General features: G+C 39.4%; 55 protein-coding genes and 1 tRNA gene (1 of these 56 cut by a window edge). 38 read left to right on the forward strand and 18 right to left on the reverse strand.

The genetic code is table 11. The annotated features are described in order from the left end of the window. Positions 1 to 458: 458 nt before the first annotated feature. Positions 459 to 3,107 (reverse strand): TonB-dependent receptor, encoded by a 2,649-nt coding sequence (locus AC27JP_RS12195; RefSeq protein WP_487115442.1) that lies wholly within the window; start codon positions 3,105 to 3,107, stop codon positions 459 to 461. 274 nt (positions 3,108 to 3,381) lie between these two features. Here AC27JP_RS12195 and AC27JP_RS12200 point away from each other — a divergent pair, with 274 nt between their 5' ends. From AC27JP_RS12200 to AC27JP_RS12245, 10 genes are all read left to right on the forward strand, one after another. After that, entirely contained in the window at positions 3,382 to 3,738 is a 357-nt protein-coding gene (locus tag AC27JP_RS12200; protein ID WP_487115444.1) for a DUF2750 domain-containing protein, read from the forward strand. 543 nt (positions 3,739 to 4,281) lie between these two features. Beyond that, entirely contained in the window at positions 4,282 to 4,884 is a 603-nt protein-coding gene (locus AC27JP_RS12205) for an HvfX family Cu-binding RiPP maturation protein (protein ID WP_487115446.1), read from the forward strand. A gap of 46 nt (positions 4,885 to 4,930) precedes the next feature. Continuing rightward, the gene (gene bufA2, locus AC27JP_RS12210) at positions 4,931 to 5,401 is read left to right on the forward strand and encodes a BufA2 family periplasmic bufferin-type metallophore (RefSeq protein WP_487115448.1); all 471 of its coding nucleotides are present in this window, start codon (positions 4,931 to 4,933) and stop codon (positions 5,399 to 5,401) included. A gap of 16 nt (positions 5,402 to 5,417) precedes the next feature. Next, complete coding sequence (bufB, locus tag AC27JP_RS12215; protein ID WP_487115970.1) at positions 5,418 to 6,299, forward strand: MNIO family bufferin maturase; 882 nt, start codon at positions 5,418 to 5,420, stop codon at positions 6,297 to 6,299. Positions 6,300 to 6,389: 90 nt separating this feature from the next. After that, the gene (locus AC27JP_RS12220) at positions 6,390 to 7,181 is read left to right on the forward strand and encodes an HvfC/BufC family peptide modification chaperone (protein WP_487115450.1); all 792 of its coding nucleotides are present in this window, start codon (positions 6,390 to 6,392) and stop codon (positions 7,179 to 7,181) included. 254 nt (positions 7,182 to 7,435) lie between these two features. After that, on the forward strand, positions 7,436 to 8,878 hold the full coding sequence (locus tag AC27JP_RS12225; protein ID WP_487115451.1) for a COG3014 family protein: 1,443 nt from the start codon (positions 7,436 to 7,438) through the stop codon (positions 8,876 to 8,878). Positions 8,879 to 8,936: 58 nt separating this feature from the next. Next, positions 8,937 to 9,413 (forward strand): YcfL family putative periplasmic lipoprotein, encoded by a 477-nt coding sequence (locus tag AC27JP_RS12230; RefSeq protein WP_487115453.1) that lies wholly within the window; start codon positions 8,937 to 8,939, stop codon positions 9,411 to 9,413. A gap of 18 nt (positions 9,414 to 9,431) precedes the next feature. After that, positions 9,432 to 10,034, forward strand: coding sequence for a penicillin-binding protein activator LpoB (lpoB, locus tag AC27JP_RS12235; RefSeq protein ID WP_487115454.1), 603 nt, complete (start codon positions 9,432 to 9,434; stop codon positions 10,032 to 10,034). A 52-nt stretch (positions 10,035 to 10,086) separates the two neighbouring features. After that, positions 10,087 to 10,554, forward strand: coding sequence for an outer membrane lipoprotein (locus tag AC27JP_RS12240; RefSeq protein WP_487115456.1), 468 nt, complete (start codon positions 10,087 to 10,089; stop codon positions 10,552 to 10,554). 77 nt (positions 10,555 to 10,631) lie between these two features. After that, entirely contained in the window at positions 10,632 to 11,255 is a 624-nt protein-coding gene (locus AC27JP_RS12245; RefSeq protein ID WP_487115458.1) for a 3'-5' exonuclease, read from the forward strand. 69 nt (positions 11,256 to 11,324) lie between these two features. Here the strand turns inward: AC27JP_RS12245 and AC27JP_RS12250 are convergent, their stop codons facing one another. Beyond that, positions 11,325 to 12,989, reverse strand: coding sequence for a formate--tetrahydrofolate ligase (locus AC27JP_RS12250; protein ID WP_487115460.1), 1,665 nt, complete (start codon positions 12,987 to 12,989; stop codon positions 11,325 to 11,327). 204 nt (positions 12,990 to 13,193) lie between these two features. On the opposite strand from AC27JP_RS12250, the gene AC27JP_RS12255 reads away from it, so the two are divergent. Genes AC27JP_RS12255 through fdhF form a run of 3 tightly spaced genes read left to right on the forward strand, consistent with a single transcriptional unit; the run spans position 13,194 to position 18,509 of the window. Next, a complete protein-coding gene (locus tag AC27JP_RS12255) occupies positions 13,194 to 14,120 on the forward strand; it encodes a formate dehydrogenase accessory sulfurtransferase FdhD (RefSeq protein ID WP_487115462.1) in 927 nt (308 codons plus the stop codon). Further along, complete coding sequence (locus AC27JP_RS12260) at positions 14,105 to 15,772, forward strand: NADH-ubiquinone oxidoreductase-F iron-sulfur binding region domain-containing protein (protein WP_487115464.1); 1,668 nt, start codon at positions 14,105 to 14,107, stop codon at positions 15,770 to 15,772. The genes AC27JP_RS12255 and AC27JP_RS12260 overlap by 16 nt, the downstream gene beginning before the upstream one ends. Further along, positions 15,765 to 18,509, forward strand: a complete 2,745-nt coding sequence (gene fdhF / locus AC27JP_RS12265) for a formate dehydrogenase subunit alpha (RefSeq protein WP_487115466.1) — start codon at positions 15,765 to 15,767, stop codon at positions 18,507 to 18,509. Before AC27JP_RS12260 ends, fdhF begins: the two co-directional genes overlap by 8 nt. Positions 18,510 to 18,538: 29 nt before the next feature. Here fdhF and AC27JP_RS12270 read toward each other — a convergent pair whose 3' ends face one another. Together AC27JP_RS12270 and AC27JP_RS12275 are read right to left on the reverse strand one after the other, a co-directional pair. After that, positions 18,539 to 18,958 (reverse strand): hypothetical protein, encoded by a 420-nt coding sequence (locus tag AC27JP_RS12270; RefSeq protein ID WP_487115468.1) that lies wholly within the window; start codon positions 18,956 to 18,958, stop codon positions 18,539 to 18,541. Positions 18,959 to 19,161: 203 nt separating this feature from the next. Next, positions 19,162 to 19,620: a methylglyoxal synthase gene (locus AC27JP_RS12275; protein ID WP_487115470.1), complete on the reverse strand. Its 459-nt coding sequence runs from the start codon at positions 19,618 to 19,620 to the stop codon at positions 19,162 to 19,164. A 160-nt stretch (positions 19,621 to 19,780) separates the two neighbouring features. On the opposite strand from AC27JP_RS12275, the gene AC27JP_RS12280 reads away from it, so the two are divergent. Next, on the forward strand, positions 19,781 to 20,824 hold the full coding sequence (locus AC27JP_RS12280) for a zinc-binding dehydrogenase (protein WP_487115472.1): 1,044 nt from the start codon (positions 19,781 to 19,783) through the stop codon (positions 20,822 to 20,824). 72 nt (positions 20,825 to 20,896) lie between these two features. Here AC27JP_RS12280 and ybaK read toward each other — a convergent pair whose 3' ends face one another. The 4 genes from ybaK to AC27JP_RS12300 are packed head-to-tail and all read right to left on the reverse strand — an operon-like array spanning position 20,897 to position 24,818. Continuing rightward, complete coding sequence (ybaK, locus tag AC27JP_RS12285) at positions 20,897 to 21,364, reverse strand: Cys-tRNA(Pro) deacylase (RefSeq protein WP_487115474.1); 468 nt, start codon at positions 21,362 to 21,364, stop codon at positions 20,897 to 20,899. 40 nt (positions 21,365 to 21,404) lie between these two features. After that, complete coding sequence (locus AC27JP_RS12290; protein WP_487115476.1) at positions 21,405 to 21,992, reverse strand: PqiC family protein; 588 nt, start codon at positions 21,990 to 21,992, stop codon at positions 21,405 to 21,407. Then, a complete protein-coding gene (pqiB, locus tag AC27JP_RS12295) occupies positions 21,989 to 23,647 on the reverse strand; it encodes an intermembrane transport protein PqiB (RefSeq protein ID WP_487115478.1) in 1,659 nt (552 codons plus the stop codon). Before pqiB ends, AC27JP_RS12290 begins: the two co-directional genes overlap by 4 nt. Beyond that, a complete protein-coding gene (locus AC27JP_RS12300; RefSeq protein ID WP_487115480.1) occupies positions 23,640 to 24,818 on the reverse strand; it encodes a PqiA/YebS family transporter subunit in 1,179 nt (392 codons plus the stop codon). The genes pqiB and AC27JP_RS12300 overlap by 8 nt, the downstream gene beginning before the upstream one ends. A gap of 552 nt (positions 24,819 to 25,370) precedes the next feature. On the opposite strand from AC27JP_RS12300, the gene AC27JP_RS12305 reads away from it, so the two are divergent. The 3 genes from AC27JP_RS12305 to AC27JP_RS12315 all read left to right on the forward strand — a co-directional run bounded on the left by AC27JP_RS12305 (position 25,371) and on the right by AC27JP_RS12315 (position 26,980). Then, complete coding sequence (locus AC27JP_RS12305; RefSeq protein ID WP_487115482.1) at positions 25,371 to 25,562, forward strand: hypothetical protein; 192 nt, start codon at positions 25,371 to 25,373, stop codon at positions 25,560 to 25,562. Positions 25,563 to 25,698: 136 nt separating this feature from the next. Then, positions 25,699 to 25,920, forward strand: a complete 222-nt coding sequence (locus tag AC27JP_RS12310) for a hypothetical protein (RefSeq protein ID WP_487115484.1) — start codon at positions 25,699 to 25,701, stop codon at positions 25,918 to 25,920. A 553-nt stretch (positions 25,921 to 26,473) separates the two neighbouring features. Further along, complete coding sequence (locus AC27JP_RS12315) at positions 26,474 to 26,980, forward strand: hypothetical protein (RefSeq protein ID WP_487115486.1); 507 nt, start codon at positions 26,474 to 26,476, stop codon at positions 26,978 to 26,980. A gap of 80 nt (positions 26,981 to 27,060) precedes the next feature. On the opposite strand, the gene AC27JP_RS12320 is transcribed toward AC27JP_RS12315, so the two are convergent. After that, positions 27,061 to 27,137 (reverse strand) — tRNA-Val (locus tag AC27JP_RS12320). A 127-nt stretch (positions 27,138 to 27,264) separates the two neighbouring features. Continuing rightward, on the reverse strand, positions 27,265 to 28,596 hold the full coding sequence (locus AC27JP_RS12325) for an MATE family efflux transporter (protein WP_487115488.1): 1,332 nt from the start codon (positions 28,594 to 28,596) through the stop codon (positions 27,265 to 27,267). 105 nt (positions 28,597 to 28,701) lie between these two features. On the opposite strand from AC27JP_RS12325, the gene AC27JP_RS12330 reads away from it, so the two are divergent. Continuing rightward, positions 28,702 to 29,337 (forward strand): riboflavin synthase subunit alpha, encoded by a 636-nt coding sequence (locus AC27JP_RS12330; RefSeq protein WP_487115490.1) that lies wholly within the window; start codon positions 28,702 to 28,704, stop codon positions 29,335 to 29,337. A 280-nt stretch (positions 29,338 to 29,617) separates the two neighbouring features. Then, on the forward strand, positions 29,618 to 30,121 hold the full coding sequence (locus AC27JP_RS12335; protein ID WP_487115492.1) for a type II secretion system protein: 504 nt from the start codon (positions 29,618 to 29,620) through the stop codon (positions 30,119 to 30,121). A 60-nt stretch (positions 30,122 to 30,181) separates the two neighbouring features. On the opposite strand, the gene AC27JP_RS12340 is transcribed toward AC27JP_RS12335, so the two are convergent. The 3 genes from AC27JP_RS12340 to fdxA form a co-directional block, all read right to left on the reverse strand. Beyond that, on the reverse strand, positions 30,182 to 30,388 hold the full coding sequence (locus AC27JP_RS12340; protein WP_487115494.1) for a CPXCG motif-containing cysteine-rich protein: 207 nt from the start codon (positions 30,386 to 30,388) through the stop codon (positions 30,182 to 30,184). Positions 30,389 to 30,514: 126 nt separating this feature from the next. Then, positions 30,515 to 31,381: a fructosamine kinase family protein gene (locus AC27JP_RS12345; protein WP_487115496.1), complete on the reverse strand. Its 867-nt coding sequence runs from the start codon at positions 31,379 to 31,381 to the stop codon at positions 30,515 to 30,517. A gap of 127 nt (positions 31,382 to 31,508) precedes the next feature. Next, positions 31,509 to 31,841, reverse strand: a complete 333-nt coding sequence (fdxA, locus tag AC27JP_RS12350) for a ferredoxin FdxA (RefSeq protein WP_487115498.1) — start codon at positions 31,839 to 31,841, stop codon at positions 31,509 to 31,511. A gap of 156 nt (positions 31,842 to 31,997) precedes the next feature. Here fdxA and AC27JP_RS12355 point away from each other — a divergent pair, with 156 nt between their 5' ends. Then, on the forward strand, positions 31,998 to 33,644 hold the full coding sequence (locus AC27JP_RS12355) for an NAD(P)/FAD-dependent oxidoreductase (RefSeq protein ID WP_487115972.1): 1,647 nt from the start codon (positions 31,998 to 32,000) through the stop codon (positions 33,642 to 33,644). Between the two features lie 90 nt (positions 33,645 to 33,734). On the opposite strand, the gene AC27JP_RS12360 is transcribed toward AC27JP_RS12355, so the two are convergent. After that, entirely contained in the window at positions 33,735 to 34,448 is a 714-nt protein-coding gene (locus AC27JP_RS12360; protein ID WP_487115500.1) for an START domain-containing protein, read from the reverse strand. Positions 34,449 to 34,677: 229 nt separating this feature from the next. Between AC27JP_RS12360 and thrS the strand changes: the two genes are divergently transcribed. From thrS to AC27JP_RS12425, 13 genes are all read left to right on the forward strand, one after another. Next, positions 34,678 to 36,588, forward strand: coding sequence for a threonine--tRNA ligase (gene thrS, locus AC27JP_RS12365; protein WP_487115502.1), 1,911 nt, complete (start codon positions 34,678 to 34,680; stop codon positions 36,586 to 36,588). Between the two features lie 90 nt (positions 36,589 to 36,678). Then, on the forward strand, positions 36,679 to 37,233 hold the full coding sequence (gene infC / locus AC27JP_RS12370) for a translation initiation factor IF-3 (RefSeq protein ID WP_487115504.1): 555 nt from the start codon (positions 36,679 to 36,681) through the stop codon (positions 37,231 to 37,233). 194 nt (positions 37,234 to 37,427) lie between these two features. Beyond that, positions 37,428 to 37,622 (forward strand): 50S ribosomal protein L35, encoded by a 195-nt coding sequence (gene rpmI, locus AC27JP_RS12375; protein ID WP_487115506.1) that lies wholly within the window; start codon positions 37,428 to 37,430, stop codon positions 37,620 to 37,622. A 15-nt stretch (positions 37,623 to 37,637) separates the two neighbouring features. After that, positions 37,638 to 37,994, forward strand: coding sequence for a 50S ribosomal protein L20 (gene rplT / locus AC27JP_RS12380; RefSeq protein ID WP_077284679.1), 357 nt, complete (start codon positions 37,638 to 37,640; stop codon positions 37,992 to 37,994). A 194-nt stretch (positions 37,995 to 38,188) separates the two neighbouring features. Beyond that, positions 38,189 to 39,292, forward strand: a complete 1,104-nt coding sequence (locus tag AC27JP_RS12385; protein ID WP_487115508.1) for a phosphoribosylaminoimidazolesuccinocarboxamide synthase — start codon at positions 38,189 to 38,191, stop codon at positions 39,290 to 39,292. A gap of 220 nt (positions 39,293 to 39,512) precedes the next feature. After that, positions 39,513 to 39,839 carry a PilZ domain-containing protein gene (locus tag AC27JP_RS12390; protein ID WP_487115510.1) on the forward strand — a complete coding sequence of 109 codons (327 nt, stop codon included), beginning with the start codon at positions 39,513 to 39,515 and terminating at the stop codon, positions 39,837 to 39,839. 62 nt (positions 39,840 to 39,901) lie between these two features. Continuing rightward, positions 39,902 to 40,336, forward strand: coding sequence for a DUF4339 domain-containing protein (locus tag AC27JP_RS12395; protein ID WP_487115512.1), 435 nt, complete (start codon positions 39,902 to 39,904; stop codon positions 40,334 to 40,336). Positions 40,337 to 40,392: 56 nt separating this feature from the next. Further along, complete coding sequence (locus AC27JP_RS12400; protein ID WP_487115514.1) at positions 40,393 to 41,688, forward strand: hypothetical protein; 1,296 nt, start codon at positions 40,393 to 40,395, stop codon at positions 41,686 to 41,688. 552 nt (positions 41,689 to 42,240) lie between these two features. Then, a complete protein-coding gene (glnK, locus tag AC27JP_RS12405) occupies positions 42,241 to 42,579 on the forward strand; it encodes a P-II family nitrogen regulator (RefSeq protein WP_487115516.1) in 339 nt (112 codons plus the stop codon). A gap of 60 nt (positions 42,580 to 42,639) precedes the next feature. After that, positions 42,640 to 43,932 (forward strand): ammonium transporter, encoded by a 1,293-nt coding sequence (locus AC27JP_RS12410; protein WP_487115517.1) that lies wholly within the window; start codon positions 42,640 to 42,642, stop codon positions 43,930 to 43,932. A 385-nt stretch (positions 43,933 to 44,317) separates the two neighbouring features. Beyond that, the gene (pheS, locus tag AC27JP_RS12415) at positions 44,318 to 45,298 is read left to right on the forward strand and encodes a phenylalanine--tRNA ligase subunit alpha (protein WP_487115519.1); all 981 of its coding nucleotides are present in this window, start codon (positions 44,318 to 44,320) and stop codon (positions 45,296 to 45,298) included. 12 nt (positions 45,299 to 45,310) lie between these two features. Next, positions 45,311 to 47,722 (forward strand): phenylalanine--tRNA ligase subunit beta, encoded by a 2,412-nt coding sequence (pheT, locus tag AC27JP_RS12420; RefSeq protein WP_487115521.1) that lies wholly within the window; start codon positions 45,311 to 45,313, stop codon positions 47,720 to 47,722. A 3-nt stretch (positions 47,723 to 47,725) separates the two neighbouring features. Continuing rightward, positions 47,726 to 48,019, forward strand: coding sequence for an integration host factor subunit alpha (locus AC27JP_RS12425; RefSeq protein ID WP_487115522.1), 294 nt, complete (start codon positions 47,726 to 47,728; stop codon positions 48,017 to 48,019). Positions 48,020 to 48,125: 106 nt separating this feature from the next. Here the strand turns inward: AC27JP_RS12425 and AC27JP_RS12430 are convergent, their stop codons facing one another. After that, a complete protein-coding gene (locus AC27JP_RS12430) occupies positions 48,126 to 48,644 on the reverse strand; it encodes a DUF2937 family protein (RefSeq protein WP_487115524.1) in 519 nt (172 codons plus the stop codon). A 247-nt stretch (positions 48,645 to 48,891) separates the two neighbouring features. On the opposite strand from AC27JP_RS12430, the gene AC27JP_RS12435 reads away from it, so the two are divergent. The 4 genes from AC27JP_RS12435 (at position 48,892) to AC27JP_RS12450 (ending at position 53,526) form a co-directional block, all read left to right on the forward strand. Further along, positions 48,892 to 50,676: an ABCB family ABC transporter ATP-binding protein/permease gene (locus tag AC27JP_RS12435; RefSeq protein WP_487115526.1), complete on the forward strand. Its 1,785-nt coding sequence runs from the start codon at positions 48,892 to 48,894 to the stop codon at positions 50,674 to 50,676. A gap of 51 nt (positions 50,677 to 50,727) precedes the next feature. Then, positions 50,728 to 51,273, forward strand: a complete 546-nt coding sequence (locus AC27JP_RS12440) for a DUF1415 domain-containing protein (RefSeq protein WP_487115527.1) — start codon at positions 50,728 to 50,730, stop codon at positions 51,271 to 51,273. Between the two features lie 555 nt (positions 51,274 to 51,828). After that, positions 51,829 to 52,617 carry a hypothetical protein gene (locus AC27JP_RS12445; protein ID WP_487115529.1) on the forward strand — a complete coding sequence of 263 codons (789 nt, stop codon included), beginning with the start codon at positions 51,829 to 51,831 and terminating at the stop codon, positions 52,615 to 52,617. 63 nt (positions 52,618 to 52,680) lie between these two features. Beyond that, on the forward strand, positions 52,681 to 53,526 hold the full coding sequence (locus tag AC27JP_RS12450; RefSeq protein ID WP_487115530.1) for a glucosaminidase domain-containing protein: 846 nt from the start codon (positions 52,681 to 52,683) through the stop codon (positions 53,524 to 53,526). Positions 53,527 to 53,621: 95 nt separating this feature from the next. Here AC27JP_RS12450 and AC27JP_RS12455 read toward each other — a convergent pair whose 3' ends face one another. The 3 genes from AC27JP_RS12455 to ttcA all read right to left on the reverse strand — a co-directional run bounded on the left by AC27JP_RS12455 (position 53,622) and on the right by ttcA (position 57,065). Then, positions 53,622 to 54,392 carry an outer membrane protein OmpK gene (locus AC27JP_RS12455; RefSeq protein WP_487115532.1) on the reverse strand — a complete coding sequence of 257 codons (771 nt, stop codon included), beginning with the start codon at positions 54,390 to 54,392 and terminating at the stop codon, positions 53,622 to 53,624. Positions 54,393 to 54,710: 318 nt separating this feature from the next. Beyond that, on the reverse strand, positions 54,711 to 56,003 hold the full coding sequence (locus AC27JP_RS12460; protein ID WP_487115534.1) for an NCS2 family permease: 1,293 nt from the start codon (positions 56,001 to 56,003) through the stop codon (positions 54,711 to 54,713). A 126-nt stretch (positions 56,004 to 56,129) separates the two neighbouring features. Next, entirely contained in the window at positions 56,130 to 57,065 is a 936-nt protein-coding gene (gene ttcA, locus AC27JP_RS12465; protein ID WP_487115536.1) for a tRNA 2-thiocytidine(32) synthetase TtcA, read from the reverse strand. Between the two features lie 519 nt (positions 57,066 to 57,584). Here ttcA and xdhA point away from each other — a divergent pair. After that, positions 57,585 to 57,671, forward strand: partial view of a xanthine dehydrogenase small subunit gene (xdhA, locus tag AC27JP_RS12470; protein ID WP_487115538.1) — the 5' end (the start) only. 1,386 nt of this gene lie beyond the right edge of the window; the window shows 87 of its 1,473 coding nt (coding positions 1–87); the start codon lies at positions 57,585 to 57,587; the stop codon falls past the right edge of the window.

Here is a 57,671-nt window from a genome sequence, read left to right on the forward strand (position 1 = left end):
TTAATATCCTCACCTTTACTGATACTTAGAAATAGCAGCATGTATACCAAGATTATTTCTTAGTGAAATTTGACTCGAAGGTTGGCTCGGATTTTTATCTAGTCTTTTGTTTTATTTGGTTTTTGTTTTTGTGTATTTTAAGTTTTTGAACAGAAATATTCTTTTAAAGTAGGGGATAGTTCACTGCAAAATGCAATAAAATTTGCTGGTATTCGCATTTTGCAACAATGCTATTGCGATATGCAATGTGAAAATAGTTTAATTGTTAGTAATTGAAAATAAAGTTCAAGCCGTATTAAATAACCTGAACTAGACATAAATACCACTACTTTAGATTGAATGTTGGTAATGATTTGAAATAGTTATATTTTTCATTCTCATTATCCCGAGTTCAGGTTGGATATGTCAAAGCCACAGGTCAAGGCTCTGTGGCTTTTCTTATTAGGTAAGCTAAGTTATTAAAAATAATAATTAGCTTTCACATAACCTCTGCGACCAACAGTATCATAGGTAAATACGTCGGTATTAGCATCATTCCATGAAGTTAAATACGGAGGTTGTTTATCGAATAGATTGTCAATGCCGGCCGAAAAAATTAAATCATCAGACATAGCATAGCTGGCTTGAATATCGTGATAGAAAATACTCGGTACTGAACTGCCGATAGGACCGCCAACATTTTCATCATCAGCTTTGCCAATATAACGAATGCTATAATTAAACTTCCAATCTTGCGTTGCTAGCGATGCTTGAATATTACTTTTCCATTTCGCAAAGCTACCGCGATCAGCGGTGATTTTACCTAACAGCACTTCAGTTTCTGCGCCATCAAAAGCTGTGTTTTCGTGGGTTAACAAACGTGTTACATCCCAGTTTAGTGACAGCTGATAGCCGTTGTATTCTGTTTTGTATTTTAAGTTAACATCAATCCCGGCAACTTTTTCCTTAGCTGCGTTCATTGGACGTTTCTCAATTTCAATTACCTGATGGGTATTTTCATCACGAACAATATTATCGCAGTATTCAGCATAAGCAATTGGGTCTGAATAACATAAACGTAGCATGTTTGAACCTGCCACTGAATTAATCGCATTGTCAATTTCAATATCGAAATAATCTAGCGTAACGGCTAGGTCATCAGCATATGGGCTTTGCCACACAGCACCTAATGTTAGGGTGCTTGCTCGTTCTGGACCAACATCTGGGTTGCCACCAACACTGGTTTTAACGGTTGAACCATCTTGCACAAAATCAACCGGAACGCCAGCAGCAAGACAATTATCTTTAATCGTGCCTGTGGCACCAGCGCAAGGATCTACCGTAATAAGGTTTTCCGTGTTTGTACCGCCGAATAATTCTGTAATAGTTGGTGTTCTAAATGCCGAAGAGCGCACACCTCTGAGCATAAAAGCGTCGTTTATACGCCAAGTAAGCCCAAGCTTATATGTTGTATCAGAATCAAAGGTAGAATAATCTGAATAACGTAGTGCGACGTCAGCAGCTAAATTTTCTGCCCAAGCAGTATTGCGCGCCAATGGCACAGCAAATTCAATATAAGCTTCTTTTACTTGATATGAGCCAGAAATGGCATCTTCATCACCATTTTGTTGCGCAATGGTGTCGGGTTTACGCCAGCCTTTTTCGTCACGTTGTTCAATGCCGGCTGCAAAAGCTAAGGTTCCAGCATCAAGCTCGATTAAATCACCGGTTAGTTGACCGGCCCAGGCGCGTAATTCGTTGCCGCCAGTGCCTTCACGTTGGTAAGTGACATAATCAATAACTTCTTGCGAAAGCTCACCAACACCAAAGTAGTCACCACATGGAATTGCAGCACTAGGCTCTGTACTACAAACTGAGCTGTCTATGGTTTGTGCCACGCGAGCATCATTAAAGTCATAACTCCAGCCGTCAGTACCCGTGTTTCTGCCGTAACTATAGCTTAGTTGCCATTGCCAATCGTTAGCCAACTCGCCGTTAAGCATAAAGCTTGTTTGCAAGGTATTGGTTTCTTGAAAGAATTCAGGGTTATCAACTTCGACATTACGGCGGTTTTTTAAGACTAAATCTTGGCCTGTTGGATTATAGATAAAATCACTGGCAACATTGACTCTTGCAAAGCCTCTTGGCGTAACAATTTGGCTTGAACGACGATTTGCATAAATAAGTTCAGTACTTAACTGCACATCATCATTAATATCATAGTTAACTAAGCCTGCAATATTAAAGCGTTGCATTGGACTATATGAATTTAAAGATTCAAACCAGTTATAACCATGTTCACTATTGCTGTAAGTTGAATAACTATTACCGTCGCCCATTGGGTTTTGATTAAATTGTACTTCACTACCGTCAGCTAGCGTTGCACGGCCACCAACTGTTGAGCCGGAATAGAAACATTCAAGTTTGCCATCAACTTCGGTTAGTGGGCAGGGGTTACGCTCTGATTGTAAGGCACTGCCAACATTTACATAATTAACATTAACCACCATATTACCGCGGTCAAAGTCGCTACCTAAAGTTAAGTTTATTTCTTGGTTCTCTGCATCGCCTTTATCGCTTGCGCCTGCTTTCATGGTTAGTTGCGCACCGGAAAAGTCATCTTTAGTAATAATGTTAACCACACCGGCGATAGCATCAGCGCCATAAATTGCTGAGGCACCATCTTTTAGTACTTCAATACGTTTGATCAAGTTAACTGGGATCATATTCAGATCAGGGCTATCGTTTGCCCCAGTACCACCAGCAACAATGCGGCGACCATTTAGTAATACTAAGGTACGTTTAATACCAAGTCCGCGTAAGTTTATTTGTGCTGTCGCATAACCATTACTGGTCCAATAAGCGTTGGTTGCGTTACCTGCAGGGCCTGCAGCAGCCGTCATCTCTTGCAATAACTCTTCAACACTAGAAATACCAGAAAAGGCAATTTGTGCAGCATCAATAACGGTAACTGGGCTAGCTGATTCAAGATCAACTTGCTTAATACGTGAGCCGGTGATTTCAATGCGTTCGGTAGTTTGGGTATCTACTATGTCGGCATTGACGTTGAAAGCTGGGATAAAAGCGATTGAGCAGCAAACACTTAGGTAAGATTTTTTCAGTAACATGGAGAAGCTCTTTGACAACAAATAATAATTGCCGCAACTATATCTGAAAAGTTCAATTGTTTACTGCGACATAATGTCGCACTTGCTATTGATTTATAAGGTTAATTGTCTTTTATTGATTTGAAACAAACTATTAAATAGACTGGTTAAATTAACCACAGCCAGAATCAATATAAGCATACGCGAGTATTTGTTAATGTTGGTTTTCGCTGCGTTGAGTAATAGCAATTGCCACCGTATAATAGCGATAAAACATTTAAGGTAAATTGAAATCATGTCGACAGCAAATACACTGAGCACCTTTATTGGTCAGGTTAAAGACACGCAAATTCTTTGGGCATTGCAAGATAAAGCGAGTGAAGACTGGGTTGTTCTTGACTCGGTTAATTTTGAAAATACGGAAGTTATGCCGCTTTGGTCAACGGAAGCTTTAGCGAAAAAACATTGTGTTGAAGAATGGGCTGATTATATTCCTGCGGCTATTAGTGTTGCGGAATGGATGGAGTTTTGGGTAGAAGACTTACTCGAAGATGGTGTTATTATCGGTCTTAACTGGCAAGAAAATGAAGACTGTCTTGAATTGGAATTGCCTGATTTTACCCAAGCATTGGCCGAGATAGAAACGTTATAATTGGGATAGCTGCCTGTCCTAGTGAAAATCTACTATTAAAAAATGAGTCTAAGCCTTTTTCTTAAGGCCTAGATTCATTTTACTTTAGCAAAGTAGATAATTTTCCAGTGTATAAAACGGCTAAACAACTATTAGTCAAAAAAAATTAAATTAATTTTTATATTTCTAACAACTTATTTTATTTATTTTTAAGTTACTTCAGCAATACTCTGCTTTTATCTTTTCTCACGGCCATTATATTCTACGTTCCTTTATTCTTATTTAAAACCAATGCCTTATATTGGTACTTTGTTTCTATTCCCTCAAATGTTTATGCTCGGATTTTAAGCTCTGTTTTCTGTGAACCGTTAAAACCGGTTTATATTTCAAATTATATTTATTCTTGTTTGCGCTGGTGATTTTTGTCAATGAAGGTGAAATGACTCGCCAACTTCTCAGGTCAAATTAGGCAGTTAGCAAAACTATTCAGTGAAATTAATTATTTAGACATTGGATAATTTCAACTACAGTTAAATTTAACGCTTAAGAATGACAGGAATAAACATGGTGAAAGCAATATTGGAAAAGGGTTATGGCTTATTAAACTCAACGAAAAAATTGGATTTTTTGGCGCCGTTATTACTGCGTTTGTATTTAGTGCCGATTTTTTGGATGGCAGGCACTAATAAAATTGAAGGCTTTGACAATATTGTACAGTGGTTTGGTAATGATGACTGGGGCTTAGGTTTACCGTTTCCCTTTCTTCTCGCCATTTTAGCCATAGGTGCTGAAGTCATTGGCGCTATTGCATTATTGTTGGGTTTTGGTGTGCGTTTAATGGCGATTCCTATGATGTTTACTATGTTCATCGCCATGACATCGGTTCACGGACAATATGGTTGGCAAGCGATTGCAGACGCGAATGCGCCATTTGCCAATGAACGTGTGCAAGCCACTGTTGAGAAAAAAGAGATCATTATTTCTATCTTACAAGAGCATGGTAATTACGAATGGCTGACCAGTAGTGGCAACATTACTATTTTAAATAATGGCATTGAGTTCGCAGCAACATATTTCATTATGCTATTGGTATTATTTTTTATCGGTGGTGGTCGCTATGTCAGCCTTGACTACTGGTTTAAGCGTAAAGTCATGCCAGATGCATAATACGAGCTAATAACAAAACAACACAATAGAACTATCGGAGAATATAATGAATCAAAACACTAAAACTAAATTTCAAGGTGCAGCAGTTGCATTGGCTGTCGCAGGATTAATGGGCTGCTCAGCCGTTTCTGCTGAATCATCAAGTAAAACCGCTGCAGCTAATAATAATATTGCTGAAATGGCACATTGTTACGGCGTGAACAAATGTAATGGTCACAATGACTGTAAAACCGCTGAAAATGCCTGTAAAGGCCAAGCGTCTTGTAAAGGTCATGGCTTTGTTGCTATGTCGACAAAAACCTGTGCTGACATTGGCGGCACAGTAAAAGATGACTGGCGCGGTGAAGTAAACACGGCTGAATTAACGCATTGTTACGGTGTTAACGTATGTAAAGGTCACAATGACTGTAAAACCGCTGAGAATGCCTGTAAAGGTCAAGCTTCGTGTAAAGGTCATGGCTTTGTTGCTCTTGCCGCACAAACTTGTGACGATGTTGGAGGCACAGTTGGCGAATAAGCAAACTGTAGAGAATATGAAAGGAGAGCATTCGCTCTCCTTTTCTAATAGCGAGGTTCCGGATCATTTTTTAGGTTTTGGTTTAGGGCTGAGAACTGAACACTTTCAAGATGTTCTTGATAACAAGCCAGCGATTGACTGGTTTGAAGTGGTTTCTGAGAACTTTATGGTTGACGGCGGCAAACCCAAGCATTATTTACATAACATTCGCGAACACTATCCGATGGTGATGCATGGCGTATCTTTGTCGATAGGCTCAACAGACCCGCTTAATTTTGATTATTTACGTAAGTTGAAAGTGCTGACCAATGAGTTGCAACCTGAATGGATTTCAGATCATTTATGTTGGACCGGTGCTCATGAAAAAAATAGTCATGACTTACTGCCATTGCCTTATAACGAAGAAGCCTTAACGCATGTTTGCCAGCGTATTGAACAAGTGCAAGAGTTTTTAGGTCGACCAATATTGCTGGAAAATGTATCGAGTTATTTAACCTATAAAAACTCTGAAATGACCGAATGGCAGTTCTTCAATGAAGTGGCTGGTCGCTCTGGTTGTGAAATATTACTCGATATCAATAATATTTATGTCAGCGCTCGTAATCATGATTTTAAGCCGCAAGATTATCTTAATGGTATTGCTAAGGAAAAAGTGAAACAATTTCACTTAGCAGGACATAGTGACTATGGTGATTATGTTATTGATACTCATGACCACCCAGTAGCAGATCCTGTTTGGCAGCTTTATCAACAAGCATTACAGCGTTTCGGTTGGATAAGTACCATGATTGAACGTGATGACAATATTCCACCTTTGGCTGAATTATTAGCAGAAGTTGATACAGCAAGAGCGATTGCAACAGAAACCTTGGGAACAATTCCGTCGCGAGCAAGATAATTTCCAGCAAGGTGAATGACCTAAATTATTGTTGGCTGTTAAATCGGCAATCAAGTTACTCTTAAAATGATAAGTAGAGAATAAAATAACGTGAGTGAAATTTCACTGCAGGCATTGCAGCAACAAATGATGAATTATTTGATCAATGATGAATTAAGCGATCGTGAGCCAAATATAGCGCAGCAAGTTGAAGAACACGGTGGCATTAGCCGTGATGCTCGCTTGCATATCTATAAAAATGCTTATCAAATGCGCTTGAAAGAAACCATAGATAACGACCATCAATTGTTAGGCTTGTATTTAGGAGATGACTTGTTTGATCAAATGGTTGACGGTTATATCAAAGCTTACCCGTCTAATAATACCTCATTACGCAATTTTGCTGACTTATTACCGAAATTTCTTGCCAACCATACCCCGTTTAGTGATTACCCCTTAATTGCCGAACTGGCGCATTTTGAACGTTTATTAATGGTGGCATTTGACGCTGCAGACAGCGATCGTTTTACTCGCGAGTTACTATTGGAAATTCCTCATGAACAGTGGCCTGATTTGGTTTTTCGATTTCATCCCAGTGTACAACTTACTCACTTCAACTTTAATACCGTTGAAACTTGGCAGGCACTAAAGCAAGAGCAAGCGCCTGCGCCCGCTACACAATTGATGAGTACTTGGTTATTGTGGCGTAATAAAGAGCGCCTAACTCAGTTCAGATCAATATCTCAGCAAGAGCAGGGTTTGATCAATATGATACTACAAGGGCAAAACTTTGCTGATTTATGCGATGCCTTGTTATCTCAAACACCTGAGGAAGATGTGAGTCAATTGGCGTTGAATTATTTGTTGACCTGGATAGATGACGGCATATTGGCGAGTCGTTGATAACTTGTCGGTACTTTCCGTTAGAAGTTGTTGAAACCGCACAAGCCTTGCGGGTTAAAAAAACGCTACACCTAAGCTTTCTTACGCTTTTCTTACATTTTCCCAACAAAGTATTTATTGCTAGTCGTCTATAATATCTATACTTTATAGATAGTCGAAGCGGATAAAAATTTACCTTAATTTAACTTTCATGACAGTGAATTACTTTAAGTATTTTATCATAGCGTTCATTAACAATAGCGCTAGCAAACTTTATGGAAATCAATTTATTGTATATGAGCAAGTATTTTTCTAAGCACATTATTGTTGCTCTTTCATTTTTTGCGTTGTCAGGCTGTGCATCACTACAATTTGCTGATCTCTTTCAAGGTTATAGTAGCCAAATGAAGCCGGTAAAAGCAGCGCAGCGCCAAGGCGACTTTGTTAAAGCACAAAATATATTAGGCGAGCGAGCGACTAGCAATAATAGTTATGTACTGAATTTACTGGAAAAGGGGCGATTACAATTTTTAGCTGCTGATTGGCAAGCGAGCCAAAAAACCTTTGCTCAAGCCTATGCTGAGATTGAACAACAACGTAATAAAGCGAAAATTCAAATCAGTAAAGGTATCGAAAAACTTGGTGCCGTAGTAAGTAATGATAATGTTATTTCTTATCAAGTACCTTATTACGAGCAGGGCATGTTACATAGTTATCAAGCGTTAAATTATCTATTTCAGCATGACTTAGAAGGTGCGTTAGTCGAAATTCGTCGTGCGAATTTGGTGCAAGAAAATGCCTTGAAAGCGTATCAAGATGAAATTTATAAAGCACAAAATGAGCTTTATAATTCAGGTATGAGTACCGACAGTTTGGATAGCACGTACTCGAGTATGGCCGAGAGTATTGGCGAAGTTAAAAATGGTTTTCAAAACGCTTTTACTTTTTATCTTTCCGGTATTTTGTATGAAGCCAGTGGTGAGTTAAATGATGCATATATTGACTACAAGCGAGCGATAGAAATATATCCAGAGAACCATTACTTGCAACAGGATGTTTTACGCTTAGCAACTGAGCTGGACATGCAAGACGATTTAGATAATTTTCAGCAACGCTTTGGCGAGTATCAGTCATCGGGTGCTAATAGTCATGGCCAAGTGGTTATGCTAGTTGAACAAGATATTGTTAATAGCAAACAAGATGTTGGCTTAAATTTACCGGTAGGTCGTAGCAATCGAGGTTTAAAGTTTTTTAGTTTCTCTTTACCTGTTTACCGTGGTGCGTTGCCGCAGCATAGCAATTTAATGGTGAGCCATAACGGGAAAGTATATCAGTCAAATGAAATTGTTCGCATTCAATCGTTAGCGGCAAAAGATTTACAAGACCAATTACCGGCGTTATTAACGCGGCAAGTTGTTCGAGTTGTTGCCAAAGAGCAAATGCGACAAAAATTGAACCGTGAAGCGGGTGATGTTGGCAATATATTAGCCAGTATATATAACATTGCTTCTGAACGAGCAGACACTCGAAGTTGGTCAACACTGGCGGATGAAGTTGATATTGTGCGAATGAATGTACCTGCTGGCCAACAAGTATTGCAAGTACAAGTGCATGGGAAAATGCAAAATATTGAAGTAAACGTGCAAGCAAACAGAATAACCTTAATAAATTTTTCTGCTATCGGTAACTATACCGGTTATCAAAGTATTAATTTATAAGTAAATGAAAATTTCTTGATCAAATAATGATCGAACAACGAAGCAGTCAGGAGGAATTATGTTAACTAGCTACAACCCGAAAAGAACAAAGAATAAGCTTATATCGAGCTTAGGCGTGATATTACTTAGCGCTTTTGTCATTGTCGGCTGCGCCAATAATAAACCTCCTGTGACCTCAGGCACAGGCACAAGCCCGATGACTCAAGGTGATGATTTCAATAAGCACCTTGAAATACATAACGATGAACTTGCAGAGCGTTTATATATAAGTGACGTGAAATCACGTAAAAACAATGGTTTGCTAGAAGTGAACTTAGAACTGATCAGCCGCTACGAAAAATCACAAAAACTGCAATATCATTTTAACTGGTTTGATAGTGATGGCTTTGTTATCGAATCAAGAAAAACGTCATGGAAGCCTCTAGACTTACATGGGCTACAGTCAACCACATTACGAGGTTTAGCACCAAATATAAATGTTAGTACGTTTAATATTTATGTTCGTGAAATACCTGAAAAAGCATACGAATATTAATAGTTAAGGAAAAGAATTATGAATAAATTAGCACTGATAACTACCCTAGGCTTAACACTAACGCTTGCCGTTGGTTGTGCTAACAAATCTGTAGTGCGTTATGGTGACGCTACGGCCGTTGAAACCACAGACATTAACTTTGGTTCAACTGATTTGCAAAAAGTTGCCGCTGAAATGACCGATTCATTACTACTTTCGCCAGTGGTGGGCACTTTAACGCAAAATAAACGCCCAGTAATGTTTGTTGAACGTTTGAAAAACAAAACCAGTGAGCACATTGATACCGAGTCAATTACCGACTCTATTTCAACTAAATTGTTACGTTCAGGAAAATTTCGTTTTGTTGATATGGGCCGAGTAGAAGCTGCGCGTGCGCAACTTAAATTCCAACAGGAAGGTGGTATGGTTGATCCAAACAAAGCCTTACAGTTTGGTCGTCAAATCGGCGCACAATATATGTTGTACGGTAACTTATCGAGTATCGTAAAAAGTAATCAAGATAAGTCAGATGTTTACTATAAATTTACCTTACGTTTAATGGACCTTGAAAGTGGCTTGGTTGAATGGGCAGACGAAACAGAAATTCGTAAAACAAAAGCGAAAGAATCAGTTGGTTGGTAAGTTTTAGCTAGCGTCAAAAGAGGCTGGCTAAATGATGAATAAGGAGAGCGGTATGAAAGCTTTTTACCTATCGTTAATGTGTTGGCTGGCATTAATACCTTTTGCTCACGCCGATTACGACAGAAATAAAGCGGTGCCTGTTGAGCAGGTGCTGTTTGGACAAGTTCTTTCAGTGCGCAATATTACTGAGCAAGAATTACTTCGAGATAAAAACCAAGGCTGGAAAACCTTTGGCGGCGCACTTATTGGTGGTGCCATCGGTAATCAATTTGGTAGCGGCAGTGGTCGAGATGTTGCAACAATTTTAGGCGCTATTATTGGTGGTTCAGTTGCTCACAATCGCAATCCAGAATATCGAGAAAAGACACTGCATTTAGTCGAACTGATGATCAAAGTTGAAAATGGTGATGAATATATGGTGGTACAAGACCTCGATCGTCGCATGTTATTTCAGCCAAAAGACCAAATTCGCATGATTTATTTGGCTAATGGCTCGGTACGTATTGATAAACAAATGTAGCTTGGTAATTTTAAGTTAAGCACTCCTATGCGATAATTTGCGCTTTATTTGATGAAAAAATACAAAAGGATAGCCGAGTGTTAGCAAGTTCTATCGTGGTACTCGATTTTGAAACCACGGGGTTATCACCCGACCAAGGTGACCGTGCAATTGAAATTGGAGCGGTAAAATTGGAAAACGGTATTGAGGTGGATAAATTTCAAGCCTTGATGAATCCAGGGCGACGCATTAACGGTTTTATTGAAAACTATACCGGTATTACCAACCGCATGTTGGCGACTGCGCCACCTTGTAAACAAGTGATGGCGAACTTTGCTGATTTTATTGGCGATAGTAATTTATTGGCGCACAACGCTTCATTCGATAGTCGCTTTTTAGCGGCAGAATTTGCCCGTATTGGCCAAGATGTTATCGGTGAATTTAGCTGTTCGTTGTTAGTTTCTCGTCGTATTTATCAAGATGCCCCGAACCATAAACTTGGCACCTTGATTGACTATAAAAATATTGCCGCTGATGGTAATTTTCATAGAGCATTATTCGATGCCCAAATGACCGCTAAGCTTTGGCTTAACATTCTTGATGATATTAGTGAAAGCTACGGGGTTGAAAATATACCTTTTAGTTTAATTCAGCGCGTTGCGAAAACACCAAAAGCACAAGTCGCTAAGGTGTTGAGTCGATACGCTAATACCTTGAGTTAGCTGTCAGAAAAAGTAAGGATAGCGAAAGCTACCCTTTGTATTTGCAAATTATTTAACTATTTTCTTTGATTATTCGACACCTGTGATCAGGCCATTGTCGAGTAATTCAACATCATTTGCTGCTGGGTGTTTAGGTAAGCCTGGCATCCGCATAATGTTACCAGTTAATACCACTAAAAAACCTGCGCCAGCATTGATTTGAATTGAACTTACCGTGACTTCAAAATCACGAGGCCGGCCGTGTAGCAGTGGATCGTCCGACAAGGAACTGGGTGCCTTGGCGATACAAATAGGCAAATGGGTTAAGCCTAATTGCTCGACATGCTTGAGATCTTTTTCCGCTTGTTTAGAAAACGCTACGTCATCTGCGCCATACATGGCTTGACTAACAATTCTTACCTTCTCTAATACCGGTTCGTCTAGTTGATATAATGGGATGAAAGGTTTGCTTTTATCAACTGCTGACATGACCATTTTTGCTAAATCAATTGCACCTTTACCACCTTCTGCATGATGACGAGTTTCAGAAAATGAAACGCCTAATTCAATACAACGGTTGCGAATAATGCCAATTTCGTCATCTGTGTCGGTGGCAAAACGATTTAGTGCAACCACCGCATGTTTATTAAAAAGCGCGACACTTTCAATATGTTTATCTAAATTTTCTAAACCTTGTTGAACCGCAGGAGTATCTTCTTCAACTAAATTATTCTTGTTTTTCCCACCGTGCATTTTTAAGGCGCGAACAGTTGTCACCAGTACCACAACGTCGGGGTCTAAATCGGCAATACGGCATTTGATATCAAAGAATTTTTCTGCGCCTAAATCAAAACCAAAACCGGCTTCGGTAATTGCCCAGTCGGCATGATGCATCGCCATTTTAGTTGCGATAACACTATTGCAACCATGGGCAATATTGGCAAATGGACCACCGTGAACAAAGGCAGGTGTGCCTTCAAAACTTTGCACTAAGTTAGGTTGTAATGCATCGCGTAGTAACGCCATCATGGCGCCAGTAATTTTTAACTGCTTAGCAACGACTGGTTCACCTTCGTAGGTATAACCAATCAGCGTGCGGTCTAAGCGTTTTTTAAGGTCTCTTGCGTCATTGGCTAAGCAAAGCATTGCCATCACTTCTGATGCAGCGGTAATATCAAAGCCACCTTCGCGAGGTATACCTTGCATTTTCCCGCCTAAACCTAAAACAATTTTTCGTAAACTGCGATCGTTCATGTCCATCACGCGACGCCAAACGATTTGTCTTGGGTCGATATGTAAGTCGTTGCCTTGATAAATATGGTTATCGATTGCCGCTGACAATAAGTTGTTGGCACTGGTGATGGCGTGAAAGTCACCAGTAAAATGTAAGTTAATTCGATCGCCTGGCATAATTTGGCTATAACCACCGCCCGTCGCACCACCTTTCATACCTAAACATGGCCCTAGAGAGGGCTCTCTTAACGCCAAGCATACTGATTCATTTAACTGAGTAAATGCTTGTCCTAACCCTATTGTTGTTGTGGTTTTACCTTCACCTGATGGTGTTGGTGTAGTGGCAGAGACCAAGATCAATCGGCCTTTTTTGTTTTGTGGTTTTTTTAATGCGTTAACATCAACTTTTGCGATATCTCGACCATATGGGTTTAAATCTTCCGGTGAGATATTTAATGCGTTACTAATTTCTGTTATCGGTCGGGGAGTAAATTGTTGTGCAATTTCAACATCGGTGGCCATATGCTTTCCTAATTTTTGTAATAGTTATTAACGTTAGTGAAGCTAATCTATACTTAATTTACCGAGCAATAGTTGATTTGCAACAAAAGCTATACGATTTGTTGATTTATAAAGCGGCACATTAGTAGCGTCAGCTTTCCACTAAGAAAGTTACAAGGTATTATCAATTAAGATTTTTATTGAGTTATTTATTGTTAATTAAGTATGAATATTAAGGCATCAGTACAAGTAGTTTCTCCGGTAGACCCCGCAACAACTGAACTGAGTAAGTTTCGTTATCAATCGGGCAGTCGAGAGCTGCAACGTGATCACGTTATTATTGAACAGCCTTTGCAAATACGACTGTTGTGGAAATTAGCGGATCATGCTGAACATTTAAGTCAAGTATTCTCGATTACCATGCGCACGCCGGGTGATGATAAGGCGCTGATTATTGGTTTATTGCTTTCAGAAGGGGCAATACAAAACTATCAGCAGATAACTAGCATTTTACCAGAAGTTGACGACGAAGAAGCCAATTCATCTAATGGTGTCATTACTGAGAACCAGTGGGAAGTGAAACTAAATACCGGTGTTGTGCCTGATATAAAGTCACTTGAGCGTTTTCAAGTTACCTATAGTAGTTGTGGTTTATGCGGCACGACATCATTAAAATCGTTAGAGTTGAAAAATCCACCGAGCTTAAGCCAAACAAAGCATTGGTTATCATTTGAGACAATATGTTCAATGCCAGAGCGTATGCGAGTAGAGCAATCTCAGTTTGTCCAAACCGGTGGCTCACACGCGGCGGCTTTATTTAATGGTTTAGGAGAGGTGGTTGATATAAAAGAAGATATCGGCCGCCATAATGCTTTGGATAAATTACTGGGTGCTCGCTTGATGCAAAAAGACATCAACTCATTGCAACATTGTGTGCTGGTGAGTGGCCGAATAAGTTTTGAAATTGTTCAAAAAACCGTGATGGCTGGTGTTGCTGTGCTTATAGCCGTTGGTGCGCCATCTGAATTGGCAATATTAGCAGCGAAACGTTTTAATTTAACCTTAATTGGCTTTACCACAAAAAGCGGATTTAATTTATACCATGGTGATTGGCGATTATTGCCATTGGAGGAAAAATGTCAAAAAATTTAACGGCACTGGCAAAACGCCAAGGCATTGACCACACGTTATTTCAAGAGCTTGCCATTGGTGAAGATTCCAAGTCAAAAGCGGCGCGTAAAGCGTTAGCGAAAAAATTATTGATTGGTGAAGCCGTTGTCCATGGTACCGCCAGTTTCTATGATTTTATTGATGGTGACAATGCCAATAAAAAAGCCTACGTTTGTAATGGCTCGTCATGTTTATGTGCTGAAACTCAAACGGATGTAATGACCAAACTGCAAACGCATTTCCAAGTGGATGAAATTGGTCATGTGACTTGCTTAGGTCGCTGTGCAGAAAATAGTGCCTTCCAAATAAACCAAGAAAATTATTCTGGTAAAGATATTGAAAATCTTGCGGAAATTATTGACGCGGGAAGTATAAAGTCATTAGAGCATTACTATGTTGCATCTGATTTAGCACAACCGATATTGACCGCAGAAATTGACGACATAGCACAATATTATCAAGTCTTCTCAACTGAAGTTGCCCAGTTTTCTGCTGATGAATTATTGCAAAAAATTACTGATTCTGGCCTTCGTGGTCGTGGTGGTGCTGGCTTTCCTACCGGCTTTAAATGGCGTTCATGCCGCGACGTAGTTGGCGATGAAAAATACATAGTTTGTAATGCCGATGAAGGTGATGCAGGCGCTTTTAGTGACCGTTACCTTTTAGAGCAAAGACCACATTCTGTATTATTTGGCATGTTAATGGCGGGATATTTGTCAGGCGCGGAAACTGGTGTGCTTTATATTCGTGATGAATACCCGCAAGCTATTCGAGCAACTGAACAGGCTATTGGCGAGTTTGAAGCTCTAGAGCTGTTAAAAGATTTACCGTTTAACTTTAGCTTTAAAATTATTCGTGGTGCTGGCGCTTATATTTGTGGTGAAGAAACCGCGTTATTACGCTCTATTGAAGGACAGCGACCGTTAGTGTCGGTGCGACCTCCTTTTCCAACGCAAAGTGGATTATTTGGTTGCCCAACCATACTCAATAATGTTGAAACTTTTGCTTCCATTAATTTTATTTTGAGTAAAGGTGCAGAGCAATATTTAGCTCTGGGCAATGGCAAATCGACGGGTAGTAAACTGGTTTCGTTAGATGGCAGTTTCAATAAACCGGGTATTTACGAAGTGGCAATGGGCATGCCATTAGCTGAACTTTTTGCACTGGCGGGTGGCTTTGCTAGACCTTTAAAGGCGCTTCATATTGGTGGGCCACTCGGTGGTGTGGTACCTATTTCTGCCATTGAAAAATTGACCATAGATTTTGAATCATTTACTGAAAATGGTTTTTTACTCGGTCATGCTAGTGTGATTGGCTTGCCTGAGTCGCTGTCGATGATTGACTATATCGAGCATTTGTTTGAGTTTACCGCCGCTGAGTCGTGTGGTAAATGCTATCCATGTAAGCTGGGCTCAGTTCGAGGTCAAGAAATGGTGCAAGATGCCATTGCTGGGAAACAGTTGCTTGACCGAGCGTTGCTTGATGACTTACTTGAAACTATGCAGTTGGGCTCGTTATGTGCTTTAGGTGGTGGGGTACCTTTACCTATTCAAAATATCTTACAGTATTTTTCAGACGAAATTCGCCCTTACATTAAGCAAAGTGTGACTACATCGGAGCAAGCTCATGTCTAATTCTATTGATAAAAAGATTGCCTTCTTAAATGGTGTTGCCCATGAAATAACCGCCGGTGAAACTGTACTCGAATTTAGCCGTCGGCTGGAGCAAAGTGAACAGCATAAAATTCCAACTTTGTGTGATGATACTCGACTTGATGCTTACGGAAGTTGTCGAGTTTGTTCAGTTGATATTGCTTTATCGGCCGATGGTCCGAAGAAAGTTATGGCATCTTGTCATACGCCAATTTCAGATGGTATGCATGTTTTTACTAATTCAGCACGGGTGGATAAATTACGTAAGAATATCGTTGAACTGGTATTGAGTGACCACCCAGATAACTGTGAAGAATGCCCATCAAATCATTATTGTGAGCTACAAGATGTTGCCGTTGCCACAGGTGTTAGAGAAATTCGTTTCGGTAACATAGAAAGTCGTGGCAAGCAGAGTAGTGATACTTTGCCGGCGGTAAGTAAAGATGATGACCATCCCTATATGCGAATGGACTTGTCGTTATGCATTGATTGTAATCGTTGTGTACGTGCTTGTGATGAAATTCAAGGTGAACAAGTACTCTCTGCCGTTGGTCGTGGTTTTGATACCCGCATAATAAAAGGCCAAGATGTTAGTTTTGATGATTCTGATTGCGTCTCCTGTGGCGCCTGTGCACAAACTTGTCCAACCGGTGCGATTAGCGATGTCTTTCGAGCCAACAGAACACCAGATGCGGAAAAAATTCGCACCATTTGCTCGTACTGTGGTGTGGGTTGTAATTTAGAGGTATCGGTGAAAGATAATGAAATTTTATCGATAGAGGCACCAAAAGATGCGGCGGTCAATGCCGGACATACTTGCTTAAAAGGGCGTTATGCGTGGCGTTTTTATAATCATCCCGACCGATTAACCACACCGTTAATTCGTCTTGATGGCGAGTTAACGCCAGTGTCTTGGGCACGGGCATTTGAATATTTAGCCGAACGTTTACTGTCGATTAAAGACAAGCATGGCAGCGATGCTATTGCAGGTATTTCATCAGCACGTTGTACCAACGAAGAAAATTACTTATTACAAAAAATGATCCGTGTGGTGTTGGGCACTAACAATATTGATTGTTGTGCGCGTGTTTGTCATTCACCAACTGCTTATGGCATGCAAAAAAGCTTTGGTACTGGCGCGGCAACAAATTCAATTGATGATATTAAAGACACTGAATTTATTATGCTTATTGGTGCTAATCCAACAGCGGCGCATCCGGTGACTGGCGCGAAAATAAAGCAAAAAGTTATGAAAGGTACGCCGCTAATTGTTATTGACCCAGTAGAAACTGAACTGGCGCGTTATGCGCAATGGCATATTCAATTACGCCCAGGCACAAATGTTGCGGTATTGAATATGATGGCGTATTACATTATTGAGGCAGGGCTCGTTGATACCAGTTTTGTCGATAGTCGCACGGAAGAATATCAAAGCTATCACGATGCCATTATGGCGCTTAATATTGAGCAACTTGCCGAAGTGGCGGGTGTTGATAAAGCGTTAGTGCGTGATGCTGCTATCGCATATGCCACCGCGAAGAATGCCATGAGCTTTCATGGTTTAGGTGTTACTGAGCACTCACAAGGCAGTCGCGCAATTATGTGTATTGCTGACTTAACTATGCTAACCGGTAATATCGGCCGTCGTGGTGTTGGTATGAACCCTTTGCGTGGCCAAAACAATGTTCAGGGCGCAGCAGATATGGGGTGTCAGCCGCATCAAGGGGCAGGATATTTTCCTGTTGATACTGATGAGAACCATCAATATTATCAAGAGCATTATAACGCTGATATGCCAAAAGAAATTGGCTATAAAATACCTGAAATGTTCAATGCCGCACTGGCGGGGGATTTAAAAGCGTTATGGATTTTAGGTGAAGATGTCGTACAAACCGATCCGAACCAACAACATGTTGTCGCTAGCCTTTCAAACTTAGGCTTACTGATTGTTCAGGAAATCTTTATGTCTGAAACCGCGAAAATGGCTGATGTTGTGCTGCCAGGGACATCGTTTTTAGAGAAAAGTGGTACTTTTACTAATGGTGAGCGCCGAGTACAAAAAGTTAATGCAGTGGTTACGCCTAAAGCTGGCTGTAAAACCGATGGCCAAATCATTGTTGAAATGATGAATGCTTTGGGTTATCAACAGGCAGATTATCAAGCAGATACTATGCTTGAGGAAATTTCACAAGTGGTACCATTTTTTGCTGGTATTACTTGGCATAATTTAGGTGAAGATGGTTTGCAATGGCCGGTGGAAGAAGGAGGCAAGGATACGCAAATATTGCACCTTGAATCATTTAAACGCGGTTTAGGACGTTTTCATTTTTATCCATTTGAAGAAAGTGTTGAAATTGAGAAAAATGGTCAGACATTTCCTTATATACTCACTACCAGTCGTAATTTAGAGCATTACAACTGTGGTACCATGACGCGACGCACAGGTAACGGTGATATTGTCAGTGAAGATGTGTTGCTAATTAATAGTCGAGATGCTGCGCAGAAAAATATTATCGATGACAGCCAAGTGAGATTATTTTCAGCTCGTGGCGAAATTGTCTTAAAAGCACAAGTTAGTGACAAGGTTAATGAAGGTATACTGTTTACAACTTTCCACTTTCCGGAACTGATGATCAACCGAGTGACCGGCGATGTTACCGATAAGCACACTAAGTGCCCGGAATACAAAGTGGTTTCTGTCGGCATAGAGGCAGTTTAATAAAAAGCGCTGAACTTCCCATAGCAAAATTAGCGAGGTGGTTGCTCTGCCGTCTCGTTATTTTCCACTGTCGATAATTGCTGTTTAAGCCAAGATATTGCACTCTCGCGTCCTAGCTCTAGGCCAGAAAACTCTTTAATGTTTAAGTTGTCCATGTGGCGCACAAATTGTAAATCTTTGGTTTGTTGTTCATTGGCCATACTGTAGTTAATGATGGCTGCTGCGGTTAAGTTTTTAGCTGAGCCAATACAAAGTAGCGCTTCATATGCATAGCTATAACTATTAATTCTATTGACTAAAACGGCATAGTTTTCAGTGAAGTGCTGGTTCATTATCGCGTCGTATTCTTCCACTAATTCCAGTGAAATTTCTACACCTTGATTAATGACAACCTCTGCGATATTTGGGGAAATTATTTTGATCTGACCAAAGCTAGTAGTAATGCGCATAATCTATTTAGCTCCTAGGTTACGTATACAATTATTTCAAACAGCTGTTTTATTCCTGAATGTAAATATAGAGCATATTGTACATTTACACCAATTATCATGTTAATAAATGTTACCGACAAGGCCAAAGTGTTTAATTTTTGTTGTCTGTTTGTTTCTATTTTTCTTGCTCTTTGAATGCGGGCTTTACAATTGATGCTAATTTAGCGTGTCCGATTGTCGATATAACGTTGATAATCAGGAATAGATTTTTGATACTCACTATCAAATAAGGATGAATTAATCATTAAGTCTGCCGTTGCTTGGTTACAAGCGACGGGAATATTCCAGACTGCCGCTAAACGTAATAGGGCTTTTACATCAGGATCATGAGGTTGTGCTTCAAGCGGGTCCCAAAAGAAAACCAGCATATCGATTTCTTGCTCGGTGATCATAGCGCCAATTTGTTGATCACCGCCTAACGGACCGCTGATCAATTTATTGATAGCTAATGTCGTTTCAGATGCTAATAAACTACCTGTGGTGCCCGTGGCATATAAGGTATGTGGCCTTAGCTTATCACTGTAATGTTGGCACCAGTTTAGTAAATTTGCTTTCATGTTGTCATGTGCGACTAACGCGATAGATTTTAGTTTTGCCGCTGTAACTTGTTGGTAATGCATACTTCCCTCGAGTCAAAATAATTATTGCTTTTTTCAGTTTGGCACGACAAGGCTAATTTGAGCAATAAAGTTAATTTATAGCTTAGCTGTTTCTCATCTTAGCTTTCTTCTGTATGCTGATTATAAAATATATTTAATTAAGCAAAAACAGGAGTTTAGTTTGTCTGAAATTGCTAGGGACAGGGTCAAAGGCTTGGCCTTAAAGCTCAGTGATGATAGCGAGTTAAGGTCATCACAGCGGATATTATTAACCGAAAAAACGTTACCTAAATTAGGAAAAGGCCAAGTGTTGGTGAAAATGCTGGCAGCACCCGTTAATCCTTCTGATCTAGTTTACCTGTTAGGTAAATATGGTTTAGCGCCCAACAATGGTGCTTTTGTTGGCTTTGAGGGTTGTGGCATTATTGTTGATGCTAACGCCGGTGTTTACGGGCGCTGGCTAAAAGGTAAACGTGTCGCGTTATCTGCTCAACCTGGCAGCGATGGCGTTTGGGCTGAATATGCAATAACGAAGGCAAACTTCTGCTTACCTGTGCGTAAAGAGTTAAGTGACGAACAGGCGGCGACCATTATTGTTAATCCATGTACTTCGGTGTGTATGGTTGAACGTGCAATTGAGTTGGGCGCAAAAGCTATTGTTATTAATGCGGCAGCTAGCCAAGTGGGTAAAGGAGTTATTCGCTATGCAAAGCTTAAAGGTATAAAAACTATCGCGTCAGTGCGAAGTAAAGCTAATGTTTCGGTATTAAAGAAACTAGGGGCGGATACCGTCTTATTAACAACGCAAACGGACTTTGATGAGTGCCTAAAGCAAAGTGCCAAAACCGTTAATGCCACGGTTCTACTTGATGCGGTAGCGGCAGAAGATACTCCTAAGTTGCTAAAAGCAATGCCAAATAGTTCAACGGCTATAATCTATGGGCGTTTGACGGAAACATATGATCCCCTCGGTGGCCTATTTAGTGTCGCTGATGTGATATTTCGAGACATTCGTATTGAAGGTTTTTGGTTGGCAAAATATATTGCTGATGCCTCGCCATTAAAAGTGTTGGCGTTAAGCTCAAAAGTACAGAAGCTATTTGCGCAAGGTATTTTTAAAACGGATATTTATGCCAGCGTTGGTTTTGACGATTTTGCACAAGCACTTGATCATTACGCGCTGCATAAAAGTGACGGTAAGGTGCTATTGAAGCCACAGCAATAGGGGCTTTAAAGATGTCATTAACAACTTAGACTAAGGCTTGGCAGTTTGTAATGCAGTCTTAAATCTTATGCACTAAGCAGTTATATCAGCAAAGCTAGCCTTGAGTGTTTTACGCAGAGACTCAGGTGCTAGCTCTATTTCTAAACCTCGTTTTCCGCCACTAATAAAAACTGTTTGTAAAGCGTTAGCACTGATATCAATTACCGTTTTCAATGATTTTTTCTGTCCTAATGGGCTGACGCCGCCAAGCACGTAGCCGGTCGAATTTTGTACTTTATTGGCTTCAGCCATTTTCACTTTTTTAGCATTGAGTGCTTTTGCTATTTTTTTTAGACTCAGTGAGTGGGCTACCGGAATAATTGCCACGGCAAGATAGTTATTGTCAACATCAACGACTAAGGTTTTAAAGACAACTTCTGTCGGTACGTTTAAGTTTTCAACGGCCTCAAGTCCAAATGATTTGCAAGCCGTATCATGTTGATATTGATGCAGTTGGTAACAAACCGCTAAGTTATTTAGTTGCACAATTGCCGGTGTCATTTTAAGGACTAATATCCGTTTAGTTTTTATGGTTCAAAATTTAGTGTTTAGTAATGTTTGCTGATATTTCTTGTGCTAAGAGTGATGTTGCTTGGCGCATTTTCTCCACCGCGTGAGGATAACCATTATCATCTAAGTCGACAAACAAATTAAAGTTGTTGGTTTTGTTCATTTGCTGTGACATAAGCTTATTATTTATTGTATAGCTACCAGTTAGTAATACTTGTGATTGATGGGTGGCTTGAAATGCTGATACTTTAATAATGATATCCGCATCTTTATTGGCATTTATGTCTGCGCTGACAATAAAACTAAGGCCATTTTTGTTATTATTTAAATCATGGCTTAGTGCTTGTGCTAATCCTAAATTTAACGGCTCTGCCCACATATGAAAATGAGAGTAGTGCAGTTGGTGATCGGAAAGCTGCAATACCAAGCTAGGTTGTGCCAAATACTCAGGTAGTTCAAGTAAGGTTACCGATATTGCCGGCTGTTGCTCATTTGTTGTAGCGTTTAACGCTAAAGTGGGGCTGTTAAGTAGATAATATTGTGTTTTTGGCGTGTTATTTGAAGTACACGCCGTTATCGAAATAACAGACAATAAAGCGAGCATTAATATTGTTTTCATTGTTGGGCTCCATTGCGTGTTGTCGGTACTGGCTCTATTGTTTCACCGTCATTAAATATTAAACTATTGGGTTTATGCTTTAGTTGATTTAATAGCGGCTTTAACTCGTTCATTGTGGCGGTTAAGGTTTTTAAGGTGATGCGCAAATCTTCGTAGCCTTTTGAACCAGACGATAAGTCTTTAGTTAAGGCATTTATTCCTTGCAGTGTTTTGCCTAGCTGGTTACTAATTTCTTGTTGCTCAACTTGACTAATCACACTGTCTAAACTTTGACTGACCGCTTGTAGCTCTTTTGCCGTTTGGGTGAATTCTGACATTAGCTGATTGGCATTTTCGCTTAGGTGATTTAGCGGAATATTGTTTAGGTTATCCATAAACTGTTCGGCTTTTGCGGTTATCTGAGAGAAATCATCTGTACTGGTTGGAATGATGGGATAGTTGTCATATTTGGCGATTTCACTGATAGGCTGATCTTTACGGTGCTGTAAATCAACAAATAAACTACCGGTAAGTATGTTACCAGTGCGTAATACTGCCTTTAGGCCATGCTCTATCCAGTAAATGTTCTGTTCAGCCATTAGGTTTTCACCGTCTTCATTATCTGGTAAGCCTACACGACCTGGCTGTAAACTGATCAGCACTGGAATTTTAAAATCTTCTTTGATTAATCTATCCTGAGGACGAGATAAGATTAAGTTTGTTGACCGTACCTTGCCTATTTGTACGCCGCGATATTCGACCGGCGCGCCAACGTTAAGGCCGCGAATAGAGTCACTGACCAGTACCACAAATTCGATTGAACGACGGTATCTTTCATCGTCAGCTGCTTCATAATTTGCATAAATATCGTAGTAGGAACGTTCGCCAATTTTTTCTCCAATCTCCATGCCTTCAGGAATACCAAATGTCACTCCGTTTGTTAACATGGTTTCAAAATTGCCTGTTTTTACCGAGATACCATCGGCATTTAAGTCGAGGCGCAGGCCACTAACATCCCAAAACTTGGTGTTGCTAGTAATAAGTTGATGATAGGGGGCTTTGATAAAAGCATTGTAATAAACCACTCGCTCTTCAAAGTTAAAATAAATATCTTCAAATTGTCCAACGGTTAACCCTTTATAAATAATGGGATCGCCTTTTTCATAAGCAAATTGGTCATTGCTATTTAAGGTTATGTGCAAACCTGGAGTGCCCACTGGCGTTACTGGTGGCGATTCTAATGCGGTAAAACTGTAGCTTTCTTCACCGCCTTCACCTGGAGATATTTCAATATAGACTCCAGAAATAAGGGTGCTGAGACCAGAAACTCCGGCATGAGATATTTGTGGAGAAACCACCCAGAACATGCTGTCTTCAACGAGGAATTGTTCAGCGGTTTTTTTTATTTTAGCGGTCACGATGACACCACTACCCGATTTATCGAGCTCAATGGTTTTCACTTCACCAATATCAACATTGCGAGATTTTATTTTTGTTTTACCTGCTTCCATACCTTCAGCGGTTGCAAATTTGATGGTTATTTCACTGCCTTCATTACTCCATTGGTAATAAAGCATCCAGCAGCCTATAAACACAGCAATAAGGGGAATAAACCATATGGTAGATACGGTTTTTACTGGTTTTACGGTGGCGTTCGGCGTTGAGGTATCATTCATAATTATTTGCATTCTTCCAAATTAATTTCGGCTCAAAACTCATGGCGGCGAGCATAGTGATAATCACTACACCGGAAAAGGCTAGTGTTGCAGCTCCTGGCGTTATACTCATTGTTGGTCCCAGTTGTATTAGGCTTGCCAAGACAATAACAACAAAAACGTCGATCATGGACCAACGACCGACAAATTCTGCTATTCGATACCACTTTACCCTTTCTAAGCTTAACGTATCGCTTTGTTTTTGAACACTATAGTTTAGCCAAGCTAATACTAATATTTTAGCTACCGGTACGATTACGCTAGCAATAAAGATAATAGCAGCGATGGGATATGAGCCTAAGCTCCATAATAAAATGACGCCACCAATGATAGTACTAGGATCTTCTTGACCAAATAGGCTTGTGGTCATGATAGGTAAGGTATTTGCTGGGATGTATAAAATAACTGCGGTTATTAATAACGCCCAAGTTTTTTGTACGCTAAGACTTTTTATATTGGGGTCTTCATGGGCCACTTGATGACGACTTTGTATGATTTCAATATTGTGTGATTTTTCAACCTCACTTAATAACTGATAAAGCTGTTGTTGATCTAGGTGTAGCACCACCAGTGTCATAAATAGGGAAAATAGGGTGAAAGCATAAAATGATAGGCCTAAGGCGATATCAGCCATAGAGATAATTTTTATTAAGCTCACCAAGGCACCAATAAGAAAAATTTCCACCATACACCAAGGTAATAACTTAAAAAGCATATTTAATATTCTACGGCCATGCTTAGGATGTAAACCTTTACTCATAGGTATAAGGAGATAAATGATAGCAAGTAATACTAAGCTCGGAATAGCAAAAATAGTTAATAACTCGATAAGCGCTAAAATTTGATAGTCGTTATCAATTAGCACCCAAAAACTTGCTACTAGATTGAAGTCGTTTTCTAAGCCATTGGTACTAAATGACAAAAATTCAAATGGCAATGAAGCTAATAAAAAAATCAATGCAGTAACGGCAAAAGCTATGATTCGTTCATTAGCGTTTTTATGAATTGTACTCAAGGTAAAACCACAACGAGGACATTGTGCTTTTTGATTTTCTGCCATCTTTGGCACTTTTACCTGTAAGGCGCATTCATGACATTGAACTTCGCCTTGTTGAGATTCTTGGTTTTGCAAATTAGATAAGTTTGGCGGTAGCCAACTCCATTACCTTAATACCTGTTTAAATAAATTAGCATATATTCTCTATGATTTAATTAACAATTTTAGTTAAATAAATCATATTGCAGTTATTGTTAAGGTGTTAACTGTCTTCAAGTGACTATTTTAGCTTGCTATCTGGTGAGTGGTTTATTTACCTAAGTGTTTTGTCATTAATATCCATTAAGATTATTGACTCTCTTTATATGTGAGTAAACAGATATATAAAACTCTTTTGAGATACAAGACTAGATTTATCTCAGATCTTGGTAAATAGTTAAAGTACTCATAAGCAAGAAGTATTTAACATGCATAATGCTAAACTAGAGTGCTTTAGTTTTTTGTAAAGTAAAGGCGTTAATCAGTCTGCTACCTCACAGGTGTTGGCAGAATATTACCAGCTCCTTGAACAATGGAATCAGTTTTGTGACCACAATGTCTTTGATGATTTCTTTCTTCCCGCTAGGCAAGACAGCTTTGATGATGAGTAAAGAATAGTCTTAACCGTTAAATGAACAAGGAGTGTTTATGATGAATCGAGAGCAATTCAATCGCTTTAATCGCCTATCAGAGAAAATACTAAATGAAACGGCCACGCCTTATGAGGTGAAAGAATTCAATTACCTGCCTAAAGAGTGGGATCAGTCAACGGAATTTAACTTTATGAATCGTGTGCATATGCGCAAGATTATTGAGGGGCACCATAAAGAAATATGTTAACGCGAAATCTTACTGAGGTTGTGAACGTGTTCAAGTTCTATTTAACGTTTGGGGTTGAGCTAAGAGCTTTAAATTTATGGAGCTTACCTGTTATATGGATTAGTAAATAAAATATATTACTAAAGGAATGATTATTATGAAAGATATTAAAGATAACCCGATTTTGATAATATTAGGACTAATTGTTACTGCTTTTTTAGCTGGTGGTGGCTCTTATATATATTTAGAAAAAACTATTCAAGATAAGATATCTAAAAAATCTAGTCAGTTAAGTGGTTCTCACATTTTACCGCCGGGAAGTGTTATTGCATATTATTCTGAAGATAATGAAATTCCCCCAAGGCTGGGTCTTGTGTAATGGCGACAATGGAACTCCTGATCTTCGGAATAAATTTATAAGAGGAGGTGAACGGTTTTCAGACAATGGAAAAATTGGCGGGGTGAAAGAGAACGTTGTTTCTATAATGACTCCTAGTTTATTTTTGTCTGTAGGTGGAACTACACATGATTATGCTTTAAGGGAGCATAATGGGAATGGGTGGTGACCCATAGAACTACTGGTGGAAGTCTAGTTAATTCATATATCAAACCAACTCCAATATATCAGAAAATATTGGATAACAATCCTGAGTACGTTGAAATAGTCTATATCATGAGAAGTTTACCTAAAGGTTAATGACAATTGCTTTATTGTCATATGCTTTGAATCATTACCCCCCGTTCTAGTAATACGGGGGGTAAAGTATTTCCTTAATAAGTTTTTTCTTCTGATTAGTATTTAAAGCGCTGCCTTGAATTAAGTAGGATAGTGTAATAAGTTATATGCTGGTTTTTCGAACAATTAAACTAAGGTAATTTAAACCGTCTGAGTCGTTTGTAGTACAGACATAAATTGAAAATGGAGAGTCAATATGTCAACTGAATCACTAGACGCCTCACGAGGCACAGCGTTATGGGCATTTAATCAATTTCGTCAAGATGCTTTAACCCAATTGCTTAATGATTTGCTTGCTGTCGAAAAGACAGGCATAACTGAAAATATATGCGAACAAGTACAAACTTCTTTAAAAGCTGTTTCTAATGAAGCTTCAGCTATTCCAGATGGTACGTTTTTTAGTCAGGCAATTTGGCAAGAAATTGATGATTTTAAAGATGTGTATATTAAGTGGAATGATGTTAACGGCTCAGAACCAGAGTCTATTAAAAAGAGAGATCAGGTTTTAAAGGCTTTAAGAAAGAAGCGTCACTCTATTGCTAGAAAGTCAAGAAAGCATCAACACGTACTTGCAACAGAACTTGATTTACAAGTTGTTGATAATATGTACACGGCTTTTAATAGCTTAGTTACCGCCGTTCCAGATTTATTTGCTAATTTGTCAAAAGCTGTTTTACGTTTTGAACAGAAAAGAAACGACTAATAATCTATTTGTTGGTGGACAAAAAGTGGTCGGTTAAGGTTGATTTGCACCGTAAGTTGTTGGGTAGTAAGGATAAAGTTTGGTACGTCCGAGTGAATTCGAATCACCGACCTCATCCATGTCAAGGATGCGCTCTAACCAACTGAGCTACGGACGTATACAAGTTGAAGGACTCAACGAGGCGCTATGTTAGCGATCTGTTTTAGCAAGTGCAAGTAGTTTTATATAAAACGCTATCTGTTTGCTGTTTAATTCAACAAACCGCGCTGTATTCAAACAAATTACTATGCATTTGCGGCTTGTTGGTCAAATCTATTCTGGATAATTTTAAGTCGCCATGCCAGTAATATTGCGGCAACTGTAAGGCCAGAAATAAAGCCTATCCAAAACCCGTGAGGCCCAGTGGCGGGTACTATCCAGTCAGTTAAGCCGAGAATTAAACCGAATGACAGTCCAACAATCCAATAGGAAAAAAAGGTAATATAAAGGATTGATTTTGTGTCTTTGTAACCGCGTAGCGCCCCTGCTGAAATAACTTGAATGGCATCAGAAAATTGAAATAGGGCAGCAAGTAACATTAAGCTTGCAGCAAGCTCTAACACCTCTGTGTCTATGGTATAAATAGCGGCAATTTGATGGCTAAACAATAATGTGCAAGCTGCAGTTGCCACGGCAATAATTAAACCGAGGATGACAGAATAACGGCACAGTTCTTTGGCTTTTTCTAAGTTTTTATTACCGACTTCAAAACCCACTTTAATAGTAACGGCCATAGCTAAACTCAGTGGCACCATAAAGACTAGGCCTGAAAAGTTAATGGCTATTTGGTGACTGGCAACAACCTTAGCACCAAACGGCGCAAGAATAATGGCAACGGCAGCAAATAAACTCACTTCAAATAGTAATGAGAAAGCAATGGGCATACCTAGCGCTAAAATGCCCTTAATTTCGTGCCAGTGTGGCCAATAAAACTTATTAAATAATGGTGCATGTTTTAAGTGTTTTGAAAAATAGGCATAGGTCAACATGCCTGCGAACATCACCCAGTAAACAATGGCGGTGGCAATACCACAACCGGCACCACCGAGAGCCGGAGCACCAAATTCTCCGTAGATAAAAATGTAATTAGCGGGAATGTTGATCAATAAACCTAATATACTGATGATCATGGTTGGTCGGGTATGCGACAAGCCTTCGGAATAATTACGTAATACCAAATAAAGGCAGTAACCTGGACCGCCCCAAACTATGTAGCCTAAGTAATCAAACATTAAACGCTTTAGCTCTGGCTCTAAGGAAATTGAGTCAATTAGCAGTGGCGTGGCAATATAGTAAAGTGCAATGATGATGACGGAGAAAAACACCGCTATCCAAGCAGTTTGATAACTGGCTTTGGCAACGTCGTCAAACTGCTTAGCCCCCGAGAGCTGTGAAATAATACTGGCAAGTGCCATTACTAAACCAGAAATAGTTAGGATAAGAGGTAACCAAACACTACTGGCGACGGCAACCGCAGCCATATCGGTTGCACTGACGCGTCCAGCCATTACGGTATCAGCAAAGCCCATTAAGTTTTGAATTAATTGTGCGATTAAAATTGGGTAGGCCAATTTCATTAAATTTTTGCTGTTGGAAAAAAAGCGATTAATGTTCATTTAGGTAATTATTTCGTTGCTTGTTATTTGTTAAGATAGAAAAATGTTTATTTATCTGGATGATATATGTTTACAGGTATAGTGCAATCACAAGCTGAAGTAATTGCGGTAATTCGTAAAAATAATGCCATAACCTTAAAGATTGTCGGAGCAGCTTCATTAATCAATAACCTTGAAGCGGGCGCAAGTGTGGCGATTAATGGTGTATGTTTAACAGCTGTCGAGTTTGGCCACTGCGATTTAATAAAGAACGGACAAAGTTTTATTACTTTTGATGTTATTGATGAAACGTTACGAGTGTCTAATCTCGCTACTGTTACTGAAGGTAGCAAAGTTAATGTTGAACGTTCGTTGAAAGTGGGTGATGAAATAGGCGGCCATATGCTCAGTGGTCATGTTCATACTCAAGCCGAAGTAACCGAAAGAAAAGATAGCATTGACAACTGCAGCTTAAGTTTTTCACTGGCGAGCCAGTATCAAAAATATATTTTTGCCAAGGGCTTTATCAGTATTAATGGTATTAGCTTAACCATAGGTGCCGATGTTGGAGAATGCTTTTCGGTGCACTTAATTCCTGAAACCTTAGCTCGAACCAATTTACAAAATATCCAAATAGGCGATAAAGTCAATATTGAGTTTGACCAACAAACCATGACTATTGTCGAAACCATTGAGCGAATGAATTTAACCTCAGTGAAATAAAAACACATCAAGCGCTTTTTATATTACATGCTTTGACTAGTGCGATAGGAATTTTAAGACATTTAATTACATAAATAATGACAATTGAAACTAAAGCGTAAATTGACTTTGCTAACTTGTAAAGAAGCTGTCAAACGAGTGTGTTAAATTGTTAACCTCACGAGTTATCAATGTTTGAGGGCTTTTTTAAGCGTTATAATCGTTACCATATTTAAAAGCACTCTGTTGTTCATCAGAGTTCTTTACATGACGATGTTGTTGGCTTAAAAGGTTATTCTTAATGTATAGAACAAAAGGTTTTACCCTCATTGAATTAGTGATTGTTATTGTTATTCTTGGTATTTTGGCAGCGACAGTTGCACCTAAGTTTATTAATCTGCAATCTGATGCAAAAACGGCGAGATTACAAGGCCTTAAAGGGGCAATAGAATCAGCGATTGATCTGGCCCATAGTAAGCTTATTGTTGATGGCTTTGAAAATGACGCATCGGTTATTTCTTTATCTGAGCCGAAGTTGAAAGAATGGTGTGATTTTTGTCTGTTCTATTACGGTTACCCAGGGAATATGCCGATTACTTGGACGCATTTGCTTGAAGAAGTAGGGCCGGGAACTGATATTGCGCTAGCAGGTGGTGTACCTGGATATGTCACCAGTGCCATTTTTGCTTTTAATGACAATGTTGATGGTGGTAATTCAATCATTGATCAGTCTTGTTATATTCGTTATACCCCACCAACCAGCACGACTGACTATGAAATAGAGTTAGTGCCGTGTGAAGATTAGTTAACTATTATTTAACCATTAACTTTAGGCATAATGTTGATTTTATTGCATAATGCCTAATTAAAAAACTTGTTCATCGTCACTATCAACAGCAAGTTGTATCTTTTGATTATATTCATCTACATGCAAATTTAAATGCATTTCCATACAACAAGCGGGGCATTCATCGTAGTAGTCTTGATCACCTTCACTGGCATCTAAAGTTACACGGATGTGGTGCCCGCAATGCGGACATTCGATACGTTGTTCTTTGATCTCATGGGGCATGATACCTCCTAGACGTCAACTGTGAAAACTCCTAACGTTTAGTATGGACAAATTTATCTAAAGTGCGAACTTTAAGAGTTTAAATTGCAGGATTTTATGTAACCAAGCACAACGAAAGTATGTTGATTAATGCAGCGCTAAAATTCGAGTTAAATTTGCTTTTGATTGCTCAATATAAACCCCGCCAAATAAATTGGCATGATTAAGAACATGATAGAAATTGTAAATTAATTTACGTTTATCATAGTTTTGTTCGACAGGGTAAGTCGCTTGATAACCTTGATAAAATTCATCAGGCATTTGGCCAAATAATTCCGTCATGGCCAAATCAACTTCACGATCGCCATAGTAGCTGGCGGGATCAAAGATAAAAACGCCTTTATCACTGAACCCTACATTGCCTTGCCAAAGGTCGCCATGCACCAAACAAGGTGTTGTGTAATGGTGTAGCAATGCGTCGTGGCAGACATTAACAATATGCTCAATGTTGCCTAGTTTTATTGATTTTTCTGCTAGCAATTGAAGTTGCCAGCCAATGCGCTGTTCAGAAAAAAATGTGCGCCAGTTACTTTGCCAATCATTGGGTTGCCGGGTTGTGCCAATGTAATTATCATGTTGCCAGCCAAACTGCCCGTGTGATGAACTTTGATGCATTGTCGCAAGCTGTTGACCAAAGTCATACCAACTATTGCTTGAAGCACTGTTGAAGGTAATATATTCCAACACTAAATAGCTTTTATCTAAAGTTGTTCCCGTTGTGACGACTTTAGGGCAAAGCAAACTGCCGAGTTTTGTGATTTGCGATAATGAGTAAGCCTCAGATTCAAATTGCTCTAGACGAGATTTATCGTTAATTTTTATGAAGTAATTGTGATGGTAGTCACTTAGCCAGTAACATAAGTTTATATCTCCCCCCGTTACTGCCTGTTTATGCTTAATTTCGAACGGCTCGCCTAAGACGTTCGTGATATTTTGTTCAATTGCTTGCCACATGATCATTTACCAAGCTAATAACAATTACTCATTATTATAGCTTAGGAAATATAAGACGCGTGTTTGGGACTTTGATAAAAGGCTGATTATTTTTTAAATAGAAGGTTTGCTTTGTATAAGGTGTTAACTATTCAATGTCTGTAATTAGGTGCACAATTTTATTCGGCACTCCATCCCATTTCTCAGCGTCTGCTGGGGCAGGAATAACCTCAGTAATTATTGGCCAGTTTTTTGATAATTCTGCATTAAGTTCAATAAAGTCTTTTTGATTTTCAGGCACATCATCTTCTTGAAAGATAGCTTCTGCAGGACACTCTATCGGGCATAAATCACAATCGATACACGATTCAGGGTTGATCACTAAAAAGTTCGGGCCTTGATGAAAGGCATCAGCAGGGCATACCGCGACACAGTCAGTATATTTACATTGAATACAATTATCAGTGACGACAAAAGCCATTTTACTTACCCTTGAAGGTTAATCTCTATCGAATGTGCGCATCATACCTTGCCGACAAACAAATTCAATTGTTGTTTTGCTTTGTATTTGGTATCGCTAGCACTATCAGGTAAAATGGCGCCAATTATTACCTTAGTACCGCTTTGGAAACACACTATGTTGCGTTTAACGAACGTTAAATTACCACTTGATCATCAACCAGAAGAGCTAGAACAGGCAATTCTTAAGCTATTACAAATTACTGCCGAGCAATTAACTAGTTTTTCAGTCTTTAAACGTGGGTACGACGCGCGTAAGAAAAGCAATATTATTTTAATGTACACCTTAGATGTTGATACTAGCTGTAATGAACAATTATTGCTTCAACATGCAAAAAATCAAAATATTAAAATCAGTCCTGATACAAGTTACAAATTTGTTGGTGAAGCACCAGAGAATATGACTGAGCGTCCAGTCGTTATTGGCATGGGGCCATGTGGCTTGTTTGCGGGTTTGATTTTGGCGCAAATGGGCTTTAAGCCGATTATTTTAGAACGTGGCAAGGAAGTACGTGAGCGCACCAAAGATACTTTTGGTTTTTGGCGTAAGAAAATATTAAATACTGAATCAAATGTTCAGTTTGGTGAAGGTGGAGCTGGCACATTCTCCGACGGTAAATTATACAGTCAAGTAAAAGACCCTAAGCATTACAGTCGTAAAGTATTGAATGAATTTGTTGATGCAGGCGCCCCTGAGGAAATTTTATATGTCAGTAAACCACACATCGGCACCTTTAAATTAGTGACTATGGTGGAGCAAATGCGTGCTGAAATAAACCGACTTGGCGGCGAAGTACGTTTTGAGCAGCGTGTTGAAGATATTCACTTTTCTTCTATTGCTAATGAAGAAGATAAAATGCAAGTTACCGGTTTAACCTTAGCCTCAGGTGAAGTCATTAAAACTAGCCATGTCGCTTTGGCGATTGGCCATAGTGCTCGCGATACCTTTGAAATGTTGCATGAAAAAGGCGTATTTATAAAAGCTAAGCCATTTTCTGTTGGTTTTAGAATTGAGCATGAGCAGTCAGTTATTGACGATGCTCGCTTTGGTAAAAATGCCGGTAATCCAATATTGGGCGCCGCAGACTACAAATTAGTTCATCATTGTAAAAATGGTCGTTCAGTTTATAGTTTTTGTATGTGTCCTGGCGGTACTGTGGTGGCTGCAGCGTCAGAAGAAGGGCGTTTAGTGACTAATGGCATGAGTCAATACTCACGTCATGAACGCAATGCCAATAGTGCTATTGTGGTTGGCATTTCTCCGGAAGATTACGATGAAAATGGCAGCAAAGACAATGTACTTGCGGGTATTGATTTTCAGCGTAAGCTTGAAGAAAAGGCCTTTAAACTCGGTGGTGAAAATTACGATGCCCCTGTGCAGTTGGTGGGTGATTTTTTAGCTGGGCGTAAAAGTGGCGAGCACGGCAGTGTTGAACCGTCATATAAACCGGGTGTTAAATACTGTGACTTAAGTGAGACCTTACCAGATTATGCTATCGAAGCTATCCGTGAAGCCTTGCCGGCCTTTGAGCGCAAAATCAAAGGTTTCTCTATGGCTGAAGCAACGCTAACTGCGGTTGAAACCCGGACCTCTTCACCGATTAATATTACCCGTGATAAAGAAACGTTTGAAAGTGTGAATACAAAAGGTTTATATCCTGCAGGTGAAGGGGCTGGCTATGCTGGCGGCATTTTATCGGCGGGTATCGATGGCATTAAAGTGGCCGAAGCAATCGCGCTATCAATGCTAAAAAATAGTAAGTAACACAGCATTAGGTATTATTTTGTTGTTATAGCCTTTTAGTTCTCTTTAAAAGGCTATGTTTATCTTCTCTTATTATGTCCATAACTTGATTTAGTGCCATTCTTTAATGTGACTTTTTTGCTGTTGTTGCCAGTCACTGCTCGGCAGCTGTTCTTGCAAGTTGTTTAAGGTTGTCCAAATGCCGTTCAGTGTCATGGGTTTGGTGAGCCATTGCGGAATATTGCCCTTAGGATCAACAATGAATTGGTAACTGATTTCAATTTGCTTCGCCGCGGTAGGGATGATTTTCCAGTGGGCGCTATGTACTTGCATTCTTACCGCTTTCTTATTTTTCGGAATAAAATCACTGGCATCAATAACGACTATTTCTAGTGATAAATCATCATTTTGCCAATAACGCGAATGTACTATCATTTCGCGAGCAGACACCGGCCATAAGCCATTAAAGTGTGTTATGAAGATATTTTCACTGACGGTAAATTGCTCAAGAATTTCTGCGGATTTTGCGTTATCTAACCAGTTTGGCATTTGTGCTAAATCCTCAATAAAGTAAATAAAGCCCGACAGCGTTGAAGTCAGCTTTGCCTCAGCCTTAATTTCAATTAGGCTTTTATGCTCACTAGGGCGATAACTGACTTTGAGTTGTTGGCTTTCACGCCAGATTTTCCATGGCTTGCTCTTAACATTACGCTCGGCTTCAGGCGGGTTTTGTGCGGCTAAACTAAATGCAGAATAAAAACTTAGTAAGACGCATAAAATAAGTGCCATTTTTGAAGTTATAATTTTTTTAGCTTGGCTGTTCAATATACTCGCCCCGTCCATTGCAAATGTTAGAGAATTGCCCTATATTCCCGTGCTTGGTTTACACAATTTTATTATTTTCATCTGATTGTGCCAATAACCACTTAATATAGTATCGAATTTAGCATTATATAGCGTCATAAATTGGTTAATAACTGATATCTCGTTATAAAAATTATTAATAACACTCAAGTGACACTTCGTATGTGCCACCACTGAACAAGGAATATACATGCCTGTAATTACTCTCCCTGACGGTAGTCAACGTTCTTTTGAACAAGCAGTTTCTGTAATGGATGTTGCCTTAGATATAGGGCCAGGTTTAGCGAAAGCGACCATTGCAGGTCGTATTGACGGCAATCTTGTTGATGCTTGTGAACTAATTACACAAGATGCCAAGCTGCAACTTATTACCAGTAAAGACGCGGAAGGGCTTGAAATTATTCGCCACTCATGTGCACATTTATTAGGCCACGCAATTAAGCAATTATGGCCAAATACTAAAATGGCTATTGGCCCGACAATCGAAAACGGTTTTTATTACGATGTTGATTTAGATGAGTCAATTACCGAAGACGATTTAGTCAAACTAGAAAAGCAAATGACTACGTTGGCACGCACAGGTTATCAAGTCATTAAGAAAACAGGTAGCTGGCAAGATGCTTATGATGCCTTTACTAAGCGCGGCGAAACTTACAAGTTAGAAATCCTTGATGAAAATATTGATAAGTCAGACACACCTGCGCTTTATCATCATCAAGAATACATTGATATGTGTCGTGGCCCACACGTGCCAAGCATGCGTCATTGTCACCATTTTAAATTAATGAAAGTTGCTGGTGCTTATTGGCGTGGTAATTCTGAAAACAAAATGCTGCAACGTATTTACGGCACAGCATGGGCTGATAAAAAGCAACTTAAAGCTTATATTCAGCGCTTAGCAGAAGCCGAAAAGCGCGATCATCGAAAAATTGGTAAAACTTTAGATTTATTCCATTGGCAAGAAGAAGCGCCGGGCATGGTGTTTTGGCACAACGATGGTTGGACAATTTACACTGAGTTAGAAAAATTTGTTCGTGAAAAATTACACGAATATGACTATGACGAAGTTAAAGCGCCAATGATGATGGATCGCAGCCTTTGGGAAAAATCAGGTCACTGGGACAAATATGCTGATGGCATGTTTACCACTGAATCTGAAAAGCGTGAATATGCGATTAAACCCATGAACTGCCCAGGACACGTGCAAATATTTAATCAAGGTTTGAAATCTTACCGTGATTTGCCTTTACGTATCGCTGAATTTGGTTGTTGTCACCGCAATGAACCTTCAGGCTCGTTACATGGCTTAATGCGGGTACGTGGTTTTACCCAAGATGATGCCCATATTTTCTGTATGGAGTCGCAAGTTCAAGCTGAAGTGACTAAATGTATTGAGATGGTTTATGACGTTTATGGCTCATTCGGCTTTGAAGATATTGTTGTTAAACTTTCTACTCGTCCTGAAAACCGTATTGGTAGTGATGAAATTTGGGATAAAGCGGAAGCCGGTTTAGCCCAAGCATTAACTGATGCAGATATTAAGTTTGAATATTTGCCGGGAGAAGGGGCTTTCTATGGTCCTAAAATTGAATTCACTTTGATGGATTGTTTAGGTCGAGCATGGCAATGTGGTACTGTGCAATTAGATTTTGCCTTGCCAGAGCGTTTAGGAGCAACTTACGTCGGTGAAGACAACGAACGTTACACGCCGGTGATGATCCATCGTGCTATTTTGGGCTCACTTGAACGTTTTATTGGTATTTTGATTGAAGAATACACAGGCAAATTCCCAACCTGGTTATCACCAATTCAAGCAACTGTGATGAATATTACCGACAAACAAGGTCAATATTGTGAAAAAGTTGTTAAAAAACTAAAAGAAAATGGATTTAGAGCGAAACTAGACTTGAGAAATGAGAAGATAGGCTTTAAAATCCGCGAGCATACTTTAAAGCGTGTTCCGTATTTGTTAGTTGTTGGCGATAAAGAAATGGAAGCTGGCGAAATTGCGATACGAACTCGAAGTGGTGAAGATTTAGGAACGATGTCGGTTGATGACTTTGTTGTTAAGTTATCGGATGAAGTGAAAGCTCGTCAATAACCATTAAATTAGAATAAACACGCAACATTATTATTTACCCCGAGTAAGAAAAATTTAAACTTACTTGGGAACAACGTTCTTTGGAGGAACATGGCTATTAAAGGTGGACAACGAGGCGGGCAAAAAGAGCCAGCACATCGTTTAAATGAGTTGATTACGGGCATTGCAGGTAACGAAGTTCGTTTGATTAAATATGACGGAGAGCCAGGTGGTATCGTCACATTAGATGAAGCAATGAATCAAGCTGAAGAAGCCGGTGTAGATCTTGTTGAAATCAGCCCAACAGCTAAACCTCCTGTTCTTCGCGTAATGGATTACGGTAAGTTTCTTTATGAGAAATCTAAAGAACAAAAAGAACAGCGTAAAAAGCAGAAACAAATACAGGTTAAGGAAATTAAATTCCGTCCTGGTACAGATGAAGGCGATTATCAAGTTAAATTACGTAACTTGAAACGCTTTTTAGACGGTGGCGATAAAGTTAAAGTAACTTTACGTTTCCGTGGTCGTGAAATGGCCCACCAAGAGCTCGGTTTAGAACTTCTGACTCGTGTTAAAAACGATTTAGCAGAACTAACAGTAGTAGAATTCTTCCCTCGTAGAGCGGAAGGAAGACAAATGGTGATGGTTTTAGCACCTAAAAAATAATCAATATTTGGTATATGCAAGTAATTAATGTTTTCGAATATTAATTCACCAGTATTGTTTTTAACGGGTAATTTTAGGCCTGCAAGTAAAATCTATAACTGTTTACAGTGAAAGGTTTTCGCCTAAGTTACTAAATTTCAATGGCAACATCTTAAATATGAAAATATTTACTATGTGAATGCGGAGTAATATTCATGCCTAAAATGAAAACTAACAGTGGTGCTGCAAAGCGCTTCAAAAAAACAGCTAATGGCTATAAGTTCAAACAAGCTGGTCTTCGTCATATCTTGACTAAGCGCCGTACTAAAGTAAAACGTCACCTTCGTGCTAAGTGCATGATTGCTGCGTCTGACATTAAGTCAGTTAAAAAACTTTTACGTCACGGTTAATAGGAGAGAAATAGAATGGCAAGAGTAAAACGTGGTGTACAAGCGCGTGCACGTCACAAGAAAGTTCTAAAGCAAGCTAAAGGTTACTACGGTGCTCGTAGTCGCGTTTATCGCGTTGCTTTCCAAGCTGTAACTAAAGCTGGCCAATACGCATACCGTGACCGTCGTCAACGTAAGCGTCAATTCCGTCAACTTTGGATTGCTCGTATTAACGCGGCAGCTCGTCAAAATGGTTTATCTTACAGCCGTTTCATTAATGGTCTTAAAAAGGCTTCTATTGAAATCGATCGTAAGATCCTAGCTGACATCGCAGTATACGATAAAGCAGCTTTCACATTCTTAGTTGAAAAAGCGCAGGCTTCTTTAGCATAAGTTTGAGATATTAGCTCTGAGATAAGGACGCCCTAGGCGTCCTTTTCTTTTTTTGGGAATTATAAACTTGACTAACAGGTCAAAAAAATCTTTCCCATTAAAATGAACTATTAGCTAAGCGGGTTTTTGAAGATGATAACTAAGCCTGTTTATTTAAAAGTTTACATTTAATTATAGGAATTAAAGGCCATATTATGAGTCTTGCTGATCACGTTTTAGCGGTAAACAATGATTTACCTATTCGCACTGATGTTCCAGTTCATAGTGGCAAAGTGCGCTCTGTATATTGGTTAACTGAATCGGACAGTCGTCGATTAATTGAAGAAAAGGGTTATGATGTTGCTGCAGACACACCATTAGCGATTATGGTGATCAGCGACAGAATTTCAGCCTTTGATTGCATTTGGTATGGTGAAGGTGGCATAAAAGGCGTACCTGGTAAGGGCGCAGCACTAAATGCTATTTCAAACCATTGGTTCAAATTATTTAAAGAGCAAGGCTTGGCGGATAGTCATATATTAGATATTCCACACCCATTTGTTTGGATTGTGCAAAAAGCCAAGCCGGTAATGATTGAAGCAATTTGCCGCCAATATATCACAGGTTCAATGTGGCGTTCATACACTAAAGGCGAACGTGATTTCTGTGGTATTGAATTACCCGAAGGTCTTACCAAAGATAGTAAATTATCGACCTTATTACAAACACCGTCAACTAAAGGTATTTTAGCAGGAATTCCAGGTGTGCCAGCGGTAGATGACGTCAATATTACCCGTCAAAATATCGAAGATAACTTTGCCGCGTTTAACTTCAAATCTATTGAAGACATCACATTATATGAAAAACTTTTAGAAGAAGGTTTTGACGTGATTTCTGGCGCGTTAGCAAAACTTGACCAAATTTTTGTCGATACCAAGTTTGAGTTTGGTTATGTTAAAGACCGTAAGGGTAACGATAAACTTATTTATATGGATGAAGTGGGTACGCCTGATTCATCACGTATTTGGGACGGAGAGCAGTATCGTGCTGGTAAAGTGGTAGAGAATTCGAAAGAAGGCTTTCGTCAGTTATTATTAAATCATTTTCCAGATGCTGATATTTTGTTAAATAAAGACCGTATGAACGAGCGTGAAGCACTTGCCCGTGATAATGAACTGCCGGCTTCAGTGCTTATGGCTGTTTCAGAAACTTATATTGCAATAGCAGAAAAAATCACTGGGGAAAAAATTGTTTTATCTGAAAATCCTAAGCAAGAAGTGATTAATATTTTACGCGACAAATACCAACTTATCGATTAATTACTTCGTTACCAGTTGCGCCAAAAGCTTCACCTAAGTGGAGCTTTTTTATGCCTAAAGGAAAGTAGAGGCGCAGTTGCAATGTTAAATTTCAATCAAAATATTGTAAAGAAACTTGACAGTTGTTGAAAAGGTTAGTTAAATGATGCGCTCAAATAATAAGGTGGTTGATTGGTATTTTTACAATTTAAACTACTAAAAAGAGGGAATTATGTAAACAATGGAAAGTATATTGCTAGAGTATTATGATAACGCGGATCTGTATGATTCTTACATGCCCTTTTTCAAACAAGGGGGCTTATTTTTTCGTACTGATGATAGCTATAATTTAGGCACGGAAATTAATCTTCACGTTAGTCTACCTGACTCACTAGAGTCAACCAGCGTTAAAGCGCAAGTAAGCTGGGTTACACCTCACAATGCACAAAATGGCAATGACGCGGGTATTGGCGTGGTATTTGTTGAAGATCTTGATAATTTGAGTCAACAAATTGAAGATGCCATTAAGCTGTTGATGAATTCCGACAAGCCAACGTTGTCAATGTGAATATGCTGATAAGTTTTACCGAAAGCTGGTAATGTATTTCAATAAATAATAAAGGTATCGTAATGGAAAAATGGTTTCTTCTCGATAATAGCAAAATAATTGGCCCGTTCGATGTAACTGAAGCACAGAAGTTAATCGTAACTAACCCAAACTTATATGCATGGCAGCCTTCATATTCGCATTGGACGCCAGTAAATCAAATTAGCCAGTTTACTGTAGCTGCCAAGGTGCCGTTGCCGCCAATTGACGTTCCTGAAGAGTTAATGGATGCTTTTGTTGAAGAAGAGCGTGAACTCATTGCTAAGCTTGATAATTTAGATGAACAACTATCGCCTCTGACAAGCGACATAGCTAAAGTATCTGCGGAGCTGAATCGCTACCAGCAACTAACGCATAGTTTAAATAATGAAATAAAAACGGTTATTGCCAATATTGAGCAACAATATGCGGCATTGCAGCAAAACCTTGTCAGTGCGACTAAGACTAAATTAACTTAAGACGTGAGTTTACTAACTTGTCCGATAATGTCATTTCAGTAGAAGAAGAACTAAATATGGATACATGGATTTTTTCAAAAAATGGCCAAGTCACTGAGCCATTAACTTTAGCAGCAGCAAAAGAATATGTTGTAGAAAATCAAGATGCGTATGGCTGGCAATCACATTACACCCAGTGGCTACCGGTAAACTCTATTAGTGAATTTTCAGCACTATTACCAGACAATAAGGCGATTGCTAAAATACCGCAAAAAATTATTGATGAATTTTTGTCAAAAGAACAAGCATTAGACAAGCGCTTTGATCAATTTAATCAAGAACTTATTACCGGTGATGCTGCTGCGAAGCAATTAGAGCAAGAGATAGCGACCTACAAGCAATTAACAGTTAATTTAAGTGATGAAGTAAAAAGTAATATTAATGAAATTGAGCAACAGTATCATGAGTTACAAAAGCAGCTAAATGATATTAAACAAGTCGTTGAAACATCACACCAAGGGCTAAGTGATATAGCGAGAGATTTTAATCATAAAGTTGCAGATAAACCTGTGCTTAAAAAGCCACTAGATGAAAAGCCAAGTCAAGCTGCCGCGTCAGAGGAAAATAAATCGACTTCGCAAGCAACTAAATTAGCAGAAAAAACACCGCAAAAAAAACCAACAGTTGCTAAGTTAGTGCCAACACAGGTATCTAAAGTAACGGCTAACGCTGAAGCAAATAATAGTTCTGAAACAAAATTAAAAGATCAGTCAGTGGCTAATACTGAAGTAGCATCGACAGCTTCGGTTGAACAAAGCGTTGAGAAGAAAGAGTTAGAGGCAAACGGTGGAGAAATTAAACCGAAAGTAGAAGGCTCGGCAGGATTAAAAGCCATTAGTACTCGCGCACCTAAACCAGTTGGTGCTAAAGTTATTAGTACTCGTTCTAACCAACCTACTAGTGCTAAGGTTATCAGTACCAGTGCTATTGCAAGTGACAAAGCTGAAGAGAAAGACCTTTCAGTTGCTAAACAGGAGCCTAAAGATACAACAGCAAAAGAGCAAGTTAGCGACCTAGCCATTCAAGAAAAATCAACTACGACAAAAGCAAGTAAACCGCAGAAAGCGAAGGGTGAAGAAGAAGGTGAGCATACTGATAATTTGCAGGCAAAGCTTGAATCAGGTGTGAAGAATATATTCAAATCTGTCTTCACTAAAGAAGAGCCGGTATCGACTAAAAGTATGTTTACAGAGTTAATCGAAAAAGATGCACAAAGTAGTGATGTAAAAGAAACTGAGGCTGAACCTGAGCCAGAGTTGGCTGTTGGTGATGATGACTCGACAAAAACGCGTCGCAGAAGAAGGCGCAGATAAGCTTGTTTTTCTACCAATCACTGAATAAGCTGTTATGCCGTAAATATTAAGTGATAACCAAGTTCTGTAGTCAGTAACTGCCCTAGATAGCCTCACAATAGTGAGGCTTTTTTATGTAAAAAATACTATGACGGTATCAATGGCATCAATGTTTTATTATTAATATTGTGATGCGATAACGCACATTAAACATCATAATAGAGATACCACTAGTACTGCCTGCCATTGTTTCAACTTTCCATGTTTTAAGTTCATTAACTCGGCATTTTTTGACCTTCAGTATTAAGGCAATGTGCTTTTATCCTTACCCCTTTTCCTTAATTCATCCAACTGCTCTTAACTGATGCAAATGCTTTTTAGTGCACCAAAACTGCTCTTAGTTGTATTTTTCGCGCACTAATTTGGTGCTTTTATTTCCTGTAGATTCAGTGTTTATATCTTAATCGATTGTTTTAATTGTCATTTTAACTATGGGTATAAATGGTGCTTAGTATCTCCTAAATAATAAATTTTAACAGCTAGTTAGCTAGTAGATGCACTAAAGGTGAGCGAATGAAATTAGTCACAGCGATTATAAAACCCTTCAAAATGGACGATGTACGAGAAGCGCTAAGTGAAATCGGTATTGATGGTATGACGGTTACCGAAGTAAAAGGTTTTGGCCGCCAAAAAGGCCATACCGAACTTTATCGTGGCGCAGAATACTCAGTCGACTTTTTACCAAAAATAAAGTTTGAAATTGCAGTGAAAGATGACTTTGCTGAGCGCGTTGTTGAAACCATCATCAATTCAGCCCAAACCGGAAAAATCGGTGACGGTAAAATATTTGTTACCAATATCGAAAGTGTTACCCGAATTAGAACGGGCGAAACCGATGATGAGGCTATTTAGTCATATCGAGCTTATATAGCTATTGCTAACAATACTAGAACAATCAATGTGGATGTAAGAATGAAAAAAATAATAATCACACTATGCGCTTTAGCATTTTCGTTACCAACTTTTGCGGTGGAGCCAGCACTTAATGGCGCTAATACCGCGTGGATTTTAACATCTACAGCATTAGTTTTATTGATGACCTTACCAGGTTTGGCCTTGTTCTATGGTGGTTTGGTTCGCCGCAAGAATATTCTTTCAATACTGATGCAGTGTTTTGCTATTGCTGGTGTCTCGTCTATTTTGTGGTTTCTTGTTGGTTATAGTTTGGCTTTTGGTGAAGGCAATGCATGGCTAGGCGACTTTAGCAAAGTCATGATGGTAGGCGTTACTAAAGAAGCGCTCTCAGGTGATATTCCTGAAAGCTTATTTATGTTATTTCAGATGACTTTTGCCGTGATAACCCCAGCCTTAATTATTGGCGCCTATGCTGAACGGATGAAGTTTTCTGCGGTACTTATTTTTTCAGGGTTATGGTTGTTAGTGGTTTACGCGCCAGTTACGCATTGGGTTTGGGGCGGCGGTTGGCTTGCACAAATGGGGGTTTATGATTTTGCTGGCGGTATTGTTGTTCACATTACAGCAGGAGTTGCGGCCTTAGTTGCGGCAGTGGTATTGGGTCCGCGTCACGGTTTTCCAAGAACGCCAATGTTACCGCACAATCTGACTATGACAGTGACTGGTGCTGGTATGTTATGGGTTGGTTGGTTTGGTTTTAATGGAGGTAGTGCGTTAGCCGCCAACGGTGATGCATCAATGGCGATGTTAGTGACACATTTATCTGCATCGGCAGGGGCACTAACGTGGGCAGCAATCGAGTGGAAGAAATTTGGCAAAGCCAGTGTTTTAGGCGCAGTTACCGGTATGGTTGCAGGCCTTGGTACTATTACACCAGCATCAGGGTTTGTTGGACCTGGTGGCGCGTTAGTTATTGGTATTGCCGCTGGTATTATCTGTTTTTATTCGACGGTTTATATCAAGCAGAAACTAAAAATTGATGATTCTTTAGATGTATTTCCAGTCCATGGTGTTGGTGGCATTTTAGGCACCTTGCTTGCTGGTGTCTTTGCTTCAACTGAACTTGGTGCCTTTAGCGGTTATGGTTATGCTGAAGGTATTAGCACTATGCTAGGGCAGGTTAGCGTGCAACTTATCGGCATTGGTTCAACTATAGTTTATACCGCGATTGTTTCTTATTTGTTGTTTAAGTTAGTAGCATTGATGACCAAAGGTTTACGAGTATCAAAAGATCAAGAAACGACTGGTCTTGATTTAATCGAGCATGATGAGTCGGGCTATAACCTTTAACTTGTGCCGCTTGAAATTGCTGGTAATAAAAGGCTTCATTTATTGGAGCCTTTTATATTTAAGAGTGTTATGCCTGTTTGAATAGGAAATAATAGTGATCGGCAAGATTGCGAAATTCTATATTAAATTGTCAGTTACTTTAGCTTTCAAAAGGTCATTATTTCAAGATCCACTGGTTTTATAAAAATAAACATTAGTTAACACTGACTTTTTGTTGAAAAACGTAGATTTACTCTACTTTCTCGACAATTTTTTGTGTAAAATCATTCACCATTTTATTAATCGAAAAAGTCTAGCTAAAGGTCGAATTGGCGACCGATGTTAATGCCCTGTATTTTAAACATAATTTTAATATGGGCGCTTTAAACACGCTTTAGAGGAACTCATGAATTTAGACGATATTATATTGCAGGCAGAACAAGCCATTGCGGCGGCAACTGATCCTGCTGAACTTGACCAAGTTCGCGTTAACTTTTTAGGGAAGAAAGGTTTGTTCACGGAACAAATGAAAGGCCTAAGTAAGTTACCAAAAGAAGAAAAGCCCAAAGCGGGTCAAGTGATTAACATCGCTAAACAAAAAGTACAAAAGTTATTGACTGAGCGTGGGGAATTATTACGCGCTGAAGTAATCAAGCAACAACTTGCCGCGGAATCTATCGACGTAACCTTACCGGGTCGTGGTGATGAACTAGGTGGACTGCACCCAGTGACTCGCACCATTGAACGTATTGAAAGCTTTTTCGGCGATTTAGGCTTCTCAGTTAAACAAGGGCCAGAAGTTGAAGATGACTTTCATAACTTTGATGCCTTGAATATTCCCGAGCATCATCCTGCACGCCAAGATCACGATACATTTTACTTTAATCCGAAATTAGTATTACGTACGCAAACTTCTGGTGTGCAAATTCGCACCATGGAAAAAGAACAACCGCCATTGCGTATTATCTCTCCGGGTAAAGTATACCGTAATGATTATGATCAAACCCATACGCCGATGTTCCATCAAGTAGAAGGCTTAATGGTTGATAAAGATGTTAGCTTTACGCATCTAAAAGGTGTGTTACATGACTTTTTACATCACTTTTTTGAAGAAGAAGTTGAAATACGCTTTCGCCCCTCTTATTTCCCGTTTACAGAGCCATCAGCAGAAGTTGATATTATGGGCAAAAATGGTAAATGGCTAGAAGTACTAGGTTGTGGCATGGTACATCCAAATGTTTTACGTAGTGTCGGCATTGACCCAGAAGTTTATACCGGCTTTGCCTTTGGTATGGGGGTTGAACGCTTAACCATGTTACGTTACGGCGTAAATGACTTACGTTCATTCTTTGAAAATGATCTTCGCTTCTTAAAACAGTTCAAGTAGGAAAGCCATATAATGAAATTTAGTGAATCTTGGTTACGTGAGTGGGTTAACCCTACTATTTCTTCTGATGACTTAGCGCATCAAATTACCATGGCTGGCCTAGAAGTTGATGCAGTAGAGCCTGTTGCTGGTGAATTTACCGGAGTACTAATTGGTGAAGTGGTTGAGTGTGGCCCACACCCTGATGCAGATAAACTGCAAGTAACAAAAATAAATTTAGGTCCAGACTTTAACGATGGTGAGTTAGTCGACATTGTTTGTGGTGCTAAAAACTGTCGTTTAGGGCTAAAAGTTGCGGTTGCAACCGTTGGTGCCGTGCTGCCGGGTAACTTCAAAATTAAAAAAGCTAAGCTTCGCGGTGTGCCTTCACACGGTATGTTATGTAGCGAATCTGAAATTGGCTTAGCAGAAAGTGCTGATGGCATTATGGAATTAGCAAGCGATGCACCACTAGGCATGTGTGTTCGTGAATATTTAGATTTAAACGATGTTACCATTGATGTTGATTTAACCGCTAACCGTGGTGACTGTTTAGGCCTTAAAGGTTTAGCACGTGAAGTTGGCGTATTAAATAGCTTAAGTGTTACTGAACCGACAATTACCGCTGTAGCGCCAACCATTGATGATACAGTTGCTATTACTTTGTCAGCTGAAAAGGCATGTCCTCGTTATTTAGGCCGTGTGATCAAAAATATTGATGTAAATGCCCAAACGCCGTTATGGATGGTAGAAAAACTGCGTCGTTGCGGTACACGCTCAATCGACCCAGTAGTTGATGTCACTAACTATGTGTTGTTAGAGCAAGGTCACCCAATGCATGCTTTTGATCTAGCTGCAATTGAAGGTGGTATTAATGTACGTTACGCCACCGAAGCTGAAAAGTTAGTGTTACTTGATGAAAATGAAGTAACACTTTCAACAGAGACTTTAGTGATTGCTGATGATGCAAAAGCTCTGGCGATGGCGGGTATTTTTGGCGGCTTAACATCTGGTGTTACCCGTGAATCGAAAGATATTTTCTTAGAAAGTGCATTCTTCGCACCGTTAGCTATTTTAGGTAAAGCGCGTCAATACGGCTTACATACTGATGCTTCGCATCGTTATGAGCGTGGTATTGACCCGCAATTGCAACGTGATGCTATGGAACGTGCAACTGAGTTGTTGCTTGATATTGTTGGCGGTGAAGCGGGACCTATTGTTGAAGCGGTATCTGAAGACAATATTCCAGCAGAAAAAACAGTGACATTGCGCCGTGTAAAATTAGATGGTCGTATTGGTCATCATATTGAAGATGCTAAAGTTACTGAAATTTTAAGTCGGTTAGGCTTTAGTGTTGCTGAAAGCGGCGAAAATGAAGCTAGAGTTTGGACTGTTATTGTTCCTGCCTATCGTTTCGATATTAGTATTGAAGTTGATTTAATTGAAGAAGTTGCCCGTATTTTTGGTTACAACAATATTCCCAACGTTTCTCCTAAAGCCACATTAGCAATGCGTGAGCAAAAAGAAGCGAGATTAACGGTTGGCAAGTTACGCAATGTTCTAGTAAATCGCGGTTATCAAGAAGCGATTACCTATAGTTTTGTTGACCCTAAAATACAAACACAGCTTCACCCTGGTCAAGCAACCATGACCTTGCCACACCCAATTTCCAGCGAAATGTCTGAAATGCGCGTGAGTTTATGGACAGGGTTGTTGCAATCAGTGGTGTATAACCAAAATCGTCAGCAAGGGCGGGTGCGTTTATTTGAAACGGGTTTACGTTTTATTCCTGATGAAAGTGCTGAAAATGGTGTTCGTCAAGAAAATATGATTGCTGGTGTGCTTAGTGGTCAACGAAGTGAAGAACATTGGGGTATTGAAAAAGCCGCAACAGACTTCTATGACATCAAAGCAGATGTTGAAGCATTATTAAGTTTAACCAATAACCTAAGTGCTTATCAGTTTTCAAAAGCTGAAATTGATGCTCTTCACCCTGGGCAAACGGCTGCTATTCATAACAATGGTGTATTAGTCGGGCACATTGGTACCTTACATCCTGAATTAGAACGAAAATTAGGACTTAATGGTCGCACTTTAGTTTTTGAGCTTTTATTGAGCGAAGTTTGTACGCAGAATATCCCGCAAGCGCGCGATATATCTCGCTTTCCGGCAAATAGACGCGACATAGCGGTTGTTGTTGAAGATCAAGTTAGTGCAAATAATGTACTACAACTTATTGAAAAGGTTGGCGGAAATTATTTAGTTGATCTAAACTTGTTCGATGTATACCGAGGTAATGGTATTGAATCTGGTTTTAAGAGCTTAGCAATTGCCATGACATTGCAAGATAACGATAAAACCCTAGAAGAAAAGGATATCACTGACGTAGTTGATCGAGTGGTCGACACCTTGAAAACTGAACTAAATGCATCTCTGAGGGATTAAAAAATGGCGCTAACTAAAGCAGAAGTAGCAGAACATTTATTTGAAAAAGTTGGGCTGAGCAAGCGCGACGCAAAAGACATGGTTGAAGTATTTTTCGAAGAAATTCGTGAAACACTTGAGTCAGGCGAACAGGTTAAATTGTCTGGCTTTGGCAACTTTGATCTTCGTGTAAAAAGCGAACGTCCTGGACGTAATCCAAAAACCGGTGAAGATATTCCAATTTCAGCACGTAAAGTGGTAACCTTCCGCCCAGGTCAAAAACTTAAGAGTCGCGTCGAAGACGGCAACGGCGAATAAGTCAGCAAGTCAGTTTTGCATTTGTGTGATATGGAAAAGGTTGCTTAGGCAGCCTTTTTTCGTTTTTATTTAATGCTTACTTGTTGATGGCAACACGACACGGCGATTAAATTGTTTCCGCAGGCTTAGTTTTAAACGGCAATTTAACGGCGACTAGGATTAACTCTTTTATGATTAAAGCGCCAATGGCAAAGCTTGCCCCTGTTGCAATAGCGTGCAGTTCCAACGGGATTGCCATGGAAAAGTCTTCAGCCGTGCCTGCGGCAATTTGTCGGTCTAAATGCCAGATAAATTGGTAAATACTGCTTAAATAATCACTGGCAGTAATTTCTTCAAGATGAGATTTTAGGTACTGAACCCTTACTGACAAGCGTTCTATCAATTCACCTGTGCTGACAATAGCTGCTTCGCTATTATTTTTGTAGCGCGTGATCATTGTTATTAAGTTGCCGTCAAAATGTTGCTGAGCAATGGTTTCGAATTGTTCAAGCTGCAGCTGTGCTTCATTTAAATGACCGGCAAGGCGTTGCTGGTATTGTTGCATAAACTCAGGCAGTTGCACGCCTAGGATGAAAGTGACGGTGAAGAAACAGCGGTCAAGAATATTATTAATTAAAGCAAGCATAAGACCTTTTTAAGTAGGCGTCGTTAAACGTTAAGCCAGTTTGAACTTCACGTTAGCATACTTAGAATGAATATCCCATATTCACAATAAAGCTAAAACGAGAGAGAAATTGTCAATATCACCTCAGTGCAGTTTTAAGCTTTAAAGATCAACAGTGTTGAGTAATTAGTGCTAAGATAGTGTTCTTAACCTAAGCGGTAATCATCGCTGTATTCGCAATTTAATTAGTTGGAATTTATCAACCGCTATGCGCAGACCTATGCAATCGGAGCAAGAAGTAACCACCTTTAATTGGCGTGTTGTTAAGTTACTTTTACCGTATTTATTTGAATTTAAAGCCCGTATTTTACTGGCCCTCGTTTGTTTAATATTGACCAAAGTGGCGAGTGTTTATTTACCTTTTATTTTAAAAGATATTGTTGATATTTTAGATAAACAACAAGAGAATCGTGTTTACATTGTGCCCTTTGCCTTAGTTGGCGCTTATGGGCTAGTACGCCTTACTATTGTCTTATTTGCAGAAATTAGGGATACCTTATTCGGTCGCGTCACGGAACGAGCTATACGCCGTATTGGCTTAAAAGTCTTCCAACATTTACATAAGTTAGATTTAGACTTTCATTTAAATCGCCAAACCGGCGGTTTATCACGAGATATTGATCGTGGCACGTCAGGTATTAGCTTTTTAATGCGTTTTATGATTTTTAATATTATTCCAACCTTAATTGAAATTGTTATGGTGGTGAGTATTTTACTGATTAATTACGGTATTTGGTTTGCGTTAATTACCAGCATGTCAATCGCTCTATATGTTGGTTATTCCGTTTTCGCTACTGATTGGCGTACTCGTTTTATTCGTGCGGCAAATAAAGCTGATTCATCAAGTAATACCCGCGCCATAGACAGCTTATTGAATTACGAAACGGTTAAATATTTCACCAACGAGGAATACGAAGCGAAAGCTTACGATAAGCAATTAGCGAGTTGGGAAACGGCCAAAATGCAAAATCGTTTATCGTTATTTGCGCTAAATGGCGGCCAAGCCTTTATTATTTCTTGCTCCATGACGGCAATGTTAGCGCTTGCGGCATATCAGGTAACGCATCAGAAAATGACATTAGGTGATTTTGTCTTAATTAATGCTTTTATGATGCAGTTATTTATTCCGTTGAACTTTTTAGGTTTTGTTTATCGCGAAATAAAGGGCTCACTTGCCAACATTGAGCATATGTTTGAGCTGATGTTAAAAAAGCCAAAAGTTGAAGATACTGAGAATGCCGCGGTGTTGGCATTGTCGCAGGCGGAAATAACCTTTGAAAATGTTGCTTTTGCATATGATGCCAAACGGCCAATCATTAAAAACTTATCATTTACTATTAAGTCGGGACAAAAAGTCGCTGTGGTCGGTGAAAGTGGCTCAGGTAAATCTACCTTAGTTAAACTACTGTTTCGATTTTATGACTGTGATAGTGGCCTTATTCGTATTGATGGGCAAAACATTCGTCACGTTAGCCAACATTCATTAAGAAAAAATATTGGCATAGTGCCGCAAGATACCGTGTTATTTAATGACACCTTATTTGCCAATGTTCATTATGGTGAGCCTAATGCTGACAAAGGCTCGGTAAATAATGCCTTTGAAATGGCGCATTTATCAGACTTTGTTGCACGGTTGCCTGAAGGAGTTGAGACTATTGTTGGTGAACGAGGCTTAAAGCTTTCGGGCGGAGAAAAGCAACGAGTTGCTATTGCTAGAACGATATTAAAGAATCCTCGTATTTTAGTGTTTGATGAAGCGACATCTTCGCTGGATAGTCAGTCAGAGCAAGCGATTCTGACTGCCATTAAAGAAGTGGCCGAACATAGAACCAGCTTAGTGATTGCTCATCGCTTATCAACCATTGTTGATGCCGACAATATTATTGTCATGCAGCAAGGTGAAATTATTGAGCAGGGGACACATCAAGCGTTATTGAATATGCAAGGTCACTATCATGCGATGTGGCAGCTTCAGCAAAGTAGCAACCAATAACCTCCATTTTTAAGTTTGCAGTTTAGGTTTAGACAGGTTTAAAGCGTTAAGATGACAAAAATTATTGAAATTGAACAAACAAAGCAATGGCTTGAACAGGTGATTATCGGGCTTAATTTTTGCCCATTTGCGAAAAAAGAGTTTGTTAATCAAACTATTCATTATCACCTAAGTGAGCAAGAGCAATTAAAAGTAGCGCTAACTGAGCTATTAAGCCAATTGGAATATTTGCGTGACAACCCTGAAACAGAAACCAGCTTATTAATCTACAACCAAGGATTTAGAGATTTTAATCGCTTCTTAGATTTGGTTGATTATGCTAACGACTTGTTAGTTGACTATGGCTTTGAAGGTATATTTCAAATAGCTAACTTTCACCCAGAATATTGCTTTGCCGATGTAGACTATGATGACGCCGGCAATTTTACTAATCGTTCACCTTATCCAACCTTACATTTGATTCGTGAAGAGAGTATGGAAAAGGTATTAAAGGTTTATAAAGATCCAGAGGCCATTCCAGAGCATAATATCGCGTTAGCTCATGACAAAGGTGCAGGCTACTTCCAAGCTTTATTGCGCAAAATAAAGCAAGCTTGATAACCTAGTTTTGATTAGAGCAAACGTGGCAGTGAAATAACAATTGCAAGGAAGTGTCGTTCGCAATCATAGTTTAGCGTATCGTCAGCTGTAATAATGATTGTTGCATTTGACGTATTGCAACGCACAATTACACTTGGTTTACAGTTCGTCAAGGTTGAAAAATATACAACAATGCCTCTGTATTGGAGAGGCATTATGAAAACTAGTTACCAAGGCCGAGTTTACCACTTTAAATCGTTTGATGAACTTTGGCGTTTTTATTGCGAAAAATTATCAACTTGATGCTCGCTGTATTTAATTGTTTTAAGCTGTTGTTGTTCAAGTATTAGATAACTCATTTTATTGACTGCACCTATAGTTGTGCCTCCTGTTTCATGGCGATTTACCGCTAGTTTTCTGCCATATTTGGCCGTTCATTCCAATTAATTCTCTTGTTAAATTGCCTTATCATTCCTACAAGCATATTCCCAGAGCCTGGTGAACTACGATATACTGCTGATAATATTGTTGTAATGAAGCCTTATCACGCTTCTCATTTAGGTAAATATTTTCGTGGAAAAACTTCCTGTTGTAAAAGTTGGCGGTAGTATTGAAAGCGCTATTAAAGGCGAATACTCTCTCGATGTTAGTGCTATTTTAAAAGAAGCTTGGCAAATCACGCTGAAATCTCGTATGTCGATTAATCTTGGGCTGTTTATCTGCTTATTAATCGCTATGTTCACCTCTATGCTAGCAAGTACGCCACTCGGTGGTATTGTTGTTGTGATGGAAGATCCGCAATTGATAACCTTGCTAAACATTATTGTCACTTTGGTTGTTTACCCTTTTTTAGCCGGCGTTGAAATGATGGGAGTGTTTCACTCCGTTGGTTTGAAAACACGTTCACAATTGATTTTTGCCTTTTTAAAACGTGGTAGTTGGGTTGCCGTTTGTGCATTATTAACTTCAACCTTTGTGTCTATCGGCTTAGCTTTATTTTATTTACCCGGTATATTTTTGGCGGTGGCGTTATCACTAGCATTACCTTTAGTGGTAGAGAAACGTATGACGCCAATGAAAGCTATTATTGTCTGTATTCAAGCTACCCGTTTTCAATGGTTTAAATTATTTAGCATATATTTACTGTTGGCATTGGCGATGATCATTGCAGCCTTACCTATTGCTGCGGCAGGTGATTCGGAGTTAGGTTTTATTGCCATCGCATTTTTCCTGTTTTGTTTAACGTATATCGCGCCAATGTTTTATAACGTTAAGGGTATTTTATATCGGGAAATTTTTGGCTTACAAATGCAAACCTCACCTGGTAATCCTGATAGTATTACCGATACATTTTCAGCATAAAGATCTTCGAAATCACTAATGATGAGCCGTTATTAGTGGCTAGCGATAAAGGAGCGAAAGGATTTGATAAAGTTTAATAAACAGCATTTTGTAGGATTGTTTTTTCTAATATTACTCGTTGTTGGATTAATTGCCCCATTTACGTTTTTACCGGTGCAAGTCGAAGCGCCAGTGCCAGAGCCAGTAGCGCCTAAGAAAATTCAAAAGGTGATTAAAGTAGCAGAGCAACCATTACATAACGTGATTTTGCCAGAGTTTGCAAAAATTCGTGATGTAAAAGAAAAGAAGAGACAATTTTTTGCTTTTATTAAACCTGCGGTACTCGCCGAAAATGAAAAGATACTGGCAGAGCGCAAAAAAATTGAACATTTAATTGCGCAATTGACGCTAGAACAACCGTTTAGCGAACAAGAGCATGCGTATATCGCGAACTTAATTAAACAATATAAAGTCAGTAAGAAGTTTTCACTGTTAAGACAACTTTATGAATTACAGCTAAAAGTGGATATGATCCCGCCGGCCTTAGTTTTAGTACAAGCAGCGAATGAGTCAGCTTGGGGCACGTCACGGTTTGCTCGTATTGGCTTGAACTTTTTTGGCGTTTGGTGTTATCGAAAAGGCTGTGGCATGGTCCCTAGTGGTCGAAATGTTGGTGCTAAGCATGAAGTGGCGGCTTATAGTTCGGTAGAGCAAGGTGTTGCACGTTATTTAAAGAATATTAATACCAATAGTGCATACATGGTGTTTAGAACCATTAGAGGGCAATTACGAGAGCAAGATCAGCCATTATCTCCTGAAATTCTGGCAACCGGATTAATACCATACTCGGAACGGGGCACTGATTACGTTTTAGAGCTAACTGAGATGATCCGCCATAACCGTAGTTACTTTGCACTTAACTCTGAGTAATTACTAATAAATAGTATCAAGTGCATAGTAAATAAAAAACGCGTTAGGTCACTAACGCGTTTTTTTATTAAGTATTTTGCCTTTAAGCTTGGTAACTATAAATGAACTTTAACCATAGCACTAAAGGTACTTTCATTGTCGATGCCGCTAATACCAAATTTGTTATGCCAATAAGAGTATTCAATGCCCACCTCAACAAATTTCGCTTTACCAAAATATTTACCAACATCTAAGCGCACTTGCGGGTTGAAGTGAAAGTCTGCACTGTGATCGTCGGCGGCAGAAGACCAGTCTAAGTAACCATCTATGATAATGTCGTGCTCCCCAAGCGCAATTGGGTAACCCCAAGCAACGGTGAGTTGATAGTCATTATCGGTGTCGTCATTGTCGGCTAAATAAATATTGCTGTTGAGATAATTAAAACCTTTAATATCCCAAGATGCCCCAACTCCTACTAAGTAATTATTAAAGCTAAAACCAAAGCCATCACTGTTACCAGTATCATGTTCATAGGTGCCAGCAAGATATAAATCAGTTATTGCGCCTAGTGCTATTTTGTTGTCAGTTAAATAGCTTAAGCTCAAACGTGCAGACAACTCACCGTAGGTTTCTTCATAGCGACCATGGCTATCATCTTTGCTCGCTGTGATGCGATCAGCAAAAAAGAACACGTCACCCCAGTTGTGACCAGAAGCATGTTCAAAGGTGATAACATTAATATTGTCATTTTTTAATACTTCGAAATCGTTGGTGTTTTTTAGGTAACTGATGGAATTGTCACTCCATAACGTTTCCGCACTTACGCTGGCTGCGAATATCATGCTAGTGCAAATGATAGCTTTGGATATTTTTGATGTTACTGACATGGTGTTGTTTCCCGGTGAATGAAAATTTAAAAGCAATGGCTTAGGGGCTGTTGATCTTTCGAGATTACTTTTGCAGCATTTTGTTGGCTATTTATACAAGGCAGAGGCTTTGTCATGTGGTTATTCCACATAAAAAGGTGATAACGCTGTAAAAATGGCCAACAAATGTTGTCCGAAGGATTCGGCCAAAAGCGCTTTACTCTTTGTTGAGTCGTATTTGCATAGAATGACTAGGCCACACACAACTCGCCGCGATTAAAACGCTTTTATCTCGAACAAAATTTAACCGCGAAAGATCAACAGCCCCTAGGTAATAAATTAAGCGAAAAAAGTAAATTTGAATAAAAACAGCAATGCTAAGCAAAAAACACTGAGGTTAATTTTATTAAAATGACCGCTAAAAGCACGCACCGCAACATAGCTAATAAAGCCAAATGCGATACCGTTGGCAATCGAGAAGGTCAGTGGCATGGTGATACAAATGACGGCGACAGGCACAGCTTCAGAGAGGTCATCCCACTTGACATTGACTAAACCCGCTAGCATTAATACCGCCACATAAAATAGTGGCCCTGCGGTCGCATAGGCAGGTACCATTGCCGCTAATGGCGAAAACATCAATGATAAAAGAAACAAAACACCCACGGTTACTGCGGTTAAGCCGGTGCGGCCTCCTGCGCTGACCCCTGCGGTACTTTCGACATAACTTGTTGTTGTTGACGTGCCTAATACACTGCCGGCGACCGTTGCGGTAGAGTCGGCCAAAAGTGCTTTTCCTAAACGCGGGAAATTACCTTTCTCATCGAGTAAATTTCCACGTTGTGCGACGGCAATGAGTGTGCCTGAGGTATCAAATAAATCGACAAAAAGGAAAGCGAAGATAACCGAAATCATGCCAACTTCAAGTGCACCAGCAATATCGAGCTGCATAAATGTTGGTGCTATTGACGGAGGCATTGAAATTAGGCCTTGGTATTGTACATCACCGAAAATGATACCGAGTAAAGTGATCAATAATATTGCAATCATTACGGAGCCATTAATGCCTCTATTTGCTAAGCCGACAATTAAAAATAGCCCAATTGCTGCCAGTATCGCTGGCATCGCAGTGATATCACCTAAGGTAAGTAAGGTCGCAGGACTATCAACAACGATCCCGGCATTTTTCAAGGCAATAAAGGCAAGAAATAAACCTATACCTGCAGCGATACCAAATCGTAGTGAATGTGGAATACTATTAATGATCCACTCGCGAATGTTGAACAGGCTGAGCATAATAAATACCAGACCGGAGACAAATACGCCGCCTAATGCCACTTGCCAGGTATAACCCATGTCGAGCACAACGGTATAAGTAAAGAAGGCGTTTAAGCCCATGCCCGGCGCTAAGGCTATCGGGTAATTCGCCAGCAAACCCATAACAAAGCAGCCAATAGCGGCGGCAATACAGGTGGCAACAAAAACGGCGCCATGGTCCATGCCAGCATCAGCCAACATCGCAGGATTGACAAAAATGATGTATGCCATGGTTAAAAAGGTAGTAAAACCAGCAATAATTTCTTGTTTTACCGTAGTGTTATGTTGTTGTAGCTGAAATAGTTTTTCGAGCATTAGCGAGCCTTGTTTAAAAATAGCTAAAGTTAAGGGATAAAAAATAGGTTTATAGCAATAAGGTTAATTTATTGACCAAGAGCACTGCCTAATGGACGGGTTAATTGGTCAATACACTTTTTGGCTTTATTTAATTTCAACAATATTGAGGACATCAGCGGCATGTACCTTAACGGCTGATTGTTCAGAGGAGGCAGTGCTAACAAAGCCTTCTTGGTCAAAAGCGGTATCTCCGCCGTCAATAATGCCGGAATCGCTGTTAATTGCTTTAAAGTCAAATAAGTCGCCGTCACATAAATGTGAAGGAACAACGTTTTGCATAGCAGTAAACATAGATTCAATGCGACCGGGGAAGTTTTTATCCCAATCTTGCAACATGGCTTTAATATTTTGTCGTTGCAGGTTTGGCTGAGAGCCGCACAAATTACAAGGAATAATAGGAAACTGCTTCAACTGCGCATATTGAATAAGCTCTTGCTCTTTACAAAATGCTAACGGGCGAATAACCACATGCTCGCCATTGTCAGATACCAGCTTAGCTGGCATTGATTTTAGTTTTCCACCGTAGAACATATTCAACATCAGGGTTTCAACCATATCATCTCTATGATGGCCTAATGCAATTTTCGTTGCGCCTAACGCTTTAGCGGCTTTGTAAAGTAAAGCTCGGCGTAAACGTGAACATAAGCTACAGGTGGTTTTTCCTTCAGGAATTTTCTCTTTAACAATAGCGTAGGTGTCTTCTTCGACTATTTGATAGGCGACGCCAAGCGATTCAAGGTAATTCGGTAATATATGCTCAGGGAAGCCCGGCTGCTTTTGGTCGAGGTTCACGGCGACTAAATCAAAATGAATCGGTGCAGACTCTTTTAAACGCATTAATATTTCAAGTAGCGCATAGCTGTCTTTGCCGCCAGACAAGCAGACCATAATTTTATCGCCATCTTCAATCATATTGTATTGGGCAATTGCTTGACCGACATGTCGTCGTAAACGTTTTTCAAGTTTACTTAACTGCGTTACTTGGCTTGGCGTAAGGGGCGATTTTAAATCTGCACTCATAATTAATTCCTAATAAATTGCGGCGCGTAGTATAGCCGAAGCGAGCAGATGAAAAAAGTTGCACAAGACATTTTATCTAACAAGTTCAACGGCAATTTCACAAAATTTGTACTAGATCATAGTTAGGGCGTATAGCTTTTTTAGATGACCAGTTTTATAGGTGATAAAAATAGCCAATTATGAGGTTAGAGCTATTTGTTTAAACCATTAGGTCGGTTATCAAACGGTATTAATGACGATATTTGTAAAATTTTTGTTTAAGGTTTTGTGATTAATTTTATTGGCAATAGCAGTAATGTTAATTTTTATTTAAAAATATCTAACAATTTGTTTTAAATAGAAAACTGTAACAAATTTGTTTCATTAAAAGCAGCATAAAGTAAGCCAGAATTTATTTTTCACTTGAGAATTTTAAGATTAATATTAATCTGACACTTGTGTCAGGTTTTTATTCTGATATATTTAAATGATGAACAATTCGAGTATAGCGACTCTACCTGAATAACAACGGAACAAATTATGACCCAAAGTGCAGTTCGTTTCTTATTAAACAATGATGTTGTGACAATAGAAAATATTGATCCAAACTTAACCGTTTTGCAGTAT

It is taken from the genome of Colwellia sp. SU-HH01172 (genome assembly GCF_057553355.1).

What these genes read in the sequence shown, in the direction of transcription:
- AC27JP_RS12195 (WP_487115442.1), bottom strand. Translation starts at nt 3,107, where the DNA reads ATGTTACTGAAAAAATCTTACCTAAGTGTTTGCTGCTCAATCGCTTTT.
- AC27JP_RS12200 (WP_487115444.1), top strand. Translation starts at nt 3,382, where the DNA reads ATGTCGACAGCAAATACACTGAGCACCTTTATTGGTCAGGTTAAAGAC.
- AC27JP_RS12205 (WP_487115446.1), top strand. Translation starts at nt 4,282, where the DNA reads ATGGTGAAAGCAATATTGGAAAAGGGTTATGGCTTATTAAACTCAACG.
- bufA2 (WP_487115448.1), top strand. Translation starts at nt 4,931, where the DNA reads ATGAATCAAAACACTAAAACTAAATTTCAAGGTGCAGCAGTTGCATTG.
- bufB (WP_487115970.1), top strand. Translation starts at nt 5,418, where the DNA reads ATGAAAGGAGAGCATTCGCTCTCCTTTTCTAATAGCGAGGTTCCGGAT.
- AC27JP_RS12225 (WP_487115451.1), top strand. Translation starts at nt 7,436, where the DNA reads ATGGAAATCAATTTATTGTATATGAGCAAGTATTTTTCTAAGCACATT.
- AC27JP_RS12230 (WP_487115453.1), top strand. Translation starts at nt 8,937, where the DNA reads ATGTTAACTAGCTACAACCCGAAAAGAACAAAGAATAAGCTTATATCG.
- lpoB (WP_487115454.1), top strand. Translation starts at nt 9,432, where the DNA reads ATGAATAAATTAGCACTGATAACTACCCTAGGCTTAACACTAACGCTT.
- AC27JP_RS12240 (WP_487115456.1), top strand. Translation starts at nt 10,087, where the DNA reads ATGAAAGCTTTTTACCTATCGTTAATGTGTTGGCTGGCATTAATACCT.
- AC27JP_RS12250 (WP_487115460.1), bottom strand. Translation starts at nt 12,989, where the DNA reads ATGGCCACCGATGTTGAAATTGCACAACAATTTACTCCCCGACCGATA.
- AC27JP_RS12255 (WP_487115462.1), top strand. Translation starts at nt 13,194, where the DNA reads ATGAATATTAAGGCATCAGTACAAGTAGTTTCTCCGGTAGACCCCGCA.
- AC27JP_RS12260 (WP_487115464.1), top strand. Translation starts at nt 14,105, where the DNA reads ATGTCAAAAAATTTAACGGCACTGGCAAAACGCCAAGGCATTGACCAC.
- fdhF (WP_487115466.1), top strand. Translation starts at nt 15,765, where the DNA reads ATGTCTAATTCTATTGATAAAAAGATTGCCTTCTTAAATGGTGTTGCC.
- AC27JP_RS12270 (WP_487115468.1), bottom strand. Translation starts at nt 18,958, where the DNA reads ATGCGCATTACTACTAGCTTTGGTCAGATCAAAATAATTTCCCCAAAT.
- AC27JP_RS12275 (WP_487115470.1), bottom strand. Translation starts at nt 19,620, where the DNA reads ATGCATTACCAACAAGTTACAGCGGCAAAACTAAAATCTATCGCGTTA.
- ybaK (WP_487115474.1), bottom strand. Translation starts at nt 21,364, where the DNA reads ATGACACCGGCAATTGTGCAACTAAATAACTTAGCGGTTTGTTACCAA.
- AC27JP_RS12290 (WP_487115476.1), bottom strand. Translation starts at nt 21,992, where the DNA reads ATGAAAACAATATTAATGCTCGCTTTATTGTCTGTTATTTCGATAACG.
- pqiB (WP_487115478.1), bottom strand. Translation starts at nt 23,647, where the DNA reads ATGAATGATACCTCAACGCCGAACGCCACCGTAAAACCAGTAAAAACC.
- AC27JP_RS12305 (WP_487115482.1), top strand. Translation starts at nt 25,371, where the DNA reads ATGATGAATCGAGAGCAATTCAATCGCTTTAATCGCCTATCAGAGAAA.
- AC27JP_RS12310 (WP_487115484.1), top strand. Translation starts at nt 25,699, where the DNA reads ATGAAAGATATTAAAGATAACCCGATTTTGATAATATTAGGACTAATT.
- AC27JP_RS12315 (WP_487115486.1), top strand. Translation starts at nt 26,474, where the DNA reads ATGTCAACTGAATCACTAGACGCCTCACGAGGCACAGCGTTATGGGCA.
- AC27JP_RS12325 (WP_487115488.1), bottom strand. Translation starts at nt 28,596, where the DNA reads ATGAAATTGGCCTACCCAATTTTAATCGCACAATTAATTCAAAACTTA.
- AC27JP_RS12330 (WP_487115490.1), top strand. Translation starts at nt 28,702, where the DNA reads ATGTTTACAGGTATAGTGCAATCACAAGCTGAAGTAATTGCGGTAATT.
- AC27JP_RS12335 (WP_487115492.1), top strand. Translation starts at nt 29,618, where the DNA reads ATGTATAGAACAAAAGGTTTTACCCTCATTGAATTAGTGATTGTTATT.
- AC27JP_RS12340 (WP_487115494.1), bottom strand. Translation starts at nt 30,388, where the DNA reads ATGCCCCATGAGATCAAAGAACAACGTATCGAATGTCCGCATTGCGGG.
- AC27JP_RS12345 (WP_487115496.1), bottom strand. Translation starts at nt 31,381, where the DNA reads ATGTGGCAAGCAATTGAACAAAATATCACGAACGTCTTAGGCGAGCCG.
- fdxA (WP_487115498.1), bottom strand. Translation starts at nt 31,841, where the DNA reads ATGGCTTTTGTCGTCACTGATAATTGTATTCAATGTAAATATACTGAC.
- AC27JP_RS12355 (WP_487115972.1), top strand. Translation starts at nt 31,998, where the DNA reads ATGTTGCGTTTAACGAACGTTAAATTACCACTTGATCATCAACCAGAA.
- thrS (WP_487115502.1), top strand. Translation starts at nt 34,678, where the DNA reads ATGCCTGTAATTACTCTCCCTGACGGTAGTCAACGTTCTTTTGAACAA.
- infC (WP_487115504.1), top strand. Translation starts at nt 36,679, where the DNA reads ATGGCTATTAAAGGTGGACAACGAGGCGGGCAAAAAGAGCCAGCACAT.
- rpmI (WP_487115506.1), top strand. Translation starts at nt 37,428, where the DNA reads ATGCCTAAAATGAAAACTAACAGTGGTGCTGCAAAGCGCTTCAAAAAA.
- rplT (WP_077284679.1), top strand. Translation starts at nt 37,638, where the DNA reads ATGGCAAGAGTAAAACGTGGTGTACAAGCGCGTGCACGTCACAAGAAA.
- AC27JP_RS12385 (WP_487115508.1), top strand. Translation starts at nt 38,189, where the DNA reads ATGAGTCTTGCTGATCACGTTTTAGCGGTAAACAATGATTTACCTATT.
- AC27JP_RS12390 (WP_487115510.1), top strand. Translation starts at nt 39,513, where the DNA reads ATGGAAAGTATATTGCTAGAGTATTATGATAACGCGGATCTGTATGAT.
- AC27JP_RS12395 (WP_487115512.1), top strand. Translation starts at nt 39,902, where the DNA reads ATGGAAAAATGGTTTCTTCTCGATAATAGCAAAATAATTGGCCCGTTC.
- AC27JP_RS12400 (WP_487115514.1), top strand. Translation starts at nt 40,393, where the DNA reads ATGGATACATGGATTTTTTCAAAAAATGGCCAAGTCACTGAGCCATTA.
- glnK (WP_487115516.1), top strand. Translation starts at nt 42,241, where the DNA reads ATGAAATTAGTCACAGCGATTATAAAACCCTTCAAAATGGACGATGTA.
- AC27JP_RS12410 (WP_487115517.1), top strand. Translation starts at nt 42,640, where the DNA reads ATGAAAAAAATAATAATCACACTATGCGCTTTAGCATTTTCGTTACCA.
- pheS (WP_487115519.1), top strand. Translation starts at nt 44,318, where the DNA reads ATGAATTTAGACGATATTATATTGCAGGCAGAACAAGCCATTGCGGCG.
- pheT (WP_487115521.1), top strand. Translation starts at nt 45,311, where the DNA reads ATGAAATTTAGTGAATCTTGGTTACGTGAGTGGGTTAACCCTACTATT.
- AC27JP_RS12425 (WP_487115522.1), top strand. Translation starts at nt 47,726, where the DNA reads ATGGCGCTAACTAAAGCAGAAGTAGCAGAACATTTATTTGAAAAAGTT.
- AC27JP_RS12430 (WP_487115524.1), bottom strand. Translation starts at nt 48,644, where the DNA reads ATGCTTGCTTTAATTAATAATATTCTTGACCGCTGTTTCTTCACCGTC.
- AC27JP_RS12435 (WP_487115526.1), top strand. Translation starts at nt 48,892, where the DNA reads ATGCGCAGACCTATGCAATCGGAGCAAGAAGTAACCACCTTTAATTGG.
- AC27JP_RS12440 (WP_487115527.1), top strand. Translation starts at nt 50,728, where the DNA reads ATGACAAAAATTATTGAAATTGAACAAACAAAGCAATGGCTTGAACAG.
- AC27JP_RS12455 (WP_487115532.1), bottom strand. Translation starts at nt 54,392, where the DNA reads ATGTCAGTAACATCAAAAATATCCAAAGCTATCATTTGCACTAGCATG.
- AC27JP_RS12460 (WP_487115534.1), bottom strand. Translation starts at nt 56,003, where the DNA reads ATGCTCGAAAAACTATTTCAGCTACAACAACATAACACTACGGTAAAA.
- ttcA (WP_487115536.1), bottom strand. Translation starts at nt 57,065, where the DNA reads ATGAGTGCAGATTTAAAATCGCCCCTTACGCCAAGCCAAGTAACGCAG.